This is a genomic window from Stakelama sediminis, assembly GCF_014199335.1.
Taxonomy (GTDB): Bacteria; Pseudomonadota; Alphaproteobacteria; order Sphingomonadales; family Sphingomonadaceae; genus Sphingomonas; species Sphingomonas sediminis.
Map to the genome: position 1 here is coordinate 56,005 of NZ_JACIJI010000006.1, position 55,721 is coordinate 111,725.

A 55,721-nucleotide genomic window follows, 5' to 3' on the forward strand; every position below is an offset into this window, starting at 1 on the left:
ACAATCTCATGGTGTTCAGCGGCAAGCCACTGCAGATCGAGGGAGGCTGACAGCATGGTTCGCGTGCGTCTTATCGCTGGCAGGGGCGGCACGCAGGAATGCCTGCCGCATGAGACCGACACCACCCGAGAAGCATTCGCCCCGTGTACAGTAAGGAAGGTGCTTTCCTTCACCGCGACCTCCCACGTCGCCGCGAAGGCGATCGGAGGGCGCGGGGCCAATATCGATCTCACAGCCAGCGCAATTGAGTACGTGAACTGACCGAGCGCTGGCTTTATGATAAGAACCTTCCTGCACAGCTTTGACCCCCCAACCGCCAATCCCGTCAGCGGCCCCACCGTCGACCTAGATGTAGTGGCCATCGAGGACGCAGGTATTCGGGAAGTGCTACAAACGCCGGGTGCAGCTTATGGCGCATGGTCCATTCTGGATGCGCTGCTCACCCCTACCGGTTCTGGGACGCCCTTCATCTTTAAGGAGCCGCTAGGTCAGGCCCGCGAGGTGAAGGTGGCCTTATCTGGTCTGTTCGGGCGTTTTATCGCGCGCGCCTATCTCGAACGGTATTTCAACCTTTCGATCTTCGCGCATCTCGGTAATCGCGTAGTAGATCTCGACGGGCGCAGAAGGGTGAAGATCAAGCGCTTGTCCCGAGGCGATCTGCCTGACTGGATCGCTTGCGCCTCCGACCTGTCCTCCCTGACCGTCGCGGAGGCCAAGGGCTGCCATGATGCAGGAGGACCGGCAGCGGCATTGGCCCGCGCCTGGAAGCAGGCCGCGCGGATTGATGTGACGGCCCGAAGCCGCAAGGTCACCGTGAAGCGTATCGCCATCGCGACACGTTGGGGCATGGCTGCTTCAGGCCCCGCGGATGCTCATCTCTCGGTCAAGGACCCCGAGGACGAGGGCGAGCCCATCAAGCCAGAGGAAAAAGACGCACTCTTCATCGGGCTGCTCCGCCTCCACATCGCCAATCTAATCCGGCCACTTGGGCATGCCGAACTGTCCGATGTCCTAAAGAGGATGACCCATCAGTCATTTGCCAACCGGCTCCGGGCGGATATCCAAACGGCACGATCGCTACTTGATTCCGCCCCGGTGGGTGAGGTTGGGAAGACAGGCTCGATCGGCGGGCTTGTCGGTGGAATCGTCACCCGCGCCGGACCTGTAAACGATGCCGATATCTCCGGCACCGATCAGGAAGTGCTCGCTCGCCTTAATCTCCGGCCGATCTTCGTCGGGATTGACCGGGATCTCATCCGCGCCGCCATCGATGCCGAGCCTGAGGCAGTGCGGGGCCGGTTGACCGAGACCACGCAGCCAGATGACTTTGCACGGTCGGACCGCGCGGGCGGATGGATCGTGCCGCTGGGGCAAGAACGCCGCATCATCGGGGGAGTATGAGATGCTGATGGCAAGAACCGAAGGCGGAAGTTGAGTCTTTGGGGGCAGTAAAGGTCAGGGGGAATCATGGACGGACAGGACGGCGATCTTTCTAACGAAGCAGCAGCTCTTGCCGACATTCTCAAATGGTCGGCGGATTTGCCGGCTTGGCAGCGCGATGCGCTGCGGCGGCTGTGTAGTCAGCCCAAGCTTGAAAGCGCCGATATCACGACACTTGTCGGCATCTGCAAAGCCACCGAACAGGCAGCTCCCCTCGACGCCAGCCACGTCCGGGACCCGGCGGCCAGCCACGCCGTCGTCAGCCTTGGTGCCCTTCACGGCCTATCGCATGTCAACGCCCTCGCGTCCGGCGAGCGGCTATCCTTCGGAAAAGTCGGTCTCACGGTCATCTATGGTGACAATGGCGCAGGGAAATCTGGCTACGCCCGCGTTCTCAAACAGCTCTGCCGTGCGCGTTCGCCGAAAGGCGACGCGATCCTGCCCAACATCTATGCGGCTAGTCCCGGCACTCCCGCCGCCAGTGTCGACTTCTTTATCGGCGGACAGAATCGAAGCGCGTCGTGGACCCAAGGTACCGCACCGGATGCCATGCTTTCCGCCGTCAGCGTATTCGATTCCCGGACTGCCAATGTCCATGTCGAGAACACCAACGATCTCGCCTACACGCCGCTTCCGCTCCGAATTCTCGCCGGCCTCGCGCAGGCCTGTCAGGATGTAAAGGCCAAGCTGACCGCCGAGATAAAGGTGCTCCAGGAGCAGACCCCGGCTGTCCTTTCCAAACCTGAATGCAAGCAGGACACCGCAGTCGGCAAGCTGATCGCCGAACTGTCTGGCGAGACCAAACCCGACGCCATTGAGAAGCTCGCCGGCCTATCGTCCGACGAGGACGCACGCTTGCAGACACTCACAACCGATCTCTCAAGTGATCCGATCCGGACCGTTCGTCAGCTCCAGGGCCAGGAAAACCGCATCAATGCCATCGTCAGTCAGCTCGAGCGGTTGGCAGCGACCGCCACGGATGACGTGTGGACCGCCCTCAGCGAAGCCCGCAGGCATTTGTCCAACGCGCGCTCCGCCGCAGCAGCCGCATCCGCAAATCTCTTTGCCGATCAGCCGCTACCCGACATCGGTTCTGACGTCTGGAAGGTCTTGTGGGAGGCCGCCCGCAATTATTCGCGCGCATCAGCCTACCCAGATCGGCCGTTTCCGGTAACGGAAAGCGACGCTCATTGTGTCCTCTGCCAACAGCCGCTCAGCGAGGACGCCGCGCGGCGGCTCCGCACTTTCGAGACCTTTGTGCAGGACGAGAGCAAGCGTCGCGAGCAGGAAGCTGCTGTCGCCTATAATGAGCAGTGCGCGGAGGTCTCGTCGAAAGCCATCTCGATGACGGACCTGCTGGCAATCGTCGCCCTGATACGGGATGACATCGGCCAGGAAGAACTGGCGGCCGCTCTTCGCCGTGAAACCCTGCAACTGACTTGGCGGCTGCGATCGCTTCTGAGAACGCACCACTTGGCGGCAATGCCGGCCCTTCCGTCCGCAGCGGTCCCTTCCATTGCCCCTTTGCGCACGGTGCTCGATGATATCGCCGCTCGTATTACGGGTCTCCAGGCTGAGGCCAATTCTCCGCAGCGGATAGCGCTCATCGAGGAGCGTGATGGCCTCGCCGACCGCAAATGGCTCGGTATGGTGAAAGCCGATGTGCTGGCCCAGATCGAACGCCTTAAGGCGATCGAGGCGATCGAGAAGGCCAACAAAGATACGACGACAAACAAGATCACGACCCAGAGCGCCCGTATCGCTCAGGCGCTCGTCACCAACCGCTTGCGTGGTCAGTTCGCGATCGAGGTAAATAAACTCGGCGTTGCCGGTCTTGCCATCGAGCTTCAGCAGACGAAAACCAGCGCGGGCGTTCCCTTCTTCCAGGTCCGGCTCATCAACAAACCGAGCGAGCCGGTCGCTAAAGTTCTCAGCGAAGGTGAGCACCGTTGCGTGGCACTCGCCGCTTTCATGGCGGAGCTTTCAACCATCGACGCCCAGTCGGCGATCGTGTTCGACGACCCGGTCTCCTCGCTCGATCATCTACACCGTGACAAGGTTGCCGCTCGACTGGCGGAGGCCGGGCTGACCCGCCAGGTGATTGTATTCACCCACGACATGGCCTTCCTGCTTCTTCTTGATGAAGCCTGCCGGGCGACTAAAGACCGGGAAGCAACGCCGGTGGCATATCGGCTGATCAGCCGCGGCGCCGACAACGCCGGCTATTGTCACCAGGAGCCGCCGGCCAGCGTCATGCCGCTCGACAAGGTGATCGAGGGGATGAAGGCGCATCTCGCAAACGTGAAAATCCATCACGAGCGCGGCGATCAGGCAAAATGGCTTCGCGAGGTGACGTCCTTCCAGGATCAACTTCGCACCACATGGGAACGCGCCGTCGAGGAAGTGGTGGGGCCCGTAATCCGCCGCTTGTCGCGCAAGGTCGACACGACGGGGCTCATCAAACTGACGGTGCTTACCGACGCTGATTGCATGGTGATGCGACAGGCCTTTGGGCGCTGTTCGGCGCTCCTCCATAGCCAGCCCGGTGAGATTAATCCGCGCTTGCCGGCCCCCGCGCTCATTGGGGACGAGATCGATGTCCTAGAAAAATGGATCGCCGACGTGCGGACCCGTCAGGATAAAGCGGCATGAAATGGTCCGAGCTAAAGCGGGCGTCTGATACTATCCTCGCCGTCTGGCCCAATTACCGCCCGCTGCACGAACGCTGGTTCATGCAGGAACTTGTCGACAAAGGTGAACTCGCTCCTATTTGGCGCGAGCGCATGGTGCCGGGGGACAATGACGCGGTTTTTGCCGACCATTATCCTGATCGCGACACCGCCATCGCGGCCGCCGACGCGCTCAATCCCACCTTACGAGCAGCTCTCTCCGGTCGCGCGATGGACTCGGTCGCCAAGCGATCCCTCCAATTGAAGGTCGAAAAAGCCCTCCAATCCAAGCAGCGCTTGCAGGACGAAGAGGCACTAATGCTCGCCGAAGCCCTGCGTCGTCATGTAGGCGACGAGCAGCCGAGCGCTGATGCGCTGAAGCTCTCACCAGAGGCCGAGCGTTATCGTGCCGATCTCGCGGAACAGCTTGCGGCTATGCCCTATCTCAAAGTTGCCAAAGTCGGTCGATCGAACAACCGTTGGACACATTACCTGCTGTTCCTCGGGCACGACGGCATCTGGTCGAAGCCTTATCTCGCTGGTGAAAAGGCAGCTTTGACCGCCGAACGTGCAAAAATCGCGAATGGCTTCGATCTCAGCGCGACCATGCATTGGGGCAAAACGAAAGCCAGGATCAGACAAATCCTGCTGCCCCGCGCCAATCAATTGCTCCAGCTTGCAAGCGTGCAGCGCCTCCTCGCCGAAGCGCTCGCGAGAGGAGAACGCGTCCTGGTTTCGAATGGCATCGTCTTTTGGTACGAGGCCGACGGGGGCATTGGCTGGCAGGTGAAGGAGACTTCTTCAACGCGCAAAGCCGAAGGGGAGACGGTTTGGAAGGAGGGCACAATTCTCTCCACCAACCACGGCCGGTTAGTCGTGCTTCCCTACATAAAGGAGAATGGCGAGCACATCCGCGGCCATACCAAGAATGGCCCGAATGACGGGCGCGCTCTTCCGCGCCATCCCGACCACTATGTCGAGATTCCATTTTCTCTGTACGATGGTGATCTCATGATCGGGCTGTTCGGAGAGTTGCCCTACGAATGAGAGTGAATTTTCCCAGCGCCCGATCGTCGTTTTGTCAACTGGTCGTGGGTTGCGAAACGAGTGCGAGAAGGAAGGTCGATGTCACCTGTTGAGGCATGGCTCAACGCCAATACCGAAGGCTATGCTCACCTTGCGCCCGAAGAGCGCCAAGCAATCCACGAGTTCTCCCTGCTGTGGAGCTTCTTCGAAGCACGAGTGATGGCAAACAATGCCAGCATTGGCGGTTTCCGTGCGCGCGTCGCCCAGGCCGCGAATCATGGATCTGGTCTGGATGTTGAGCCTTTTCAGGAGGCTCTTGCGTTCTTCGCCGCGCGTTACCGCGACGGTAGTGGCTTCAACCATCGCTTCCAGGCGTTACGCTTCCACCCAGGCCCGAACGGCGGGCGTGCCGAGGTCGAGGCTGTTTTAAGTGAAGCTCAAACGGGCGCCGCAGAGACCATTCTGGCCTTGCTCATCATCGTCTACCGCCTGCGGAACAACCTCTTCCATGGCGAAAAGTGGAACTATTATTTCAAGGATCAGCTCGGAAACTTCACTCATGCGAGCGCCATCCTCATGCGCACGGTCGAGCTGTTTGCCGTCAAGGGATTGCTCACCTCTCCTGAATGAATGCGCACCGCGATTATCGAGCGGTGTCCCCAAGGAGTGAGAGCCTCCCGCCACGAGCCTCCGTCTCGGCCGACTCCTTCTGCGGGGAAACTCCTCAACACCCCATGAGAATGAGAATCCGGAAGGGATTTCGTGACGGGTTGTTCAAGAGTGATGGGGAGCAACCGCTCGACCCTAAGCCGAGCCAGGAGGGAGATGGCGCACCCATCAGGATTCGAACCTGAGGCCTCTACCTTCGGAGGGTAGCGCTCTATCCAGCTGAGCTATGGGTGCATTTATCTTCAGATAGTGTCCGAGGTCGACCAGGGTCAATCTCGATTCCAACTTTCAAACGATCGCAAACGGTGCGCGCTGGAAGCACTGCCGATTATAGTCGTTCGTACTCTACAGCTTCCTTCAATTTGCTTCCGCGGCGCTTCCACGACCACGGAAGCAGTTTCTCTGCTTCCTTCGAGTTCCGCCAATCGCTTGGCTTTCCTCAACTTTTTCAACCATCACTCACAGCGCGCTTGACTTAGCCTTGCCTTCGGAGGGCAGCGCTCTATCCAGCTGAGCTACGGGTGCGTGGGAAGTGGCGCGTAGCAGAGGAAGTCGGGTTATGCCAGCCGTTTGTGCGTTCGCCCGATCAGGCGTTTTGCTTCTTTCCGCTGGCTTTCGCCGCCGGTTCGGCCGTCTTGGGTTTATAGCGGCACAGATCGGCGACGATACAGCGCCAGCATTCGGGTTTGCGCGCCTTGCAGACATAGCGGCCGTGCAGGATCAGCCAGTGATGCGCGTGCAGGCGGAACGGCTGGGGCGTTGCCTTGTCCAGTTTTTTCTCCACCGCCAGCGGAGTCTTGCCGGGGGCCAGGCCGGTACGGTTGCAGATGCGAAAGATATGGGTGTCGACCGCAAAGGTTTCCTGCTGAAACGCGACATTCATCACGACATTGGCGGTCTTGCGCCCTACGCCGGGCAGCTTTTCCAGTGCATCGCGGTCTGCGGGCACCTGACTGCCATGTTCCGCGATCAACGCCTGTGACAGCGCAATGACGTTCTTCGCCTTCGAATTGAACAAACCAATCGTCTTGATATGCTGTTTCAGGCCATCCTCGCCCAGTGCGACCATCTTTTCGGGCGTATCTACCGTGGCAAACAGCGCGCGGGTCGCCCGGTTGACGCCCGCATCGGTCGCCTGTGCCGACAGCACCACGGCGACGAGCAGCGTATAGTCGTTGACCGACTCCAGCTCGGTTTCGGGGTGCGGGTTTTCCTCGGCCAGCCGCGAATAGAATTCGACGATATCTCCCTTTTTCAAAGCCCCAGCACCTGATCCATCGTGTAACGGCCGGGATCGCGTCCCGCGAGCCATAGCGCCGCTTTCACCGCACCGCGCGCGAAAATCGCCCGATCCTCGGCATGATGGGACAGTTCGATCCGTTCCCCGTCGCCGGCAAACAAAACGCTGTGATCGCCCGCCACCGTACCGCCGCGCAGGCTGGCGAACCCGATCGTACCGGCAACCCGGTCGCCTGTCAGCCCGGCGCGACCGATCACACTGGTTTCAGGAAGCGTCGTGCCGCGTCCTTCAGCGGCCGCCTCGCCCAGCATCAGCGCGGTGCCGGAAGGCGCATCGACCTTTCGCCGATGATGTGTTTCGACGATTTCGATGTCCCATTCCTCGCCAAGCCGCGATGCGGCCTGCCGCACCAGCGCCGACAGCATGGCGATGCCAAGCGAGGTATTGCCGGTTTGCAGAACCGCAATCCGCTCCGCCGCCTTGTCGATCGCGGCATGATGCTGCCCGGACAGGCCGGTGGTGCCGATCACGATCGGCGTGCCTGCGGCGATGGCCGCGTTCAAATGGCCTTCAAGCGCGGCGGGCGCGGAAAAATCGACCAGCACGTCGCTTGCCTGCGCCAGTGCCTCGACATCGCCGCCCAGATCGACACCGCCCGCATCACGCGCGCCCAGTTCGGACAGCACCTCGGCAATTGCCAGTCCCATGCGTCCCTGACTGCCCAGGATTCCGATGCCGGTCATGCTGTCCTCTCTACCCGTCGCTACAGCCCTGCTTTGACAGAAAAGCCGCGCGCGGGACAGACCTTCCCTGCGTGCCGGCGCGCGCTATGCTGAAGCGATGGATAAGATCGGCAATATCGTGGTGCTGACCGGCGCCGGAATTTCAGCGGAAAGCGGGGTGGCGACATTTCGCGGCCCCGGCGGCCTTTGGGAAGGACACCGGGTTGAGGATGTCTGCACGCCGCTGGCTCTGGCACGCGATCCGGCGACGGTGCATCGTTTCTATGACGAGCGCCGCGCGGGGCTGGCCGGTGTGGAACCGAACGCGGCGCATCACGCCCTGGCCCGGCTGGATGCCGCATGGCCGGGCCAACTGCTGATCGTGACGCAGAATGTCGATGATCTGCACGAGCGCGCCGGTGCAAAGCGGATGCTGCACATGCACGGCGCGCTGCTGTCGGCACTATGTTCAGGCTGCGGGGAACGGACGACATGGCGTCAACCGCTGCCGCCGAAAAGCCCCTGCCCCCATTGCCAAGCGCCCGCCCTTCGTCCCGATATCGTTTTTTTCGGCGAGATTCCCTATGGCATGGACCGAATCGAGGCGGCGCTGGCCGGATGCGACCTGTTCGTGTCGATCGGCACATCGGGCGCGGTCTATCCGGCCGCAGGCTTTGTGCAGATGGCCGCGCATTATGGAGCACAAACGCTGGAACTCAATCTGGACCCGTCGGAAGGCAGCCGGTTGTTCGACGAAAGCCGGCTGGGTCCGGCAAGCGTGCTGGTGCCCGAATGGGTCGAGAGGCTGCTGAGCGGTGCCGCACGCTGAACCACAATCGAGAATTTTTTTCTAATAATTCAGATGCTTGGAAGATAGTGCCCGCAAAATAATGGCACCGACCGGATACGATTTAGCCAGTTTGCGCCTGATCCTCCGTAAAACTTATTGGAACTCGCCCAGCACCGGCCTGTTATTGGGAAGGCCTTAAAATAAATAGAGAAGGCCGGGATACGCTTTTTAAAGCGAACAAACAAAAATCAAAAAGGGTTATTCCACGTGAAGGCCAGCAATTTCGCCGATCAATCCGACATTACCGTCAGCGACCCGCGGGAATTGAAACGAACCGTTGCCGGTACTGCTATAGGGAACTTCACCGAATGGTATGATTTCGGAACCTATAGCTATGTCGTTACGATTATCAGCACAGTATTCTTCCCCACATCATCGCTGGCCGATATTGCATCCTTCGCGGCACTGGCCGTTTCTTTCGTTGCACGCCCTATTGGCGGCATATTCTGGGGTATGCTCGGCGACCGGATCGGGCGAAAGGGCGTGTTGGCAATCACTGTGCTGATGATGGCGGCGGGTACGGCGGGACTGGGATTGCTTCCCGGCTATGCCGCGATCGGTATTGCAGCGCCAATCCTGTTGTTCGTCGCCCGCGCCGTACAGGGCTTTTCAACGGGCGGTGAATATGTCGGTGCGATGATTTTCCTCTCCGAACATGCGCCCGACCGTCAGCGCGGTCACGTCTGCAGCTTTCTGCCGGTTGGCACACTGGCGGGATATATCACCGGTGCGCTGTTCGTCATCCTTCTACAGGCGACGCTGACCCACGAGCAGATGGTCTCCTGGGGCTGGCGTATTCCGTTTCTGGTCGCCGCCCCGCTTGGCTTTGTCGGCATGTATCTGCGTCAAAAGCTTGATGAGACTCCGGCATATGAGAATCAGGACGATAGCGAGCGAATGAACAAACGTTCGCCGGTCGAGCAGGGTAAGGAAACGATCGCCAGGCAGTGGCGTCCGATGCTAATCGCTGCCGGACTGGTGCTGAGCTTCAACGTCACCAACTATATGCTGACCGGCTATCTGCCGACCTATCTGACCGAAAAGCTGGATGTCGCATCCAATCCTGCACTGATCATCATTGTGATCGTCATGGTGATTATCGGCCTGATCGTGACCTTTCTCGGCAATCTAAGCGACCGGATCGGCAGAAAACCTATTATGTGGGCGGGGTCGATCATGCTGGCCGTCCTGTCGCTGCCGACCTTCCTGCTGATCCTGAAGGGCGGTTACCTCTCGATCTTTCTGGGAACGCTGCCCATGGGTCTGATGCTCGTCTGCTTCATGAGTACCGAACCATCGACATTGCCCGCATTGTTCCCGACCTCGACGCGCTATGGCGCAACGGCGATATCGTACAATCTTTCAGTATCGGCTTTTGGCGGAACGACCCCGCTCATTGCTGCTGCTCTGGTCGATTTCACCGGCGACCTGCTTGTTCCGGCCTATATCCTGATCATCGCAGGGGTAGTTGGCATAGTGTCGATCTGGTTCATGGCAGAACCGGCGGGAAAACCGCTGGAAGGGGCGTCGCCCACCGTCGCCAGCGAGGAGGAGGCAGAAGAAATGCGTGCCGAACTGCAACCTGCCATGGCGTGACAGGCGCCCGATAGGTCAGTCCACCCAGTCGAGGCCGATGTCGCGATAGAGGCTGCGGTCTTCCTCCCAGCGGGGATTGACCTTGACGTGCAGGTAAAGATGCACGGGCACACCCATCATCCGGCTGAGTTCGGTGCGCGCCTTTGCACCGATTTCCTTGATGCGCTGCCCGCCTTTACCCAGCACGATCGCGCGCTGGGTTTCGCGCGCGACAAGAATCTGCTGATGGATTTCGACCGATCCGTCCTCGCGTTCCGAATATTTCTCGGTATCGACCGCGCTGGCATAGGGCAGTTCGGCATGAAGCTGGTGATAGAGCTGTTCGCGCGTCACTTCTGCGGCAAGCATCCGGTCGGTGGCGTCCGAGACCTGATCCTCCGGAAAATGCCAGGGGCCCTCAGGCATTCGCGCTGCGAGCGCGCTTTTGAGTTCGGGCACGCCGTCACCGGTGGAGGCAGAGACGAAATAGGTTTCGTCGAACGCCAATGTCTCGTTGAGCTTTGCCGCATGGCCCAGCAGCTTCGGCTTGTCAGCGACATCGACCTTGTTGAGGATCAGGATTTTGGGTTCGCTGCGTTCGGCCAGCGCCTCGACAATGGTCATGACCTTCGGACCCAGACCGCCCTTGCCGTCCACCACCAGCGCGATGGCGTCCGCGCCCTCCGCCCCGCCCCAGGCGGCGGCGACCATCGCCCGGTCAAGCCTGCGACGCGGATCGAAAATACCGGGCGTATCGACCAGCAGCAATTGCGTGTCGCCCTCAATCGCAATGCCCATCAAACGCGCACGCGTGGTCTGTGCCTTGGGGCTGGTGATCGCGACCTTTTGGCCGACCAGCGCATTGACCAGTGTCGATTTACCCGCATTGGGCGCGCCGACCACGGCGATCAGGCCGCATTTCGTCGGCGTGTCGGTCATGCCTGCACCTGTTCGAGCAGTGCGCGCGCTGCGGCGGTTTCCGCCTCCTGTTTCGACGCGCCCTCGGCACTCGCCTCGGCGAAAGTGCCAATGGCAACGCGCACGGTGAAGCGTGGCGCGTGTTGTGGGCCGGAGCGATCGACCACCGCATATTCGGGCGGACGACGGTGATTGGCGGCCGCCCATTCCTGAAGCGCCGATTTGGGATGCTGCGGCGCGCGGCGCTGGCTGTCGATGCGTTCGCCCCAGACGCTGCGGACGAAACGGCGCACCGGCTCCAGCCCCGCCTCCAGATACAGCGCGCCGAGCAACGCCTCCATGACATCCCCCAGCACATTGTCGCTTTGCGCAGCACCGTCGTCTCGCGCCTGCTTGCCCATGCGCAGATGGGGCACCACGCCGATTTCACGGGCAATTTCGGCACATACCGTGCCGGTGACGAGCGCGTTCAGCCGCTTGGAAAGCAGCCCTTCCGGTTCGTCGGGAAAGCGTTCGTACAACCACTCGGCCACGATCAGGCCAAGAATGCGGTCGCCCAGAAATTCCAGTCGTTCGTAGTTGTCAGCCCCGTGACTGCCATGCGTCAGCGCACGCTCGAACCGGGGAAGGTCTTCCGGCGTATGGCCAAAGGTCGTTTCAATCCAGGGAGCGAGCGGCGGTCGGGTCAAAAACCTTCCCCGATGCGGTGCCAGCGGGTCGCGGTGAACCAGGTCCAGGGCAACAGCCATTTGGCGGTGCCGTCAGTCGACCAGAAATTGACGACGGCTTTACCTTCCAGATTGATTTCGGGGACATAGCCGATGCCGCCGCCGACTTCCTGCGGGAAGCGGCTATCCTCGCTATTGTCGCGATTGTCGCCCATCAGGAACAGATGGCCCGCGGGGACATGAAACACCTGCGTATCGTCGGCGATGGTATTGCCGAGGTCGAGGACATAATAGCTTTTGCCGTTGGGCAGCGTTTCGCGATAGCGTGGGCGGCTGCAAATCTGCTTGCCCTGAATCGTCGTGACGAATCGCGGTTCGCATTCGGTGTTCGGCGTGATCGGCTCATTGAAATTGGCGACCCGCACCTTCGGCACCCCCTTGCCGTTCAGAAAGAGCTGACCGCCGCGCATCTGTACCGTATCGCCCGGAAGACCGATCACGCGCTTGATCCAGTCTTCCTTGTTGAGCGGCGGCGCCTTGAACACCACGACATCGCCGCGATGGGGATTACGCGCCAAAATACGGCCCGGAATCAACGGAATGCCCCAGGGGAGCGAATAGCGCGAATAGCCGTAATTCCATTTGGTGATGAAGATATAGTCCCCGATCAGCAGGCGCGGCAGCATCGATCCCGACGGAATGACGAAGGGGGAGATCAGGAAGCTGCGGATCACGAACACGATCAGCGCCAGCTTGACGAGGAAGCTCAGCGTGTCGCGCAGTTCGGATTTGGGCTTTGCCTCGCGCTTCGGCTTGGCGTCGGTGGGGGCGCTATCGGTCATGGCCGTGTGCTGTGCGACCGGGAAAGCGAGCCGTCAAGTGAAACGCCGCACGCGCACCCCTCAACAGGCGGTTTCGGCATCCGGATCGGTCGTGGCAATCAATCGGCGACCCGCGCGACGGGCAAAGGCCAGGGTAGATTTGCGGCGGACGGATGCCGAAACGCTGTCCTTGCGCGCTTCACGCAGGATTGCGGCATCATAGCGATCGGCAATGATGATGCCGGATCGTTCGGGCAGGAACAGTTCGCCGGCGAGCGGCGAATGGTCAAACCCCTGTGGCACTGCCCAGAAGAAGCGGTCGCAATGGTCGAGATAGTCGGTCCATTTATTGTCGCCGAGCAGATCGGCGCGCGACACCTTGATCTCGACAATGATGATCTGGCCACGTGAGTCGATCGCCATCAGGTCGGCGCGACGGCCATCGGCGAGAGGCACTTCCGCCATCGCGACATAATCATGCCGCAACAGCATCCTGCACACGCCCCGCGCCACATCCGCTGCGGTCAGCGCGCCGTCGGCAACGGGAGAAAGGGGATCGGACACAGCGGTAGCCATGCCCGACCCCTAGAACATTTCACGAACGTTGAAAAGCCGGTCGCGGTTCAGCGATAGAAGATGTGGTTACCGATCGACGCAACCTTAGCCAACCGCCAGTGCGGTTTGACATACCGCGCGTGGAAGAACAGCGCCTTGGGCACGGGGCTGTTCCACAGCTTCTGTTCGGCGATCTTCGCCACCGCCACTGCACGACGCCAGGAACGGCTATGGGTGCGCGGCTTGGGCAACCGGCCATGGCGGACAAAGGAAAACTGGCCGGGCTGGGTCAGCACCGAACAGACCGAACCGGGAAAGCGGCCCGAACGTGCGCGGTTCAGGATGACGTCCGCCACTGCAAGCTGTCCCGAAAGCGGCTCGCCCTTCGATTCGAAATAGATCCCGGTGGCGAGGCAGTTGAGCTCCTCATCCATATCGTCGGGAATCGTCTGTGCGGCCACAGCATCGGCCAGACTGGCATAGCTGTCTTCGCCACTTTGCGAACTCTTGTCACTATTGTCCGTTGCATCGGCAGTGGCGTCGTCGCCTTCCGGCGTGAGCTGCGGCGGAACCACCGGCGGAGGTGGAGTCGGAACCGTTGCGGCCGGTGCTGCGTTAATCTGGGAAACCGGCGTCTGGTCCCCGATCAGCGCCCCTGTCGGAATCTCTCCGGCGAAGCCCGGAGCCGTAGCGCCGAGCGATAGTGCAACACAGAAAACACCCGCCGTGCCAAGCACAGCGCGAAATGAGCGGTTCATCAATGATCGTTTCAATGCGGTGAGCGCTCACAGCCGGCAACTGCGTCTTAAAAGGCCGGCGCGGGCTTACCCCCCGACTGCGTCACCGCACGGAATCGCACCCCGCTTCGGTCCAACGCACCCAACAATGTGGGCGCGCCTATTATTCCGCAGCGCAGTGAAGTCAACCGAAAAGTAGCAAATCAGCGGCAAAGGGTTCCGGATCCGCGATATCCAGCTCAACCACCCATAAGTCAGGGTCGTTTCGGCATCGTTTCGCCCAATACTCCGATATTTCAGCTTCGCTCTCAGCGGATTTGGGGCCCGAGTGCACAAGCGTCGGCGCTCCGTCGGGACCAAGTCCGCGTTCCAGAAAACCAGCCGTGCGTCCACGCTCCATCGCCAGAATCAGCACGGCACCGGCGGTCGAGTCGCCTCGCTTGAGGACGGTTGCAACTCCGCCTTCGGCATTGGCCCGGCGGATCAGTGCCTGGACCAGAAATTGTGTTGCCGGACGTGCGCCCATCATTGCGCTGCATAGCCTTTGAGAGACGAGAGCGGGATGCGCGAGCGCATGAACGTTCCGGTTCCACGCGCCGCCTCTTCCCCATCCGCATCGATCAGGCGGGCATCGGCGACCAGAACCCGACGCTGACCGCTCACCCAGCGTCCTTCGGCCACGACCGGTCCCGCCTTGAGCGGGCGGGTCAGCAGGAGATTGAATGCGGTCGTCAGCAGAAAGCGGTCGGTGACCAGGCTGTTGGCGGCATAAAAGGCGGCATCGTCGAGCATCTTGAAATAACTCGTGCCATGCGCGGCACCCGCCGCATGATAGACGCGTTCTTCAACTTCGAAACGGATGCGCGCTACCCCCGCCTCGACAATTTCCAGTCTCGAGTCGAACAGTTCATTGATGGGTGCCGAGTCATACAGCGACTCAAGCGCACGAAAATGCGCTTCTTCCCCGCTGAGGTCAGGCCGCGTCACGCGCCTCCAGCCCGGTAAGGATGGCAAAAAGCGCATCGTCAGAGCCAGCTCCGCGCAGTTTATCGGCATAGTCCTGATCACGCAGCGCCCGTGCAACGCGCGCCAGCATTTTCAGGTGCACCGACCCTGCATCGGGCGGCGTCAACAGCATGAAGATCAGATCGACCGGCATGTCGTCGATCGCATCGAAATCAATCGGTTTCTCCAACACCAGCACCGCTCCCACAAGGTGCGGCAAGCCGGTATATCGGGCGTGAGGAATGGCGATGCCGTTCCCCGAACCGGTGGTCACCAGCTTTTCCCGCTCGTGCAAAAGGTCACTGACCTTCTTTGCATCGAGCGACCAGCATTCGTCGGCGAGCTGCCCGAGGCGGGTAAACAAAGCTTTTCGACTGGGAACGGAAACCCCGGTCCGAACAGCCCTGGGGGTCAGAAGATCACTGAAATCACGCATACTTATTCCAAATTTCGACAACCGGGTCGCCGCAACCAGATCGGCGACCCACTTCGTTATCGTTCAGTTCCGGTCCGGTTCGACCCATCCGATCGAGCCATCATGGCGGCGATATACCATATTGAACGATCCGGTACCGCTGTTGCGGAACATCAGGGCGCTGGTGTTGCGCAAGTCGAGCATCATCACCGCGTCCGAAACGCTGGCATCGGGAATGTCGGTACGCGTTTCGGCGATGATCAGCGGCGCGTCACCTGCCTCTTCCTCCTCCTTCGCGGAATCGAACACGGTATATCCCGCATTGTCATACGCGGCATTTTCCGCAGCCGCGATCACCTGACCCGCGTTGCGATCCTTTAATCGTCGCATATAGCGTCGCAACTGCTTCTCGATCTTGTCCGCCGCACCATCGAAAGCGCCATGCGCGTCCTGGCCTTCATTATGCCCCTTGAGCACCAGCCCCTGCATGACATGCGCAACGATGTCGCAGGTAAAGCTTTCATGCGGTCCGCGGCCGAACGTCGCATGGGCAGAAATCGCGCGGGAGAAATATTTGTCCGCGATACCCTGAAGCCGGTCGGTAACATGCTCTTTCAGCGCGTCACCCGTGTCGACCTGATGACCAGATACCCGGATATCCATTGTTTTTCTCCTTAGCTATATGGATGAGCGAACTAGGTAGCGGTTCAAACCCCGTCAATGCGGGGTGTTCCACAGGGGCTCTTTAATTTTTCCTACAAATTCGGCGTGTCGGGCCAATTCTTCGGTTGTTGCCGCGAACGGACGCGGCGGACGCACTACGGAGCTGGTCGGAACGGGGTTCGAGACCGCTTCTTCCGCACCCGATTCCTGCGCCAGTTCCAGACCAATCTGGCGACCACCGGTCAGCTCGACATAGACCTGCGCGAGAAGCTGCGCATCGAGCAGCGCGCCGTGCAGCACGCGGCGGCTGCGGTCGATGCCGAAACGCACGCACAGCGCATCGAGCGTATGCTTGGCGCCCGGATGTTTGGCGCGCGCCATTACCAGCGTATCGACCATCCGGTCCATGGCGATGGGCGCATGGCCGCACTGTCGCAATTCGCCGTTCAGAAAGCCGAAGTCGAACCCGGCATTATGGGCCACCAACGGGCTGTCACCGAGAAATGCGAGCAGCGCTTCCACCTGAGTCGCGAACAGCGGCTTGTCGGCAAGGAAAGTATCCGACAGGCCGTGCACTGCCTGCGCCTCTGCCGGCATCGACCGTTCAGGATTGAAATAACAGTGAAAATTGCGGCCGGTCTCGACCCGGTTGACCAGTTCGATGCAGCCGATTTCCACCAGCCGGTCGCCGCCCGAGAAGCTCAGTCCCGTCGTTTCGGTATCGAAAATAATTTCACGCATGGCGGGGATTATCGGACTCGATTCTCCCGGAGGCAAGCGATGAGCGATTCCACCTCCGCTCGCGTTGCATCGAGCGACCCGCCAGTGTCGATAATATGGTTCGCACGCGCGCGCTTTTCGACATCGGGCATCTGCCGCGCCAGCACGGCATCGAATTTGTCCAGCGTCATGCCGGGACGGGCAAGCACGCGCCGCGCCTGCACATCCGGTGGGGCGGAGACGACGGCAATACTGTCCACGCCCTTGTCGCCGCCGGTTTCGAACAGCAACGGAATGTCGAACACCACCAACGGTGCATCGGCATGTTCGGCAAGGAATGCAGCCCGCATTTGCGCGACCATGGGATGCATAATCCCCTCAAGCTGCTTCATCGCGGCATCGTCGTTGAGCACGCGTGCGCCCAGCGCCTCCCGATCGACGCCATCAGGGCCGGTGGTGCCGGGAAAGGCTGTTTCGATTGCCGCCAGCGCTGCGCCACCCGGCCCCTGCAACCCATGCACCGCGGCATCGGCATCGAACACCGGTACACCCGCATCCGCAAACATCGCCGCCACGGTCGACTTTCCCATGCCGATCGAACCGGTAAGGCCAAGCTGGATCATACCGTCAACAGCGCACGCAGTTCCTCATCCCGATCGCGCGGCGGGGCAATGCCGAAAAACAGCTCAAAAGCGAGCGCCGCCTGGCCGATCAGCATGTGCAGGCCATCGACGGTCTCCAATTGGCGTTCCCGCGCCGCCGCCAGCAGCGGCGTTTCGAGCGGTGCATAAACAATGTCATATACCAGCGCGTCTTCGGGAAGCGGATCAAGGTCGATCTCAAGCGGTGGCTGCCCCACCATGCCCATCGGACTGGCGTTGACGAGGAGATCGACCGGCGGCAGCGGTTCGCCCAGACCGACCGCATCGCCCTTCAGCCCGAACAACGCCAGTAGCCCTGCGGCCTTAAGCGGGCTGCGGTTCAGGATCGTGACCTGCGCGACGTCCATCCGCGCCAGTGCATAAAGCACCGCACGTGCGGCCCCGCCTGCGCCGATTACCGCGACATGCGCACCGGCAAGGTCGGTGTCGGCCAGCGGAGCATAGAAACCGGCGATATCGGTATTGGTCGCCGCCAGCGCACCGTCTTCGTCGCGAAACACCGTATTGGCCGCGCCCAGCGTTTCATGCAGGTCGCCATGATCGGCAACCAGTTCCAGAATCGCCTGCTTATGGGGAATAGTGACATTGCAACCGCGCCAGCCCGCATCGTTGCGGCGCGTAGCGATGAAGTCGGCCAGCCCTTCGGTGGTGACATGGGTTGCACCATAGGTGGCGTCGATGCCGAGCGCATCGATCCAGAAACCATGAATCATCGGCGATTTGGAATGGGCGATCGGATCGCCGATCACTTCCGCTCTCATCTGCGTCATGCCGTCAGCACCTTTCGAACCCTGAGATAGTCGAGAACCGGCAGCAACGGCATACCGAGAATGGTGAAACGATCACCGACGATACGCGCAAACAACTGCACGCCCATCGCCTCCAGCCGATAACAGCCGACGCACCCGGATATTGCGGGCCATTCGGCATCGAGATATTCGTCGATAAAGCCGTCGGAGAGCGGCCGTACGTGCATTCTGGCCCGATCGACATGACGCCACACGGCGCTGCCGCCCTCGGCAATCACTGCGGCGCTGATCAGATCATGATGGCGGCCCGAAAGCCGTTTGAGATGCGCGCGCGCCTCGTCGCGGTCGCGCGGCTTGTCGAGGATCGTCCCATCGTCGAGCACGGCAATCGAGTCACCGCCCAGTACCAGCGCCTGCGGCTCGCGTCGGCTGATCTTGACCGCCTTCAGTTCGGCCAGCGCATCGGCGAAATCACGCGGGTTCAGGTTACAACCCAGCGACGCCTTGGCGGCCTCTTCGTCCACACCGCTCGCTTGTGCGACGTAAACCACGCCGGCAGCATCCAGCATCGCCCGGCGCGAGGCGCTCTGAGAAGCGAGGATCAACGTCATTTGCCGTCCGGTTTGACGCCGCGTTCGGTACACAGCGTAATGATCGCAGCGGCGGTTTCCTCGATCGAACGACGGGTAACGTCGATCACCGGCCAGTCATTGTCGGCGAACATCCGGCGGGCATAGGCCACCTCCCGCGTCACTGAATCCTGATCGACATATGCGGTTTCCGGCGCCTGATTAAGCGACAACAGGCGATTGCGGCGCACCTGAATCAGCCGTTCCGCACTGGTCGTCAGCCCGACCACCATCGGATGTTTCAGGGTGAACAGGGAAGGCGGGGGAGGAGATTCGAGCACGATCGGAATATTGGCGGTCTTGAACCCGCGATTGGCGAGATAGATCGACGTCGGCGTCTTGGAGGAACGCGAGACGCCCGCGAGCACGATATCCGCCTCTTCCCAATCCTCCCAGCCGATGCCGTCATCATGGGCAATGGTGAACTGAATGGCATCGACCCGCGCAAAATAGGCGGCGTCCAGCGTGTGCTGACGACCGGGCCGGGCCTTCGCCTCCTGCCCCAACAGGCTGGACAGCGCATGGTTAACCGGATCGAGCGGCGCAATCGCAGGCAGGCCCATCGACCGGCAACGGGTTTCGAGCGTGCGACGGATATCGGCATTCACCAGCGTGAACAGCACCAGCCCGGGGTTCTGCGAAATCTCCTGAAGGATCCGCTCCAGATGTGCCTCGCTACGCACCATCGGCCAGAAATGGCGCAGCGTTTCGACATCGTCATACTGGGCGAGCGCCGCCTTGGCGATATTCTCCAGCGTCTCGCCGGTAGAGTCCGACAAGAGGTGCAGATGAAGCCGCATCGCCATGGATCAGGACAAGCCTGTGGATAACATGGGGGCAATCGCTAGCGTAAGTTACGTCTCGGGCCAAGCGCTGTGATTCCACGGAATCGATGCCCGCTTCATCCACAGGCCATGCCTTCAGGAACAAACTTATCCACAGGCTGGGGATAGTCGGGATAATGGAATCGAATCGGCGGGGTTAAGCCACGCCGACCATGTCAAACTGTTGGCATTTTCGGGATGAAAGCGTAATCCCCGATGCGCACAGCCCAACAACACACTTCATCCTTTCAATATATATTCTTATTATTTGTAGAGAGGCCGAGCTTGCCCGAAATTTCCGAACCAAAGGCGCTTCTGGCCACGTTGAAAGGGGTGAAGCAGGAAAAGGCTCCTGTCTGGCTGATGCGTCAGGCGGGTCGCTATCTCCCCGAATATCGCGCACTGCGGGCGAAGAAGGGGGGCTTCCTCGATCTGGTCGAGGACAGCGATGCGGCAACCGAAGTGACGTTGCAGCCGATCCGCCGTTTCGGATTTGACGGCGCAATCCTGTTTTCCGACATTCTGGTGATCCCGCGTGCGCTGGGACAGGATCTGTGGTTCGAGGCAGGGGAGGGGCCGCGGCTGGCACCGGTGCTGGAGGATCGCACCGCCATTGACCGGCTTGTAAGCGGCAGGGGCGATATGGCGTCGCTCGACCCGGTTTATGCAACGGTGACGAAGGTGCGCGCAGCACTCCCGCCTACGGTTACCTTTCTGGGCTTTGCTGGCAGTCCGTGGACGATTGCGACCTATATGATCGCCGGGCGAGGAAGTCGTGAGCAGGCAGCGGCGCGACGACTGGCCTATGCTGATCCACAGGCAATGCAGATGCTGGTCGACCGAATCGTCGAGGCGACCATTTCCTACCTGTCGAAACAGATTGAGGCAGGCGTCGAGGCAGTGCAGTTGTTCGACAGCTGGGCGGGCAGTCTTGCCCCTGCCGAATTCGAACGCTGGGTGATCGCGCCGACCGCGCGCATCGTGACCGCGTTGCGCGAACGCCATCCCGATACGCCCGTGATCGGCTTTCCCAAGGGGGCAGGCGGTAAGCTGGCCGCCTATGCCCGCGAAACCGCGGTCGATGCGATCGGGCTGGATGAAACCGTCGATCCTGTCTGGGCCGACCGGGAATTGCCCCCAGGGCTGCCGGTACAGGGCAATTGCGATCCCCTGGCGCTGATCGCGGGTGGAGCGCGGCTGGACGGCGCGGTTGACGCGATCCTTGCCGCCTTTGCCGAACGGCCGCATATCTTCAATTTAGGGCATGGCATCCAGCAGGATACACCGATCGCCCATGTCGAACGCCTGATCGCACGGCTACGGGAGCGCAACGCATGATCAACTGGCTGGGACAGGCCTATCTGTGGGTGTTGGCCGCACACATTATCTTCGTGATCTTCTGGATGGCGGGGCTGTTCATTTTTCCGCGTTATCTGGTCCATCATCAGGAAGGGCTGGCCGATCCCGCCGAACCGCCGCGCTGGGAGGCGCGTGAGGCACTGTTGCGGCGAATGATACTCACACCCTCGCTGATCATCGTCTGGCTGCTGGGACTGGCTCTGGCGGCGAATATGGGCCTGTTCAACGGTCAGCCTGGGCTGGGGTGGCTGCATGCCAAATTGCTGCTCGTTATCATCCTGACCGGCTATCATGGTTGGATGGTCAGCTATTCGCGCAAGCTGAAGGCGCGCAAGCCGACGCTCAACGCCCGCCAGTTGCGGATGGTGAATGAGGTTCCGGCGGTCCTCGTCACGCTGATCGTCATTCTGGCGGTTGTTAAACCCTTCTGATCGTCTGGCATCGCCATTGAGTTGAGTTCAGGCGGGAAGTGACGATGCTGGGATTGTTGATGGGCAGCGCTGGCGGCTGATATGACGGCTGCAAATGATGCCAGGCGGTGCGGTGCGATCCTTGAAGAACGGGGCGGCTATATGAGCAAATTGGGTGCCGCTCTTTCGGGTAAGAAGCAGGGCTGACCGAGTTGTCGGATATTGACTTTACCGGCTTTCGTCCCTAGTTCGACAGTGTTTGCTGCGCGGCACTTTCGCTGCCGGTATTTTCCATATCCTTAGTGCTGTCCCTGTGTTCCTTCACAGCCTTCCGGCACACTCTCCCCAACGCCTTACATACCGGACCCTATTCCGATGCATCTCAAAGACCTGAAAAAGAAAACACCCGCAGAACTCGTCGAAATGGCCGAAGGGCTTGGCGTCGAGGGTGCGTCGACCATGCGCAAGCAGGATCTGATGTTCGGCATCCTGAAGGTGCAGGCCGAGCAGGGCGAGCAGATCATGGGGCTGGGTACGATTGAGGTGCTGCCCGACGGGTTCGGGTTCCTGCGCAGTCCGGAAGCCAATTATCTGGCCGGTCCCGACGATATTTACGTATCGCCCAATCAGGTCCGCAAGTTCGGGCTGCGCACCGGCGATACCGTGGAAGGTGAAATTCGCGGCCCCAGGGACGGCGAACGCTATTTCGCGCTGACCAAGCTGCTCAAGGTCAATTTCGACGATCCGGACGCGGTGCGTCATCGCGTCAATTTCGACAATCTGACGCCGCTCTACCCGGAACAGAAGCTGACGCTCGATCCGCAGGATCCGACGATCAAGGACAAGTCGGCGCGGGTGATCGATATCGTATCGCCACAGGGCAAGGGTCAGCGCGCGCTGATCGTTGCCCCGCCGCGCGTCGGTAAGACGGTGTTATTGCAGAACATCGCCAAGGCGATCACCGACAACCATCCCGAAGTGTTCCTGATCGTGCTGCTGATCGACGAACGGCCGGAAGAAGTGACCGACATGCAGCGTTCGGTGAACGGCGAAGTGATCAGCTCGACCTTCGACGAACCGGCATCGCGGCACGTCCAAGTTGCTGAAATGGTGATCGAAAAGGCAAAGCGCCTGGTCGAGCACAAGCATGACGTCGTCATCCTGCTCGATTCGATCACGCGTCTCGGCCGTGCCTACAACACCGTGGTCCCGTCATCGGGCAAGGTGCTGACCGGCGGTGTCGACGCCAATGCGCTCCAGCGTCCCAAGCGCTTCTTCGGTGCTGCCCGCAACATCGAAGAGGGCGGATCGCTGTCGATCATCGCCACCGCGCTCATTGATACCGGCAGCCGCATGGACGAAGTGATTTTCGAAGAGTTCAAGGGCACCGGCAACTCTGAAATCGTGCTCGATCGCAAGGTTGCGGACAAGCGCATCTTCCCGGCCCTCGATGTTGGCAAGTCGGGTACGCGTAAGGAAGAATTGCTGGTCGAAAAGGGCACGCTGTCGAAAATGTGGGTGCTGCGCCGTATTCTGATGCAGATGGGTACTGTCGATGCGATGGAATTCCTGCTCGACAAGATGAAGGATTCGAAGACCAACGAGGATTTCTTCGATTCGATGAACCAGTAGCGCTTCTGTCGCGTTGGCCGTGGAATGATTGCGCTTCTTTCCAGCATCACCGCTGCCACAGGGGCAGCCGGTCCGAATTCGCTCGGCGATATCTGGCATCATATCGTCAGCGATTTTTCCAATCTCGGCGAACCGGCAGCTATGGCCGCGTTCGTTCAGGTACTGATGATCGATCTGGTGTTAGCGGGCGACAATGCGATTGTGGTCGGTGCGCTCGCAGCCGGTCTCCCTGCGGATCAGCGGCGCAAGGTGATCCTGATCGGGATCAGCGCCGCGCTGGTGTTGCGGATTATTTTCGCGCTGATCGTCACCTGGTTGATGGGCATTGTCGGCCTGATTTTTGCGGGCGGCCTGCTATTGCTGTGGGTCAGCTGGAAATTCTGGCGTGAGCTGCGCGAAGGTGGCGACGGACACAGTGCCGGTTCCGAAGAGATTGAGGGCGACGAACATAGCGGACTGAAGTCCGCCAAGAGCTTTGCCGGTGCCGCATGGGCAGTGGCCGTTGCGGATGTATCGATGAGCCTCGACAATGTGCTGGGCGTTGCCGGTGCCGCACGGGCACATCCGGGTATCCTGATCGTCGGACTGTTATTGTCCGTGGCACTGATGGGGCTGGCAGCCAACTTCATCGCGCGGATCATCGATCGCCATCGCTGGATCGGCTATATCGGGCTGGCCGTAATTCTCTATGTCGCGTTCAAGATGATTTATGACGGCTGGATCGGTAGCCATGGCACGGAGGGGCTGGTCACGCTGTTCACCTGACCAGCCCGTACCGGTCAGCCGAGATGTTCGGCGAAGAATTTGGCCGTACGGTCATCGGCAAGATCGGCCGATTTTTCGGAACGGCGCTTTCCCACTTCGGTCGCAAAGCCGTGATCTTCGCCCGGATAGTCGTGCAGCGTGACTTTCGGATGATCTTCCAGCCCTGCATGCATCTTCTTTTGCGTTTCCTTGTCGACGAAATGGTCTTCACCGGCAATGTGAAGCATCAGCGGCTTTGAAATCGCATGTTTTTCATTGAGGAGGCCGTCGATCCCAACACCGTAGTAGCCGACCGTTGCATCGATATCGGTGCGCGCGGCGGTCATAAAGGCCAGGCGACCGCCAAGGCAGTAGCCGACAGCGCCGACTTTCTTGCCCTCGCTAAGCTCGCGCGCCTTATGGATGGTCGCTTCGATATCGCGAATGCCCGCATCCTGATTGAACTTGCCCATCAGGTCGAGCGCGCGTTGCATCTCCGGCTCAATATCGGGATCAAGCTCGATACCGGGTTCCAGCCGCCAGAAAAGATCCGGGGCAATGGCAAGATATCCTGCCTCTGCCAGCCGATCGCATTTGCGTCGGATGCCGGCATTGACCCCGAAAATTTCCTGTATCACGATAATCGCAGCCCGGCGCGCGCCTGCGGGTTCAGCGATATAGGCGGCGAACTCGCCATTACCGTCTGGGCTCTTGATGGTGATCGACTTGCTCATGCAGGATTCTCCCTAAAATTGGTTCACGCCTCATTTTGGCGGTGCCATGCTGGTTCACTAACGTGCAAGCATAGAACAGGATGCATGATTTGTGGGCGCTCTTGATCCTATACGCTATGCACAGGATTATGACGGGCCGAAGCCTTTTCTGATGGGTGCCCCGACAGGAGAAACCGCATGAAGATCAATGTCGAGGTTGAATGTACGCCGGAGGAAGCAAGGCGCGCGATGGGGCTTCCCGATTTCACGCCGGTGCATGACCGCTATATTTCTATGTTACTGGAATCCCTTGAAAAAGGCGCGCCACCTGAAATGCTGGAGACCATGCTGAAAGGCTGGGCACCGATGGGTGAGGCGGGGATGCAGTTCTGGCGCAAATTATTCGACATGACGTCGGGCGGAATGAGTTCTGGTCGCGACTAAAGACGGTGGATACGATTTTCGCCCTATCCAGCGGGCAGCCGCCAAGTGCCATTGCAGTCATCCGGATCAGCGGTTCTCAAACTGCGTCAGCGCTATCAGCATTGGCTCGCGCGCTGCCGCAGCCACGGCGGGCAAGTCTGCGTCGGCTGTACGATCCGCAAAGCGGCGAGGAACTGGATCAGGCATTGGTCCTGTGGTTTCCCGGTCCGGCAAGTGCGACGGGCGAGGACCTGGCGGAACTGCACCTGCATGGCGGCAGGGCAGTCGTTGCGGCGATCGAGACGGCACTTGGCAACGTAAAAGGATTACGCCCCGCCACCGCGGGAGAATTTACGCAGCGGGCATTGATGAACGGACGGATCGACCTGACTCAGGCGGAAGGTCTCGGTGAATTGCTGTCGGCAGAAACGGAGGCTGCCCGTCGGGCGGCCGTGCATGCCAGTGAAGGCGGCATCCGCAAAAAGGTTGAACAGTGGAACGACCGCCTGTTGAACGTATCCGCGTCAGTTGAAGCGGAACTCGATCACTCCGATGAGGAGGATGTGGCGGCTGTTATCGGGTCCGGGCTCTCTTATCGTCGCGATTGCATCGCTCTCGCGGAGGAGCTGGAGCGGGCATTGGCATCGCCTTCGGTCGAGCGGTTGAATGAGGGAATTCGGATCGTACTCGCCGGTCCTCCCAATAGCGGTAAGTCGAGCCTGATCAATGCGATGACGGGGCGCGATGTCGCCATCGTATCGGCGATCGCCGGCACGACGCGCGACCGGATCGAGATGGCGGTGACGCGTCGCGGTTATTCCTATATTCTGACTGACACGGCAGGTCTGGCAACCAAAACCGATGATCCGATCGAAGCCATCGGAATTGAGCGTGCGCGCCAGGCGCTGGATGCAGCAGATGCGATTTTGTGGCTGGGGGATGAAAATCCGGATATCGCTTCAGACGCATCAATCATATTGATCCACGCGCGTTGCGATGAACCTGAGCGTGACGCGACGCCTGACGACCGGACACCGGTTTCATCGAAAACGGGTGCGGGACTGTCGGTGCTTTGGGAAAAGATCGAAGAACTGGCAAGCCGCCATATTCCTGCTGAAAGTGCTGTATTCTTCAATGAGCGTCAGCGACGGTTGATTACTGAATGGAAGAACCGGCTTGAAGCAGCAGCGCAGGAGGAGGATCTTCTTCTGGTGGGCGAGCAATTGCGGCTTGCGCGATCGCTTTGCGACCAGATAACAGGCCGGGCAGGGGTCGAGGCGATGCTGGGCGATATTTTTGCGCGCTTTTGTATCGGTAAATGATGTTCCACGTGGAACATTTTGACCTGAGCGATTGAAGGGCGTAGCGAGCGCGCCGTGCATATGTTCGATGTCATTGTGGTGGGCGGGGGCCATGCCGGAACCGAAGCTGCGGCCGTAGCGGCACGGCGGGGTGCGTCCGTGGCCCTGATAACTTTTGATGCCGCCAAAGTTGGTGCCATGTCGTGCAACCCGGCCATTGGCGGGCTGGGTAAAGGCCATCTTGTCCGTGAAGTGGATGCGTTTGACGGATTGATCGCACGCGCGGCCGATGCGGCGGCAATCCATTACCGGATGCTCAATCGAAGCAAGGGAAGCGCGGTCCAGGGGCCGCGCATTCAGGCGGATCGCACCTTATATGCTTCGGCAATTCAGCAGATGTTAGACCGGTTGCCGGGGCTGACCATCGTCGAGGGGGAAGCGGATAGCCTGATCCTGAAGGACGATGGTTCGATCGCGGGTATCCGGCTTGGTGACGGGAGCGCGGTGAGAGCGCCGGCGGTTGTCCTGGCAACGGGCACTTTTTTAGGCGGCAGGCTGTTTCGCGGCGAAGACCGTGAAACGGGTGGGCGCGTGGGTGAGCGCGCCGCGAGCCGCCTGGCTGAGCAATTGCGTTCGCTTGACCTGCCAATGGCGCGGCTCAAGACCGGCACGCCGCCACGCCTTGATGGGCGCACTATCGACTGGGCGGTGTTGTCCGAACAACCGTCGGATTCGGATTTCTGGGCTATGTCTCCGATGACGACGATACGCCGGAACCCGCAGATTTTTTGCGCGATCACCCGCACCAATCCCGGCACTCACGATGCCATCCGTCGTGGCCTGGACCGCTCGCCGCTTTTTTCCGGCGATATCGGGGGGCAGGGGCCGCGTTACTGCCCTTCGATCGAGGACAAGATTCACCGGTTTGGGGATCGGGACGGCCATCAGGTGTTTTTGGAGCCGGAAGGGCTGGACACGCATCTCGTCTATCCGAACGGGATTTCCACATCGCTTCCCGTCGACGTACAGCATGAAATGGTCCGTTCGATGAAGGGCCTTGAACACTGCGCTATCATCACGTCGGGCTATGCGGTCGAATATGACTATATCGATCCACGCAGTCTCGACCACAGACTCGCATTGCCGCAATTGCCTGGTCTATATTGCGCCGGGCAGATTAACGGAACCACCGGCTATGAGGAGGCGGCGGGGCAGGGGTTGATCGCCGGCGCCAACGCCGCCGCCTTTGCGCTCGACATTGAACCGCTCCTGCTAGATCGCGCGACCAGTTATCTGGGCGTGATGGTTGACGATCTGGTGGTGCAGGGTGTGACTGAGCCCTATCGGATGTTGACTGCACGCGCGGAATATCGCCTGCGGTTGCGCGCGAATAATGCACATCACCGGCTGAGCGATATTGCCGAGCGTCTGGGATGCCTTGGACAGGAACGGCAACAATGGGTAAATCTGTATCGCCGGGAACGGGCGCGTCTGGATTCGGTATTTGATCGGAAAATTGCGCCGAACACATTGCGCGTCGAAGGTCTTTCCGTGCCGGAAGATGGAATTGTCCGCAGCGTTGCAGAGTGGTTGCGCTTTCCTGCTGTACCGGCGGAATTCCTTTTTTCGGACGAGAATATTGCGAGCAATCCTGTTTTGCAGGAGCGGATCGAAGATGCTCGATATGCGCCGTATCTGGAGCGTCAGGCGCAGGAGGTTTCGCAGATGCAGGCCAATGACGCTATTTCACTGAACGGTGGACTGGACTATCGCACCATCCCCGGGCTTTCGGCAGAAATGGTCGAGCGGCTCTCGGCCACCAGACCAGCCACATTGGGACAGGCGTCACGAATCCGCGGCATTACTCCAGCGGCATTGTCGGCGATCCTGCTCTATGTAAAGCGAGCGGGCTAATGACTGAGCATGAAGCTCGTCAGTGGATAATTGACCGATTTGGTGTTTCACGTGAAACACAAATTGAGCGTTTTTGCGCTTTGGTGCTGGAGGAAAGCAATCGCCAGAATTTGATTGCGCAATCGACCATTCCCGAAATCTGGGCGCGCCATATTGTCGATTCTGCGCAACTGATTGGATTGGCGCCCGATAGCGATGGCGAATGGCTCGATATCGGAAGCGGGGCCGGCTTTCCGGGGATTGTCGTGGCGATCTTGAGGGATGCTCCCATCCGAATGATCGAACCCAGAAAACGGCGCGTCGATTTTCTCGCAAGCGCGTGTGAGACGCTGGGGCTGCGACATGTGAGCATCGACCCGGTGAAAGTCGAAAAGGTGATGCTGCAGCGCCCTGCGGCAATTATTTCCGCGCGTGCCGTGGCTGCTCTTCCAAAGTTATTCAGTGCAGGGGCGCATCTTGCGGATAAAAATAGCTGCTGGCTGTTGCCAAAAGGACAATCGGTACATTCGGAGGTGGAAGAGGCACGCAAGTCATGGCAAGGTGTGTTTCACGTGGAACAAAGCCTCACCAATTCTGACTCTGCCATAGTGGTTGCGCGGGAAGTTCGGTCTCGATGATTTGTATTGCGGTTGCCAATCAAAAAGGTGGCGTGGGAAAGACCACCACCGCAATCAATGTGGGAACGGCGCTGGCAGCGACGGGAATGCGGGTTCTGCTGCTCGACCTTGATCCGCAAGGAAATGCATCGACAGGGCTGGGAATCAGCCGTCATGATCGCGAGCGGTCGACCTACGACCTGTTGATCAGTGATATCAGCCTGACCGAAGCTGCGGTTTCAACGCGGGTTCCCAGACTGGATATTGTACCGGCGACGGTGGATCTTTCAGGCGCGGAAATCGAACTGATCGAATTTGAAGCGCGCACCCATCGTCTGGACAGGGCAGTGCAACGTAGCGATGATCGCTGGGATGTCATATTGATCGACTGCCCGCCGTCGCTTGGCCTGTTGACGATCAATGCCATGGTGGCCGCACATGCGCTGCTCGTCCCGCTTCAGTGCGAATTTTTCGCGCTGGAGGGGTTGAGCCAATTGCTGACGACGGTTGAGCGGATTCGTACGCGCTTCAATCCGGGTCTTTCGATCCTCGGCGTGGTGCTGACCATGTATGATCGCCGGAACCGTCTCACCGATCAGGTATCCGACGATGTGCGGGCGGTGCTGGGCAATGTTGTGTTCGAAACGGTCATTCCGCGTAATGTACGTCTTTCGGAGGCGCCGAGCCATGGCGTACCCGCGCTGATCTATGACCATCGCTGTCCGGGGTCCGAAGCCTATATCGCCCTTGCCCGCGAAGTGATTGCCCGATTGCCACAACCGACGGAGGCCGCATGAACGACAAACCCGCAGCATCGGCGCGCAAGGTCCGGCCGGGGCTGGGCAGGGGACTGAGTGCCCTGTTGGGCGACGTCGATCGTGAAGAACCGATCGAGGGCGGCGCACCTCCTGCCGGTATCCGCATGTTGCCGGTCAGTGCGCTTGCGCCGCATCCCGGTCAGCCGCGCCGCCATTTCGATGAAGAGGCGATTGCCGAACTCGCCAATTCCATCGCGCAACGCGGGTTGATTCAACCCATTGTCGTGCGCCCGCATGGTAAGGATTTTCAGATTGTCGCGGGCGAGCGGCGCTGGCGCGCGGCACAGCGGGCGCGCCTTCACAATGTGCCGGTAATCGTCCGCGAGCTTTCCGACGCCGAAACGCTTGAAATTGCGCTGGTCGAAAATATCCAGCGCCAGGACCTGAATGCGATCGAAGAAGCCGATGCCTATCGCAAGCTGATCGAGGAATTCGGGCATACGCAGGAGGCGCTGGCAAGGCTGGTGGCGAAATCGCGCAGCCATATCGCCAATTTGCTGCGGCTTCTGGATCTGCCGGTGCAGGTGCAGAAGATGGTCATCGAAGACGAGCTGCAAATGGGGCACGCGCGTGCCCTGATCGGTGCCCCCGATCCCTTGGCGCTGGCGCAACGGGTACGCGACAAACAACTGACCGTGCGAGAGACCGAGCGACTGGTGCGGCAGGCGCGTTCAGGCAAAAAAGACCGAAAGACCGAAGGAAACGGCGGCAGCGGCGATACCGGCCAGGATGCTGACCTGCAGGCGCTTGAACAGCAACTCGGCGACGTCCTCGGGCTGCATGTACGAATCAGCCATTCGGATAAGGGCGGAGCGCTGACCATCAACTATTCGACGCTCGATCAGCTCGACATGGTATGCCAGCGGTTGAGCGGAGATGGTTTCTAAAAATAATATTTAATTCATATACTTATATGAAATCTCCTGTCGAGAGGATTGCCTCGGTAGCGACAGTCGCAACCTGTCGCGCGACGGTGCGTTCACAAAAGAATGAATCGTCGATCAGAAGTTTCCATTCCCCTCGATAGCATCGTTTTTGGCTATGGGCCGATGATTCCGTTCGTGGCAGCGGCGGTGGGTATCTGGCTGATGCACCGTCCATGGCCGATGATCGCGCTATGGCTGGTGACCTTATGGGGCGCGTTGATTCTGTCCTTTATCGCCGGGGTTCGACGTGGTTTTGGGTTCGGGCGGCAAACCGCTTCGACGCGAACCGAGATCCTGACCATGCTTCCCTATTTCGTAATTGCCGGACTGGCATTGGTGGTATCGTCGCAATTGCTTGCTATTGCATTGTTAATGCTTGGATTTCTTCTTGCTGCGGTGCTGGACCGGCATGCCGCGCTGAACGGGGATGCACCCGCGCATTTCGCACGCTTACGTCCACCGCAATTCCTGATAGCAGTGCTAGCACTGGCTGCGATCTGGCTGCATCTGGCATTGGCAGGAAGTTGAATCTCAAACGTAGTTAACGCTGTTTTAGGCGTTTTACGGGCAGATAGCCTGTATGCGTCTTCCCGTATCCCGATGGCCGTTGCTGGTGCTGCCGACGCTCCTGTTCGTGGCGTTCTTTCACTGGCAGATGCTCGACATCGGCAATGCCGGATGGCTGATCCGCGGCACGGACAATGGTGAAAATGCATTGGGCCTTCATGCCTGGCTGCATGATCCCGCGCCGAGCTTGTTGAAAACATGGCTGCTGGGCGGGCCGGAGGGGGTGTCCCTGTTGTTCACGGACAGCAACCCGCTGATCGCGATGCTTGCAAGACCCTTTGCAGCGCTGTTGCCGCCTGATGCGCAATTTGTCGGGCCATGGTTGCTGCTCTGTCTGTTCCTGCAAATCGGCTTCGCATGGCGGCTTTTGCGGGACCATGCACCCAATCCCGTTGCTCTGTGGGGCGGTGTGCTGTTGCTCGCGGCATTACCGACGCTGTTCAATCGGTTCGTTCATGCCAATCTGTTTGCCCATTGGCTGATCCTATGGGCGATATGGCGATTTCTCGATGAAGAGCGCAGCGGGCGAAATATCGGCTGGGCGGTCCTGATCGCGATTACCGCGCTGATCCACAGCTATCTGCTGGTGATGGTCGGTGCGATCTGGGCCAGTGCAATGCTTCGCCGTTTCGCGCTGGAACGGGGATGGGGACAGCGCTTCCGAACCGTGTGTGAATGCATCGCAATTCTGCTGCTTGTGGCAGGAATTGCCTGGATATTAGGGGTTGGCGTACCGCATCATTCATTCGGTAACTATGGTGCCTTCGCGATGCCGCTGGATGCGCTATGGAATCCCGGTACGCCTGCTTATTCCGCGTTTCTACCCGCTATCCCGCAACAGCCGGGCAGGGGCTTCGAAGGCTTTCAGTATCTGGGACTGGGCCTGTTGATCCTGTTGCCGGTGGCTGCCCTGCTGTCGCGATTTTTTCCGGCATCCGGGGCGGAAGCAGACGATCTTGAGCGCCTGAAATGGCTGGTCCCTGCACTGGTGGTGCTGACCCTGCTGGCGGTGAGCAACTATCCTGACTTTGCCGGACATAAATTGCCGCGTTTTCCCCTGCCGGAGGTTACCAGCCACCTTGACGCCATCCGCGCTTCAGGCCGCCTGTTCTGGCCGGTTTCCTATGTGCTGGTGCTCATCGCCATCCGTGTTGTGTATCGATTGCCGGGCGAGCGCTCGGCGCTGTTGCTGGGCGCATTTCTCGCCGTTCAGATTGCCGATATGACACCGATGGCGGCGAGTATTCGCGCGCAGACGGCCGATGCCACTCAGGACCGTCTGTATGTCCGAACCGCCGACCCGCGATGGGCCGGCCTTGTCGCGCGGGCCCGGGACGTTGCATTCATGCCCGGCAACGTCACCCGTGATCTGGCGCTGTTTCAGGAAGTCGCCTGGCGCGCGATCGATCTTCGACGTCCGGTACGCAATGTCTACGCGGCGCGCGCCTCTCTGGCGGCCGAGGCCAGACTGCTCCGGGATCGGCGAGCCTTTCAGCACGGTGTCCTCGCACCCGACCGCCTCTATATTCTGGGGCCTCATATTGCGGTACCGCCGACAGCCCGGCAACGCATGATGGTTCTGGATGGCGTGCGCGTGCTGGCGCCGGTTACGTCCCGCTAAACCGGTGCTTGCTCTTGCCTAACCGACACAGTTCGGCTATGCGCGCGCCTTTCCACGATTATTCGAAGGATGGTCCGGCCGGTTAGGGCTGCCGAGGCTGTCCGTTGATCGTCGAACAACAAGGAGACGAAAATGCCCAAGCTCAAGACGAAGAGCGGCGTCAAAAAACGCTTCAAATTCACCGCTTCCGGCAAGGTGAAGCATGGCGTGGCCGGCAAGCGCCACCGCCTGATCAGCCATAATGCCAAATATATCCGTCAGAATCGCGGCACGTCGGTGCTGTCCGATTCGGATACCGGTCATGTGCGCCTCTGGGCGCCCTACGGACTGAAGTAAGGGAGGCGGATTAAATGGCACGTGTAAAACGCGGTACTACCACCAAGGCGAAGCATAAGCGGATTCTGGATCAGGCGAAGGGCTATTACGGCCGTCGCAAGAACACCATCCGCATCGCGCGTCAGGCCGTCGAAAAGGCCGGTCAGTACGCCTATCGTGACCGTAAGGTTAAGAAGCGCAGCTTCCGCGCGCTTTGGATTCAGCGCATCAATGCGGGCGTTCGCGCCGAGGGCCTGACCTATTCGCAGTTCATGCACGGGCTGAAGCTCGCGGGCATCGACCTCGACCGCAAGGTGCTGGCCGACATCGCCATGCATGAAGGCGAGGCGTTTAGCGCCATCGTCGCACAGGCAAAGGCGGCGCTGCCCAAGGCCGCCTGAGGCGCCTGACAGCGACGCGACCTAAATGGGGCGCGGGTGGAACGCCACCCGCGCCCTTTGCGTATCGACTATAGGCCGTTACAGGCTTGGCCGACTTCCACACAGAGGATTGCATGGACACCGATATCGACCAGCTTCGCGAGGATGTGCTTGCCGCGATCGACGTTGCCGCGGGGTTGGATGCGCTGGAGGCGGTTCGCGTGCATGCGCTCGGCAAGCAGGGCAGCGTGACCGCGCAGCTCAAATCGCTGGGCAAGATGACGCCTGAGCAGCGGCAGGACTTGGGGCCGCGCATTCACGGCCTGCGTGAAGCGGTGACCAGCGCCATTGCCACGCGCAAGGCGGCGCTGGAGCAGGCACTGCTCGATGCGCAACTGGCCAGCGAAACGCTCGACATGACGCTGCCAGCGCCCGCCCCCATGGCGGGTACGGTGCATCCGGTCAGCCAGGTGATGGACGAACTTGCGGAAATCTTCGCCGATCTCGGCTTTGCCGTCGCCACGGGGCCGGAGATCGAGGACGACTGGCACAATTTCACCGCGCTCAACATTCCCGAAACCCACCCGGCGCGTGCGATGCACGATACCTTCTACTTCCCCGAAGGAGAGGATGGCGCGCAGAAGATGCTGCTGCGTACGCATACGTCGCCGGTGCAGATCCGCACGATGGTGAACGGCAAGCCGCCGATTCGCATCATCGCGCCGGGCCGCACCTACCGGTCGGATTCGGATGCGACGCATACGCCGATGTTCCATCAGGTCGAAGGACTGGTGATCGACAAGGGGATTACGCTCGGCCACCTGAAATGGACGCTGGAAACCTTCTTGAAGGCGTTTTTCGAGCGCGACGATATCGTCTTGCGCCTGCGCCCCAGCTATTTCCCCTTCACCGAACCGTCGGCGGAGGTCGATGTCGGCTATTCGATCGAGAAGGGCAAACGCGTGATCGGCGGGTCCGAAGGCTGGATGGAGGTACTCGGCTCCGGCATGGTGCATCCGAAAGTGATTGCCGCCTGCGGGCTGGACCCGGAGGAATGGCAGGGTTTCGCCTTCGGCTGCGGCATCGACCGGCTGGCGATGCTCAAATACGGGATGGATGATTTGCGCGCATTCTTCGACGGGGATCTGCGCTGGCTGAAGCATTACGGTTTTTCGAGCCTCGATGTGCCAACGCTTTCGGGGGGAGTGGGCGCATGAAGTTCACGCTGAACTGGCTGAAAGAGCATCTTGATACCGATGCCGATCTCGATACCATATTGGAAACGCTGACGCGCATCGGGCTGGAAGTCGAAGGCGTCGAGAATCCGGGCGAGAAGCTCAACGATTTCCGCGTCGCCAAAGTGCTGACCGCAGAAAAACATCCCAATGCCGACAAACTGCAGGTGCTGTCGGTCGATGCGGGCGACGGGCCGTTGCAGGTGGTGTGCGGTGCGCCCAATGCGCGCGCCGGGATGATCGGGGTGTTCGGCCCTCCCGGTGCGTTTGTGCCGGGCAGCGGTTTTGAGCTGAAGGTCGCGGAAATCCGCGGAGTAGAATCGAACGGCATGATGTGTTCGGTGCGCGAGCTGGAACTGGGCGATGCGCATGAGGGTATTATCGAACTGGACGAGGATGCTGCGGGTGCGATCGGGGTGACTTATCCCGATTATGCCGGGCTGACCGACCCGGTGATCGACGTGTCGATTACGCCCAACCGGCAGGATTGCATGGGCGTGCGCGGGATTGCCCGCGATCTCGCCGCTGCCGGGCTGGGTGCGCTCAAGCCGCTGGGCGATGTCTATCGCATGGGCGAGGTGAAGCCGGTCGAAGGGGACGGACCGGCACCGGATGTGCGCACGGACGATTCCGAAGGGTGTCCCGCCTTTTATGCGCAGTCGGTGCGCGGCGTGAAAAACTGCGAATCGCCCGCCTGGATGCGCCGCTATCTTGCCGCCATCGGGCAACGCACGATTTCGGTTCTGGTCGATATCACCAATTTCGTGATGATCGACCTCGGTCGGCCGCTGCACGTCTATGACATGGCAAAGCTGTCGGGCGGACTGGTCGCGCGTAAGGCGAAGGCGGACGAGCAGGTGCTGGCGCTTAACGGCAAGAGCTACACGCTCGACGAGAGCATGACGGTCATCGCCGATGAGGCGCAGGTGCACGATATCGGCGGTATCATGGGCGGCGAGGAGTCGGGTGTTTCCGACGCCACCACCGACGTTCTGATCGAATGCGCCTATTTCGATCCCGACCATATCGCGCGTACGGGGCAGAAGCTGCTGCTGACCAGCGATGCGCGCCAGCGGTTCGAACGCGGCGTCGATCCGGCCTTCCTGGATGAAGGGCTGGCGATTGCGACCTGGCTGGTAACCGAACATTGCGGCGGAACACCGGGTGGCGTGACGCGTGCGAGCCAGCCGCCTGTCGCGCCGCGCACAGTGCGCTTCGACCACGCTATGGCGCGCACGCTGGGCGGCCTTGAAATTGCCGAGGACGAGCAGCGCGCCATCCTGACGCGGCTGGGCTTCACGGTGGAGGGCGATACCGCCACCGTGCCGACCTGGCGGCGCGATATTGACGGTCCTGCGGATTTGGTCGAGGAAGTCGTGCGCATTTTCGGTATCGACAAAGTGCCGTCGGAACCATTGCCGCGACCGGCTGGCGTGGCGAAACCCACCGCGACCCCCGAACAGAAGCGCGAACGCCGGGTGCGTCGTGCCGCTGCCGCGCGCGGCTTTCATGAGGCGGTGACGTGGAGCTTCCTGTCCGAAGCCGAGGCGCAGCCCTTTGGTGGCGGCGCATGGACGCTGGCCAATCCGATCAGCGAGGATCTGAAGGTCATGCGGCCGTCGCTGTTGCCGGGCCTGCTCGCGGCCGCGGGCCGCAACCTCAACCGTGGCGTGTCGAGTGTGCGGCTGTTCGAGGTCGGACGCCGCTATCTGGCCGACGGTGAACGCCCGACACTGGCCGTCGTGATGGCGGGCGAAGCCGTGTCTCGCGACTGGCATACCGGGAAAGCACGCAGCTTCAGCCCGTTTGACGCCAAGGCGGAGGCGCTGGCGCTGCTGGAAGCGGCAGGCGCACCCGTCGCCAATCTGCAGGTGATGGGGGAGGCGGGGGAGACCTGGCATCCCGGCCAGTCGGCGACGCTCCGGCTGGGGCCTAAAAATATCCTCGCCGCCTTCGGCATGGTCCATCCCGGCGTCCGCAAGGCGTTCGATCTGGACGGCCCGATGGTCGCCGCCGAACTCTACCTCGACGCGATCCCCGAAAAGCGCAGCACCGGTTTCATGCGGCCTGCCTATACCCCGTCGGCCCTGCAGGCGGTGACGCGCGATTTCGCATTTCTGGTCGATGCCGATATGGCCGCCGACAGCCTGATCCGCGCGGTGAAGGGGGCGGACAAAAAGGCAATCATCGATGCGCGGCTGTTCGATGTCTTCACCGGCGCGGGCGTCGAGGAAGGCAAGAAGAGCCTTGCCATCGAAGTCACGCTGCAACCCGGCGACAAGAGCTTCACCGATGAGGAACTGAAGGCGATTGCCGACAAGGTGGTCAAGGCCGCCGAGAAGCAGGGTGCGGCGTTACGGCAATAATAAGCGTCACCCCCGCGAAAGCCGGGATCCGGAGCCACTAATGCTGTGGCTTGTTGCTATTGATTGAGGAGAAAAACCCATGCCGACCGCACTTATCACCGGCGCGACTGCCGGTATCGGCGAAGCCGCTGCACGCGCGTTCGTGGCGGCGGGATGGAAGGTCGTCGGCACCGGGCGGCGGCAGGAGCGGCTAGATACGCTCAAGGGCGAACTGGGCGATGCGTTCGTTCCGCTGACCTTCGACGTGCGTGACGAGGCGGCGCGCGACGCCGCGCTGGCGAGCCTGTCGGGTGACTTTGCGGCCATCGATCTGCTGGTCAACAATGCGGGCCTCGCACTGGGCACCGAAGCGGCGCAGGACGCCGACCTCGCCAAGTGGAAGACCATGGTCGACACCAACATCACCGCGATGCTGTCGATGACGCACAAGCTGCTTCCCGGTCTGATCGAGCGCAAGGGCGCGATCATCAATCTCGGCTCGGTCGCGGGGAACTATATCTATCCGGGCGGCAACGTTTATGCCGGGACCAAGGCGTTTGTGAACCATTTCAGCCTCGCGCTGCGGGCCGATTTGCATGGCAAGGGCGTGCGGGTGACGTCGATCGAGCCGGGCATGGTCGAAACCGAATTTACCGTGGTGCGCACCGGTGGCGATCAGCAGGCGTCGGACAAGCTGTATGCGGGCGTCGAACCGATGACCGGCGACGATATCGCCGAAACGATCCTGTGGGTCGCAACGCTGCCGCCGCATCTCAACATCAACCGCATCGAACTGATGCCGGTCAATCAGGATTTCGCAGGCTTCGCGGTCGCACGCGAAGGCTGACGCCTCAACGTACCACCCGCTCGAACAGCGTTACCGGCTTGTCGTGATAGCGGCGGGTATCGAACGGACGATAACCCAGCCGTTCGGCAAGCCGCACCGACGGGATATTGTCGGGGTCGATGATGCATACGCTGCGTCCGGTGCCATGTGTCGCGTCGAACCAGTGCTGTGCCGCCTGCATCGCTTCGACGGCAAAGCCTTTCCCATGAAAGTCGGGATGGATTACCCAGGCGGCTTCGGGGCTGTTGTCGAATTCGTCCCCCAGCCCGCGTTTGAAATGGGCCAGCCCGACCTCTCCTACGAATTGCCCGGTTTCGCGGTTGATCGCGGCGAAGATGCCATAATCGAACAATGCCCAGTGTCCGGCATGGCGCAACAGCCGCTGCCAGCTTTGTTCGGCGCTTTGCGGGGTGCCGCCGATAAAGTGCGTGACGCGTGTATCCGCCCATAAGGCGGTAATGGCGTCATGATCCTGTGCGGTTTCACGTCGCAGGATCAGGCGATCGGTTTCGATCATGCAAGGCCCCCGTTAGACATTCAGATGTTCGTACAGGATGATAGCGCCGATGGCGATCAGGGCGATACCGCCCAGCACTTCGGCATATTCGCCCAGATGATCGCCCGCCTTGCGCCCCAGCATCACCCCGATCGTCGCCATCACCGTCGTCACCAGCCCGATGACGATACAGGCGACCACGATGTTCACCCCCATCACCGCCAGACTGACTCCGACGGCGGTTGCATCGATGCTGGTGGCGAGGGCGGTTGCGATCAGCCCGAACCGGCCCCTGCGCGGGACGTCGCTTTCGTCCCTCAAATCCGGTTCGGCCGTCCCGTGCAGAGCGTTCCAGATCATATGCCCGCCCACCGCCAGCAACAGGATAAAGGCAATCCAGTGATCGAACGCGGATACCCAGGCGCTGAACGCCAGTCCCACCGCCCAGCCGATCGCTGGGGTAATGCCTTCGAAAAAGCCGAATACCGCACCGGTTTTCAGCGCATCGCGTAAACGGGGGTGCGCGCCGGATGCGCCCTTGCCGATGGCGGCGGCAAAGGCGTCCACCGACAGGCCGAAGCCGATGGCAATCAGTGTAGCAATTCCTGTCATGCGTTTCCCGATGGCCGGTCCTATAACCCACGACACACATCACCCCCGGCCGACAGGAAAGGGTGAAGCGCGTCGCTGGTCTTGCCGGGCACGGTCTGTCGTGCTGCCTTCGCCACGGTTCTGCGAACCGAGTATGTTGACGAAGGCCCCGTAGCGGGTGGCTACTCCCCAGGAGCGATGTCGCATCATGCGACGCGCAGGCCTATGGCAAAAAGGGGCGCAGCCGTCCAGAGCGTGGTTTTGCAGCACCGGCATTGCAGAGATACAGGAACGTCGACGGCATCGGCCCGTTCGATCCGTGCAGTCCAGCCAAGGGAGCAGCCATGACCGACCGTGCCATGATCGATATCGCCTCGCCGCAGCTATCCGCGGCGATCAATCCGTTCGGAGCGGAACTGACGCATTTGCGCGACGCGGACGGTCGCGAACTGATGACCGATGCCGATCCGGCCTATTGGACCGGCCATGCCCCGGTCCTGTTCCCGATTGTCGGCGAACTGCACGACGGCACCTATCGCGTGAACGGTCGGGAATATGCGCTGTCGCGCCACGGCTTCGCCCGTCGCAGCCTGTTTGAAGTGGTGGAGCATGAGGCGGATCGCGCGGTGTTCCAGCTTATCGACAGCCAAGAGACACGCGCCGTCTATCCCTTCGCCTTTCAGTTGCGGATCGAATTTCGCCTCGACGGCGCGACCCTGCTGGTCACGGCGACGATTGCAAACCGTTCGGATGGCGTCATGCCCGCCAGTTTCGGCTTTCACCCCGCTTTCGCCTGGCCCTTGCCCTATGGCGAGCTGCGGGAGGACCATCGCATCACGTTCGATGTCGCGGAACCGGATCCGCTTCGGGGGCTGAGCCAGCATGGACTGGTGACGGATACACCGCGCGCAAGCCCGCTCGATGGCCATGAACTGCTGCTGCGCGATAGTTTGTTCGAGGCGGATGCCCTGATCTGGCAGGGCGTCGAGAGCGAAACTGTGCACTATGGCGCGGCACAGGGACCGGTGCTGGAGATCAGTTTTCCCGATACGCCCAATCTCGGCATCTGGACGAAGCCCGGCGCACGCTATGTCTGTGTCGAACCCTGGCATGGCATTGCCGACCCGGTCGGTTTCACCGGCGACCTGTTCGACAAGCCCGACATCATGACGATTGCGCCGGGTGCCGAGCGGCAATGCAGCTTCAGCGTGACGTTGATGGGGTGATCGGCTAACCGCAACCGCAGTCAGCGTGTGTCGAAGGTCTTCTTCCCATGTCTCTGGAAGCGATAGTCAGCCAGTATGGCCTGCCCGCCCTGTTTGTCGGCGCGGGCGTGGAAGGGGAAACGGTGGTGATGCTGGGCGGGATGCTGGTGCATCGCGGCCTGTTGTCTTTCTGGCCCGCGATCCTGGCGGCATCGCTGGGATCCCTGACGGCGGATCAGCTGTTCTTTCTGATCGGGCGGCGGCTGCGATCCTGGCCGCTGGTCGAACGCACGCGGCACAGGCCGGCCTTCAAACGTGCCCGGCAAACCTTTGAACGATATCCGACCGGCTTTATCCTGCTGTTCCGCTTTCTCTATGGCCTGCGCACGATCAGCCCGATGGCGATCGGCACCACCGATGTTCCCGCAACGCGGTTTCTTGCTCTCAACGCACTGGCCGCACTGATCTGGGGAACCTTGTTTATCACGCTTGGCTACTGGTTCGGGCAGGGGATACAGACGGTGTTCGGGCGCGCGCGCCACTATGAATATGTGCTCGCCTTTGTCGCGGGAATTGCGGCGGTCGTGCTGCTGGTCCTTCATATTGCACGTCGTAGGCACAACCGTCGTGGAGATGCATTGCCGTCTCGACGGGAGGGGGCCTGATCCGCTAGGGCGCGGCGATGACTGAAGCGCTCGACCGCCGCACCTTTGCGATCATTTCCCACCCCGACGCGGGTAAGACCACGCTCACCGAAAAGCTGTTGCTGTCGGGCGGGGCCATCCACCTTGCCGGAGAGGTAAAGGCGAGGGGGGCGGCACGGCGCGCACGCTCCGACTGGATGAAGATCGAGCAGCAACGCGGCATTTCCGTCACCTCCTCGGTGATGACGTTCGAACGTGACGGTATCACGTTCAATCTGCTCGATACGCCGGGACACGAGGATTTTTCCGAAGACACCTATCGCACGCTGACTGCGGTCGATTCGGCGATCATGGTGATCGACGCCGCACGCGGGATCGAGGCGCAGACGCGCAAGCTGTTCGAGGTATGCCGGTTGCGCTCGGTACCGATCATCACCTTCGTCAACAAGGTCGATCGCGAAGGGCGCGAACCGTTCGAACTGCTCGATGAGATTGCCGATGTGCTGGCGCTCGACGTCACGCCGATGAGCTGGCCCGCCGGGATGGGCGGGCAGTTTGAGGGCGTGTACAACCTCGCCAGCAACGAACTCGATCAGCCGACCGGGGATTCGCGCGCGTTTGAGGGCAAGCGAGCAACGCTGACCGGGCTGGACGACAGTGCGCTGGAAACGCTGCTCAGCGCCGACCGGCTGGAGCAGTTACGCGAAGAGGCGGAGCTGGCGCAGGCGGGCTATGCTGCATTTGACGAAGCCGCCTATCGCCATGGCGACCTGACGCCTGTCTATTTTGGCTCCGCGCTCAAACAGTTCGGGGTGGAGGCGCTGATCGACGCGATTGCCCGCCATGCACCACCGCCGCGGCCGCAACCCGCCGAGCCTGCGCCGGTCGAACCGACCCGTGACGAAGTCACCGGCTTTGTGTTCAAGGTACAGGCGAATATGGACCCCAACCATCGCGACCGCATCGCCTTTATGCGGCTATGTTCCGGCACGTTCAAACGCGGCATGAAGCTGACGCCGACCGGGCATGGCAAACCGGTCGCCATTCATTCGCCGATCCTGTTCTTCGCGCAGGAACGCGAACTTGCTGATGAGGCGTTTCCCGGCGACATTATCGGCATCCCCAATCACGGCACGCTGCGCGTCGGCGACACGCTGAGCGAAAAGGCGGATGTGCGCTTTACCGGCCTGCCCAATTTCGCGCCGGAAATCCTGCGCCGCGTGGTGCTGAAAGACCCGACCAAGACCAAGCAGTTGCGCAAGGCGCTCGACGATATGGCGGAAGAAGGTGTGACGCAGGTCTTCTATCCCGAAATCGGCGCCAATCTGGTGATCGGGGTGGTCGGCCAGTTGCAGCTCGACGTGCTGATCAGCCGGCTGGAGGCGGAGTATAAGGTTGCTGCGGGGCTGGAAATGGCGCCGTTCGAAACCGCGCGCTGGGTATCGGCGGGCGATCCGAAGAAGCTCAAGGAATTTACCGACATTAACCGGACCGCGATGGCGAAGGATCGCGATGGCAACCCGGTATTCATGGCCAAGAGCGCGTGGGAAGTCGGCTATGTCGCCGAACGCTATCCCGATGTCACCTTCGCCGCGACGCGAGAGCGGTAACCCCACACCCGCGAACGATCAGACTTCAACCCAGTCGCGGCGCAACGGTTTGACCGCCAGCAGCATCAATAGCGCTGCGATCAGGTAAAAGCCGAGCGCAAGCATCGTCGCATAGCGTAGCGCGTTGTCACCATAGCGTGCCGTCATGGCGTCGGACATCGCGCCCATCACCCACGACCCGGCGCCCAGCCCGATCAGATTGTTGATGAACAGGAAACTGGCGGAAGCGGTGGCGCGCATATGCGGCGGCACCAGATTCTGCACCGCCGTCGTCACCGGGCCGAGCCACAGGATGTTGAGGCCGTTGGGGATCAGAAAGAAGAACCAGGCGAGCATGGGCGAGGTCGACCAGAGCGCCGCGCCGAACAGCGGCACCGTAATCAGCCATGCAACCGCAGGCAGCTTCGCATAATTTCCCCGGTCGCGCGGCCCCATCCGGTCGGCGAGCCAGCCGCCGCCGAACACGCCCAGCGTGCCGCCGATCAGCAGCAGCGATCCGACATATTGCGAGGTGGTGATGAGGTCGAAGCCGAAATGGCGGATGAGGACGGAGGGAATCCAGAAGGCGAGGCCATAGCCGCACATCGAACTGAACCCGGCGGCAAAGGACATCAGCCAGAAGCTGGGCTTTGCCGCAAGGATGGGAAATACGGCGGAGAGCGGTACGCGCGCTGGTGCCGACACGCCATCCGCCGCCGTCTCCCGTTTCGGTTCGCGGACAACCAGCCGAAAGATCGGGGCGATCACCACACCCGCCAGTCCGACTGCGATAAAGGCGACGCGCCAGTTGATATTCTGCGCGATATAGCCGCCGAGCAGCGCGCCGCCCGCCAGCCCCACCGGAATGCCCAGCGAATAGATAGCCAGCGCGCGGGCGCGGCTTTGCGGCGGGAAATAATCGGCGATGATCGCATAGGAGGGCGCGACGCCGCCCGCTTCCCCGACTCCGACGCCCAGCCGGAACAGAAAGAACTGCCAGAAGCCGGTCGCCAGCCCGCACAATGCCGTGAAACCGCTCCACACGGTCAGGCTGGCAGTGATGACCCAGCTGCGGCTGGTGCGGTCGGCGAGCAGCGCCAGCGGGATGCCCAGCGTCGAATAGAGCAGCGCAAAGGCAATGCCGCCAAGCGCCCCCAGTTGCGTGTCGCTCAGGCCCAGATCGAGCTTGATCGGCTGGGCAAGAATGCCGAGAATCTGCCGGTCGAGAAAGTTGAAGGTATAGACCAGCAACAACATCGCCAGCACCAGTGCGCGATAGCCCGGACTTGCCGTCTTTGCCTGCATGGTATCCCCTCCATATATATTGGGCCGACCGGCTTCCCCCTGCCGGCCGGCCCTGTTGTCTGATGCTAACAGGCTTTCAGCCCGCCGCCATCAGAACTTCGCGCCGAAGGTAACGAACACCTGACGCGGATTGCCGTAATAGGCGGTCAGTACGCCCTCCGCGCCCAGCGTCGGGATGTAATTGCCGCTGGCGTTGCGCAGGAAATTACCGGTGTCGGGATCCTGGGCCAGGAAGTTGTATCCCGACACGATATAGCGCTTGTCGGTCAGGTTGCGGCCGTGCACGCCGATCGAATAGCGGTCGTTGATATGCCAGACGATATTGGCGTTGAGCAGCGCATAGGCGGCCTGATCGAGCATCGGCGTGCGCAGTTCGAACTGCTGCGTGCTGCTGCGATAGGAAACCGTCGCACTGGCATCGACCGATCCCGCGCCGACCGGCGTCGAATAGCCCAGCGTGCCGCTGGCCGTCCATGCGGGCGTGTTCTGGAACGCGCGTTCACTGGCGACGTCGATCCCGCGGCTGTCGATGAACTGCTTGTATTTGGCGTCGATATAGCCGACCGACCAGGCGATGTTGAGCTGATCGCCCACGGTGCCCATGTCGCGCGCGGCGATCAGATTGCCTTCGAACTCGACGCCCTTGATCTTCGCCTTACCGGCATTGGTAGTGACGCCGATAAAGGTCTGCTGGCCGTTGATGACAGTGCCCACCGATCCGGGCACCTGCACATCGCGATAATCGGCGATGAAGCCGTCGAGAGCAAAGCGCAGACGCCGGTCGAACAGCGCCGCTTTATAGCCGACTTCATAGCTGTCGACCGTTTCGGGATCGAAGGTCATGAAGTTATAGACTTCGTTATAGCTGACGGTGCCGTCGCCATTGGTGTCGGGCGCTGCGGTGGAAACGCCACGCGGGTCGAACCCGCCGCCTTTGAAGCCCTTGGCATAGCTGATGTAGAAATTCTGGTCGGGCGTCGGCTTGAAGCTGAACGACGCACGCGGGGTGAACTCCTTGAACCCGCGCGTTCCCCGGAAGTTCGACTGGGTGAGGATCAGCGTGCCGCCACCGCCGAAATAGGGCGATCCGCCGCCGATATAGACACCGCGATTAATGTCGGACGTGCGGTTGTCCCAGGTATAGCGCCCGCCCAGCGACAGGCTGAATTTCGGTGTGAAATCATAGGTGAAGTCACCGAAGATCGCGACCGTATCGGTATCGACCTGCCCGAACGTCAGTGCCGTGACGGTGGCGGGCAGGCGCACGTCGAACACGGTGCGTGCGCTGGCGTCGAGATAATAGAGGCCGACCAGCCCGTTCAGCTTGCCGGTATCGACTAGCAACTGCACTTCCTGCGAAAACTGCTTGTTGTTGTAATAGGCGGGCACGTCGAGATCGACGGCGGGCAGCGCATCGAAATCGATCGGGGTGGCGCTGTCATCCTTGCGATAGGCCATGATCGAGCGGAAGGTCAGCCAGTCGGCGGGATGCGCCTCGGTCAGCCAGGTCACGCCCCAGGCCTTTACGTCCTGATGCGGATCGTTCAGCCCGCCACGGCTGTCATAGACATCGCTGAGCGGCGGAATCCCGCTGGCAAGGCTGGTAATCAGCCGATGGCCGCCGCGCGGATTGCTCATATCATGGGTATAGTCGCCCGAAACACGCATGAAGAGCGCGCTGCTCGGTTCGAATTCCAGCGTGCCGCGTGCGGCCCAGATATCCTTGTTGTAATTCTGCTGCCCGGTGGTGAGGTTCTTGCCGAACCCGTCGCGGCTCAGCCGTGCGACCGCGCCGCCGATCTTGAACGTACCGTCGCCGATCGGCGTACCCGCCGACACCACCAGATCGGCCTGATTATAGCTGCCATAGGTACCGCGAATGTTGAGCGTCGGCGTATCGCCCAGCCGCTTGGTCACATATTTGACGGCGCCGCCAATGGTGTTGCGGCCATAGAGCGTGCCCTGCGGTCCGCGCAGCACTTCGATCCGCTCGACATCGTAAATATCGAGCACCGCGGCCTGTGGCCGGTTGAGATAGACATCGTCGAGATAGACGCCGACACCGGGTTCGAAACCCGCGACCGGGTCCTGCTGGCCGACGCCGCGAATAAAGGCGGTCAGCGTCGAATTGGTGCCGCGCGATACTTCCAGCGTGACGTTGGGCGTGGTTTCGGAAAGATCGGTGACGTCGAGCGCGCCGGCCTGTTGCAGCGCCGCGCCGGTATAGGCGGTAACCGCAATCGGCACGTCGAGCAGCGTTTCGGCCCGACGCCGCGCGGTGACGATGATTTCGTTATCGCCCTGATCGACGCTGGCGGCAACGTCCGCCTGTTGCTGCGCCTGCCGTTCGGCGCCGGTTTGCGTCGTGGACTTGCTATTGGTGTCGGTCGATTGTGCATAAGCAGGCAGCGCGGATATTGCCAGAATGGCGGCGCTGGCCATCAGATACGGACGTGCATACAGATTCAGGCGAACCATGCGTAATTCCTCCCCTGTGAACCCCGTTTCAGCACGGGGTTGTGCGTTCTTGTCCGAAGCTATACTGAAACCTGAACCGGGTTTCAACTTCCGGATGTGGGGGGAGAGGATAAATGGCATCCGAGCGTGACCGGGATGCAACAGCACCCGTCTCTGCGGCAAGCAGCGGGAAGGAGCCCCGAACGGCGCGGGGGCGCCGGACGTTGCGCGCCATTCTGGATGCGGCAGCGGCGGAATTCGGCGAAAAAGGTTTTCACGAAGGCTCGATCAGCGGGATCACGCGCCGCGCCGGTGTCGCGCTGGGCAGCTTCTACACCTATTTCGATTCGAAGGACGATGTGTTCCGCGCACTCGTGCGCGATATGTCCGGGCAGGTGCGCGACCATGTCGCACCGGGCATCCGCTCCGCCCCCGATCAGCTTGCCGCCGAACGCGCGGGCCTGCTGCATTTCATTGAGTTCGTGCGCGATCACAAGGAAATCTATCGCATCATCGACGAAGCCGAATTCGTCGATCCCGAAAGTTTTCGGCTGCACTATGTTTCAACCGCCGAGCGTATTCAGGCGCGTATTCAGGCCGCCGCCGAACGCGGCGAGGTGCGCGACGGCATGTCGGAAGTCCATGCCTGGGCGATCATGGGCATGAACGTGTTTCTGGGGCTGCGCTACGGGGTATGGGACGATTCGATCACGCCTGACATAGTGGCGGATGCGGCCGCCGACCTGCTGACCAATGGCATCGGCCCGAAGGACTGAGCTGCCGACTATAGTCCCTCGTCGCGTAACGGACGATTGAGCAAGGCATCGACCACCGGTTCGACGCCTGCGCCTTCCAGCAACGCACAGACTGCGCGCGTGATCGGCATGTCGACGCCTGCCTCCAGAGCCGCCTCCCGCAGCACCGGCGCAGTCGCTGCGCCCTCGGCTACGGTACGACGATCCTCCAGCAGCTCGCGCGCCGATTTGCCCTGACCCAGCCCGACTCCCAGCGAGAAATTACGCGAACTGGTCGAGGAACAGGTCAGCACCAGATCGCCAAGGCCCGACAGCCCGGCAAGCGTTTCGGGACTTGCCCCCCGCGCCACACCAAAGCGGGTCATTTCGGCAAATCCCCGCGCGATCATCGCGGCGCGTGCATTCTGCCCGAACCCCGCGCCGTCGACCACGCCACAGGCGATGGCGAGCACATTCTTCACCGCACCGCCGATTTCGGCCCCGATGACGTCGGCCGAGCCATAAGGACGGAATGCCGGGCTTGCGAGGCGCATTACCAGCCGGTCGCGCAGTCCCTGATCCTCACATGCCAGCGTGACGGCGGTGGGCAGTCCTTTTGCGACCTCATGTGCGAAGGTCGGGCCGGACAGCACCGCGATCGGCGCGTCGGGACAGACTTCGCGTGCCACTTCGCTCATCAGCCTGCCGCCGCCCGCTTCGATCCCCTTGGCGCACAGCACCAGCGGAATTTCGCACACCGGCGCATTCGACAGCACATGGCGCAGATGCTGGGCAGGGGCCACGACCAGCAGCGCGTCGCAACTGCCCAGCACTTCCATGCTCGATGTTGCCGACACTGCGTTCGACAGGGGAATGCCGGGCAGGAAGATCGGGTTTTGATGCTGGCGGTTGATCGCGTCGGCGACTTCCTGCTCGCGCGCCCATAACAGCACCGGATCGTCGTCGCGCGCGGCGACCTGTGCCAGTGCGGTGCCCCAGGCACCGGCTCCGATAACGCCCAGTTTCATGCTTTCACTCCTGCTCCGCGCACGCGTTCCGCATCCGGATCGAGCGGCCAGCGCGCCCGCGCCGGGGTGTCGAGCGGATCGGTCAGCCCGGCGGCATGGCGTTCCACACCCGCCCAGGCGATCATCGCGGCATTGTCGGTACACAGCCATTGCGGCGGTGCGATAAAGGGCAGGCCGTGCGCACCCGCCAGTTGCTGTAACGCGCCGCGTACCGCGCCATTGGCTGCGACGCCGCCCGCGACGACCAGCGCAGTGACGCCGTCTACCCGATCCAGCGCACGGGTGGTGCGGTCGATCAGGCAATCGACCACCGCCTGCTGAAATGATGCGGCAATATCCTCAGGCCGGTATTTCCCGGCGTCGCGGGCGCGCAGCACCGCGCTTTTCAGCCCCGCAAAGGAAAAATGCGGTTCGCGCGATCCGACCAGCGGGCGCGGCAACGGCACGGCATCGGCATCGCCCTTCGCCGCTGTGCGTTCGACCGCAGGGCCGCCGGGAAATCCCAGGTCGAGCAGCTTCGCGGTCTTGTCGAATGCCTCACCCGCAGCATCGTCGATGGTGGTGGCAAGCCGACGATAACGACCGGCACCTTTGACCAGCAGCAACTGGCAATGCCCGCCCGATACCAGCAGCAGCAGATAAGGAAAGCGAAGCTCCGGATCGGCCAGACGCGGGCTGAGGGCATGGCCCTCCAGATGATTGACCGCGATCAGCGGCTTGCCGCTCGCCAGCGCCAGTGCCTTGCCGGTGACAAGACCGACCATCACCCCGCCGATCAGCCCCGGCCCGGCAGTCGCGGCGATGGCGTCAACCTGCGCCAGCGTCATATGCGCTTCGTCCAGTGTCGCCTCGACCAGCGGGGCCAGCATCTCGACATGCGCACGCGCGGCGATTTCGGGCACGACGCCGCCATAGGGCGCGTGATGCGCTTCCTGTCCCGCCAGCTTGTGGGCAAGGATACGGCGATCATGCGTTACCAGCGCAGCCGCGGTTTCGTCGCAGCTCGATTCAAGACCCAGAATGACGGTCATGGCTTCCATCTAGCCACTCACGGGGCTAGCACAAGCCGCGATGCCAAGACTTCGCCTCGGAACCCGCGGTTCGCCCCTCGCCCTCACCCAGGCCGCGATGGTGCGCGCCGCCCTGATCGAACGCCATGGCTGGGGCGTGGACGATATCGCCGTGACGGTCGTAAAGACCACCGGCGACAGGGTGCAGGACCGCGCCCTGGCTGAAATCGGCGGCAAGGCGCTGTGGACCAAGGAACTCGATCGCGCGCTGCTCGACGGCGACATCGATTGCGCGGTGCATTCGATGAAGGATGTTGAGACGATCCGGCCCGTCAGCATCGCCCTTGCCGCCATGTTGCCGCGTGCCGATGTGCGCGACCGGATCATCGGCGCGGAATCGGTTGCGGCGCTGCGTGAAGGTGCGGTCGTCGGTACCAGCAGCCCACGCCGCGCCGCGCAGTTACAGCACCGTCGTCCGGACCTGAAAACCGTGCTGTTTCGCGGCAATGTCGATACCCGGCTGGCGAAGCTGCGGGCAGGAGAGGCGGATGCGACGCTGCTCGCTTCAGCGGGGCTGGAGCGGCTGGAACGCCATGACGTCGGTACGGTGATTCCGCTGGAGGAGATGCTGCCCGCCCCGTCGCAGGGCGCGGTGGGGATAGAGGTACGCGCAGACGATGCCGCGACCCGCTCGCTACTCGCGGCGATTGATGACGCGCCGACCAGCGCCTGTGTGCGGGCGGAGCGTGCGCTGCTGGCGGCACTGGGCGCGGATTGCCAGTCGCCGGTTGCAGCACTGGCCGTGCCCGATGGAGAGCGGCTGTGGCTGCGCGCGGAACTGTATAGCGAGGACGGTGCGGAGCGTATCGGGGGTGAAGCGCGCGGCGCGATGGGCGATCCCGACTTTCCCGCGCGGCTTGCCGCCGACCTGCTCGACCGTGCCGTGCCCGCCATCCGCCGCCTGTTCGCCGGGCCATGATGCCGCGGCTGGCAGTGTTGCGGCCCGAACCCGGAAATGCGGTGACCATGGCGCGCGTGCAGGCGACGGGCATGGCGGCACTGTCGCTTCCCTTGTTCGCTGTGCGCTCGCTGGAATGGGATGCACCCGACCCGACCACATTCGATGCGCTGATCCTGACCAGCGCCAATGCGGTGCGCCATGCGGGTGGGCAGTTGGATGCGTTGCGCACCCTGCCGGTCTATGCGGTCGGGACCGCCACTGCCGATGCCGCACGCACTGCCGGCTTGCGCGTGGAAGCGACCGGCCACCGGGATGCCGACGCCCTGCTCGCCATGGCCGAGGCGCAAGGCGTGCGCCGTGCATTGCATCTCGCCGGACGCGAGCATCGGCTGCGGGCCGGGGGTGTGGTGGCGTCCGTTCTCCCCATCTACGCCGCGGACGTGCTGGAGGTGTCGGAGAAAGACGCCATGACGCTGATCGATACCATCGCGCTTCTTCATTCGCCCCGTGCTGGCAACCGGCTTGCCGATATCGTCACCGCGCATCGTCTGGACCGCACCCGAATTGCGCTTGCCGCGATCAGCGCGGCCGCCGCCCAGGCCGCAGGGAAGGGGTGGCGCACCGTCACGATAGCGTCCGAACCGACCGATGCTGCACTCATCGCTGCCGCAGCACAGATTGACCCCGCGTCCCGACCCTAGGATAAGGGCGACGATGAACGGTAAGGACCAGCGTAGCAGCGGCCGAAGCGGCACGTCCATGCGGACGATGCTGATTGCGGTGGCAATCGCCTTTTGCGTCGGCGTCGCGGCGATGGCGTCTGGCTATTATCTGTGGACCGGCGGCTGGCAGGCGCGCAGCGTACAGCCTGCGCCGTCGCATGACACCACCGCCGCCGCCCAGACGCCGGAGCCGCTCAACCCGCCATCGGAAGATGTGGCGACGCTCAACAGCCTGGCGACCCGCGAAGCAGTGCTCGCCAACCAGATGGCGGCGCTCGAACAGCGGCTGTCCAATGTCGATTCGAACAGCCGGGTTGCGTCGACCTTCGCCACGCGCGCGGAAGGGCTGATGGTTGCCTTCGCCTCTCGCCGCGCGATCGACCGCGGGCTGCCGCTGACCTATCTCGAAGGACAGTTGCGCGAACGCTTCGCCGCGACGCAGCCGCGGGCGGTGGCGATCGTCATTACCGCCGCGCATAATCCGGTCACGCTGGAGGATCTGCGGCTCGCGCTCGAAACCATCGGGCCGAACCTGCTGCGCAAGGAGGGCGCGCGCGGCTGGTGGAGCAGTGTGCGGCGTGAGTTGAGCCAATTGGTGATCATCCGCCATTCCTCGACCCCCGACCCGCGTGCCGGTGAGCGGCTGCAGCGCGCGAAGCGGATGCTCGATGCCGGGAATGTTCAGGGTTCGCTGGGTGAAGTGATGCAGATGCCCGGCGCGAACGAGGCGACAAGCTGGATTCGCGCGGCCCGTCGCTATATTCTGGCGCGCAAGGCCCTGGACGCGATCGAGGCGACTGCGCTGGAGGGACCGGAGGTGGTGCAATCGCCTCAGCCTGCGCCGCAGAACCAGAGCGCACCCGCCACCGGTGCGCCATCCGCCACCACCGACACGACAACGAACCCACAACCACAGGATTGAGAGGATATGGCAGGCATGGCCCGCTTCGACTGGCGCGACCCGCTGGGGCTGGAGGCACAGCTCAGCGAAGAAGAACGCATGGTGCGCGATACCGCGCACGGATTTGCGCGCACGCAATTGCTGCCGCGCGTGACGCGGGCGTTCATGGATGAAACCGTCGACCGCGACATTTTCACGCAAATGGGGGAGCTTGGCCTGTTGGGGCCGACCATTCCCACCGAATATGGCGGCGCGGGTCTGGGCTATGTCAGCTATGGCCTGATCGCGCGCGAGGTGGAGGCCGTGGATTCGGGCTATCGTTCGATGATGAGCGTGCAGTCGAGCCTCGTCATGCACCCGATCCATGCCTATGGCAGTGAGGAGCAGCGCCGCAAATATCTGCCCAAACTGGCGAGTGGCGAATGGGTCGGCTGTTTCGGCCTGACCGAGCCGGAGGCAGGCTCCGACCCCGGTGGAATGCGCACCCGCGCTGAAAAGATCGACGGCGGCTATCGCCTGACGGGTTCGAAAATGTGGATCAGCAATGCGCCGATCGCCGATGTCTTCGTCATCTGGGCGAAATCGGACGCGCATGACGGCAAGATTCGCGGCTTCGTCCTTGAAAAGGGGATGAAGGGCCTGTCCGCGCCGACGATCGAGGGCAAGCTCAGCCTGCGTACCTCGGTCACCGGTGAGGTGGTGATGGACGGGGTGGAAGTGGGCGAGGATGCGCTGCTTCCCGATGTCGAGGGGCTGAAGGGGCCGTTCGGATGCCTTAACCGCGCGCGTTTCGGCATTGCCTGGGGCAGCATGGGGGCCGCGGAATTCTGTATGCAGGCCGCGCGCGACTATACGCTCGACCGCAAGCAGTTCGGTCGCCCGCTGGCGAGCAACCAGCTCATCCAGATCAAGCTGGCCGATATGGAAACCGAAATCGCGTTGGGGTTGCAGGCATGTCTGCGCGCCGGGCGGATGTTCGATGAAGGCGCGCTGGCGCCCGAAGCCATCTCGATCCTGAAGCGCAACAATTGCGGCAAGGCGCTCGATATCGCCCGCGTCGCGCGCGACATGCATGGCGGCAACGGCATCGCGGCGGAATTCCACGTCATCCGCCACGCGATCAACCTGGAAACCGTCAACACCTATGAAGGCACGCATGACGTGCACGGCCTGATCCTCGGCCGTGCGATCACCGGCATCGCGGCGTTCTGATCGACGGGGCATGAAACCGCTTGCGGGTATCCGGGTCGTCGAACTGGCGCGCATTCTGGCCGGACCATGGTGCGGCCAGCTGCTCGCCGATCTCGGCGCGGAAGTCATCAAGGTCGAGCGCCCCGGCGCGGGCGACGATACCCGCTATTGGGGGCCGCCCTTCCTGCACAATGCCGACGGCAATGATCTCGACGCCGCTTATTTCCACGCCGCCAATCGTGGTAAGACCAACCGGGCGATCGATATCACCACTACCGAGGGACAGGCGGCGGTCCGTGAACTGGTGCGCGACGCCGATGTGGTGATCGAGAATTTCAAGGTCGGCGGGCTGGCGAAATACGGCCTCGACCATGCCGGGCTGAGCGCCGTCAATCCGCGCATCGTCACCTGTTCGATCACCGGGTTCGGCCAGACCGGTCCCTATGCCCGCCGCGCGGGCTATGACTTCATCATTCAGGGGATGGGCGGCATCATGTCGCTGACCGGGGAGCCGGACGGCGCGCCGCAGAAATCGGGCGTGGCGTTCGCCGATATCTTTACCGGTGTCTATTCGGCGGTGGCGATTCTGGCGGCACTGCGGCGGCGCGATGTCGAAGGGGTGGGCGCGCATATCGACATGGCGCTGCTAGATACGCAGGTCGCGGTGCTCGCCAATCAGGCGCTGAACTGGATGGCGAGCGGACAAGTACCGCATCGCATGGGCAACGGGCACAGCAATCTGGTGCCCTATCAGGCGTTTGCCGCATCCGACGGCGCGCTCATCATTGCGGTCGGCAACGATGCGCAATTTCGCAAGCTCTGTGCGATCCTCGACCTCGATCTGGCGAGCGATCCGCGCTTCGCCACCAATCCGGCGCGCGTTGCCAACCGCGATACGCTGATCCCCTTGCTGGAGCAGGCGATCGAGCCGCTGCGCAAGGCCGACCTCGCCGCCGCGCTGGAGGCGGAGGGCGTGCCTGCCGGTCCGATCAACACTGTCGCGGAAGTCTTCGCCGATCCGCAGGTAACCGCACGCGGCATGCAGATCGCCCCTGGCGGCCTGCCCGGCGTCGCCAGTCCCATCGTGATCGACGGCGAACGCATGGTATCGGACCGTCCCAGCCCGCCCCGCGCCGCCAACGACTGATTGCAGCCGGGAACAGATTCCGTCTTAATAGCGTCGTAGTGGAGTGACGGATGGCGGCAAGCGGCGACTGGGGCACGCATCGCCTTTTAGGAAATGGATTGTGTTTCCGCAGAAACTGGAGCGGGCGAAGGGATTCGAACCCTCGACCCCAACCTTGGCAATTCGATTTAACCGGTTACGACAGAATACGCCAATATACGATTTAGTACGCTATTTCAAATAGATATTGCCAACACTGCTACGACGACATAACCTCTAATCCGCCACTAAACGACCGATTTTTATTACGTTGTTATTACTTTTCGGTCTCGCGGAGCACGCGTAATAAATTGGAGGAGGTTCCATGGCGCAGGCAAAGCTGACGAAGCGCACGCTCGATGCCCTCACCGCACCCGAGACCGGTCAGACATTCGTATGGGATACCGAGATCAAGGGCTTCGGGGTCCGGATAGGCGCTGCCGGCACCAAGACCTTCGTCATCCAATATATGAACACCGAGGGCCGAATCCGCCGCGTTAAGCTGGGCCGCTTTGGCGTGCTGACGGTGGATCAAGCTCGCGATCTCGCGAAGATCAAACTCGGTGCGGTGGCATCCGGGGAAGACCCGGCCGAAGACGCGCGCCGCGCCCGCAACGAGATGAATGTCTCTGAGCTGTGCGAATGGTAGCTGACAGAGGCGCGCGCGGGCAGAATCCTTGGTCGCCGAAATCGGCCGATCAAGGAGTCATCGCTTGCGATGGATGAGAGCCGGATTCGGACCCATATCAACCCGCTGATCGGCAAGCGCATCGCCCGGCATCTGACGATTGCCGATGTCGAGGCGATGCAGGACGATGTGGCGAAGGGAAAAACTGGAAAGCCTCGCACCGGCGAGCGCGGCGGCAAGGCGACCGGCGGTCGCGGAGTCGCTGCGCGCTGCCTGACCACGATCCAGGCGATCCTCGGGCATGCAAAGCACAAAGGCCTACTCGCCGAGCATCCGACCAAGGGCGCCAAGAAGCTCGCCGGAAACAAGCGGACAAGACGCCTCAGCGTCGCTGAGATCGAGACGCTGGGCAAGGCGATGGTCTATGCGGAACAGCAAGGCGTCAGCCCGACCGGGATCGCTGTAATCAGGCTGCTGCTTCTGACCGGCTATCGCCGCGAAGAAGGGCAAGCCATGCAGCGCGAATGGGTCAATCCGATGGGCGGGTTCGTCGCCTTCCCGGACACCAAGACCGGCGAGCAAGTCCGGGCGATCGGGCCGGAAGCGATCAAGGTGATCGTGGCGCAACCCCAGATCGTCGGCAATCCCTATGTGTTTGCGGCAACGACGGGCGATGGCCCCTTCACGGCTGTCAGCGCTTGCCTGCAGCGCGTTTGCGGGTATGCTGGGATCAAGGGTGTCACGCCCCACGTGCTGCGGCACACCTTTGCCAGCATCGCTGCCGAGCTCGGCTTCTCCGAACTGACGATCCGCGCAATGCTCGGACATGCCTCGCAGAATGTGACGCAGGATTACATTCACGTCGATGAAGCGTTGAAGCTAGCGGTACGACGCACGTCCGACGAGATCACCAAGCTGCTCGCCCAGGGCGCCGCCAAGCTCGACCGCCTTCGCCTTGTGGCTGACAGCGATGAAGGGTAGACAAATGGTAACATATACGTTACTTTAAAGGCTGTGAGTTGATCGTACAGGAGTATATCCGCAAGGATGGGTCCTGTCCGTTCCGATCCTGGTTCAATGATCTCGATTCTCAGGCCGGGGCCAAGGTTGCGACGGCGATTGTCAGGCTGGAACTGGACAATCTGTCGAACGTCAAATGGATCGGCGCCGGGCTCGGAGAATATCGGATCAATTGGGGACCGGGCTATCGGCTCTATCTGGCGCAGGACGGGAATGAACTGATCATCCTGTTCGTCGGCGGAACGAAGAAGCGGCAGCAGGCCGATATCAACGAGGCTGCTGCATTATTGAGCGAGTATAAAGGCCGCAAGGCGACTGCAAAGAAGGCCAGGAAATAGCGACATGGTGCTGACACGGGATTTCAAGGAAAC

58 protein-coding genes, 1 tRNA gene, 1 pseudogene and 1 riboswitch (2 of these 61 only partly in view) are annotated in these 55,721 nt (G+C 61.6%); of the genes and pseudogenes, 36 read left to right on the plus strand and 24 right to left on the minus strand.

Annotation, left to right across the window (positions count from 1 at the left end; translation table 11 throughout):
* The 5 genes from FHR23_RS13535 to FHR23_RS13555 form a co-directional block, all read left to right on the plus strand.
* Nucleotides 1–50: the final stretch of a BsuBI/PstI family type II restriction endonuclease gene (locus FHR23_RS13535; protein ID WP_184005055.1), read on the plus strand. Its footprint begins 1,015 nt before the window's first position; only the last 50 of its 1,065 coding nucleotides appear in the window; the start codon falls outside the window, past its left edge; the stop codon is at nt 48–50.
* Nucleotides 51–276: 226 nt separating this feature from the next.
* A complete protein-coding gene (locus FHR23_RS13540) occupies nt 277–1,401 on the plus strand; it encodes a hypothetical protein (RefSeq protein WP_184005057.1) in 1,125 nt (374 codons plus the stop codon).
* A 66-nt stretch (nt 1,402–1,467) separates the two neighbouring features.
* Nucleotides 1,468–4,092 carry an AAA family ATPase gene (locus tag FHR23_RS13545; RefSeq protein WP_184005059.1) on the plus strand — a complete coding sequence of 875 codons (2,625 nt, stop codon included), beginning with the start codon at nt 1,468–1,470 and terminating at the stop codon, nt 4,090–4,092.
* Complete coding sequence (locus FHR23_RS13550; protein ID WP_184005061.1) at nt 4,089–5,156, plus strand: hypothetical protein; 1,068 nt, start codon at nt 4,089–4,091, stop codon at nt 5,154–5,156. The genes FHR23_RS13545 and FHR23_RS13550 overlap by 4 nt, the downstream gene beginning before the upstream one ends.
* Before the next feature lie 78 nt (nt 5,157–5,234).
* Nucleotides 5,235–5,765, plus strand: a complete 531-nt coding sequence (locus tag FHR23_RS13555) for a hypothetical protein (protein ID WP_184005297.1) — start codon at nt 5,235–5,237, stop codon at nt 5,763–5,765.
* 196 nt (nt 5,766–5,961) lie between these two features.
* Here the strand turns inward: FHR23_RS13555 and FHR23_RS13560 are convergent.
* The 3 genes from FHR23_RS13560 to dapB form a co-directional block, all read right to left on the minus strand.
* A tRNA-Arg gene (locus tag FHR23_RS13560) sits at nt 5,962–6,038 on the minus strand.
* Between the two features lie 352 nt (nt 6,039–6,390).
* A complete protein-coding gene (gene nth, locus FHR23_RS13565) occupies nt 6,391–7,062 on the minus strand; it encodes an endonuclease III (RefSeq protein ID WP_184005063.1) in 672 nt (223 codons plus the stop codon).
* Nucleotides 7,059–7,787 carry a 4-hydroxy-tetrahydrodipicolinate reductase gene (gene dapB / locus FHR23_RS13570; protein ID WP_184005065.1) on the minus strand — a complete coding sequence of 243 codons (729 nt, stop codon included), beginning with the start codon at nt 7,785–7,787 and terminating at the stop codon, nt 7,059–7,061. The genes nth and dapB overlap by 4 nt, the downstream gene beginning before the upstream one ends.
* Nucleotides 7,788–7,884: 97 nt before the next feature.
* Here dapB and FHR23_RS13575 point away from each other — a divergent pair, with 97 nt between their 5' ends.
* Together FHR23_RS13575 and FHR23_RS13580 are read left to right on the plus strand one after the other, a co-directional pair.
* Complete coding sequence (locus FHR23_RS13575) at nt 7,885–8,595, plus strand: NAD-dependent deacylase (protein WP_184005067.1); 711 nt, start codon at nt 7,885–7,887, stop codon at nt 8,593–8,595.
* A 228-nt stretch (nt 8,596–8,823) separates the two neighbouring features.
* A complete protein-coding gene (locus tag FHR23_RS13580; protein ID WP_221227540.1) occupies nt 8,824–10,212 on the plus strand; it encodes an MFS transporter in 1,389 nt (462 codons plus the stop codon).
* A gap of 15 nt (nt 10,213–10,227) precedes the next feature.
* Here the strand turns inward: FHR23_RS13580 and era are convergent, their stop codons facing one another.
* From era to FHR23_RS13650, 14 genes are all read right to left on the minus strand, one after another.
* On the minus strand, nt 10,228–11,130 hold the full coding sequence (era, locus tag FHR23_RS13585) for a GTPase Era (RefSeq protein WP_184005069.1): 903 nt from the start codon (nt 11,128–11,130) through the stop codon (nt 10,228–10,230).
* The gene (gene rnc, locus FHR23_RS13590) at nt 11,127–11,798 is read right to left on the minus strand and encodes a ribonuclease III (RefSeq protein ID WP_246359896.1); all 672 of its coding nucleotides are present in this window, start codon (nt 11,796–11,798) and stop codon (nt 11,127–11,129) included. The genes era and rnc overlap by 4 nt, the downstream gene beginning before the upstream one ends.
* Nucleotides 11,795–12,619 carry a signal peptidase I gene (gene lepB / locus FHR23_RS13595; protein ID WP_184005073.1) on the minus strand — a complete coding sequence of 275 codons (825 nt, stop codon included), beginning with the start codon at nt 12,617–12,619 and terminating at the stop codon, nt 11,795–11,797. The genes rnc and lepB overlap by 4 nt, the downstream gene beginning before the upstream one ends.
* A 60-nt stretch (nt 12,620–12,679) precedes the next feature.
* The gene (locus FHR23_RS13600) at nt 12,680–13,174 is read right to left on the minus strand and encodes an MmcB family DNA repair protein (RefSeq protein WP_184005075.1); all 495 of its coding nucleotides are present in this window, start codon (nt 13,172–13,174) and stop codon (nt 12,680–12,682) included.
* Nucleotides 13,175–13,221: 47 nt separating this feature from the next.
* Nucleotides 13,222–13,911 carry a cell wall hydrolase gene (locus FHR23_RS13605; protein ID WP_184005077.1) on the minus strand — a complete coding sequence of 230 codons (690 nt, stop codon included), beginning with the start codon at nt 13,909–13,911 and terminating at the stop codon, nt 13,222–13,224.
* A 163-nt stretch (nt 13,912–14,074) separates the two neighbouring features.
* A complete protein-coding gene (locus FHR23_RS13610) occupies nt 14,075–14,419 on the minus strand; it encodes a DUF1491 family protein (protein WP_246359897.1) in 345 nt (114 codons plus the stop codon).
* The gene (locus FHR23_RS13615) at nt 14,416–14,877 is read right to left on the minus strand and encodes a PaaI family thioesterase (RefSeq protein ID WP_343043165.1); all 462 of its coding nucleotides are present in this window, start codon (nt 14,875–14,877) and stop codon (nt 14,416–14,418) included. The genes FHR23_RS13610 and FHR23_RS13615 overlap by 4 nt, the downstream gene beginning before the upstream one ends.
* Nucleotides 14,864–15,331 (minus strand): PTS sugar transporter subunit IIA, encoded by a 468-nt coding sequence (locus tag FHR23_RS13620; RefSeq protein WP_184005081.1) that lies wholly within the window; start codon nt 15,329–15,331, stop codon nt 14,864–14,866. The genes FHR23_RS13615 and FHR23_RS13620 overlap by 14 nt, the downstream gene beginning before the upstream one ends.
* 63 nt (nt 15,332–15,394) lie before the next feature.
* Nucleotides 15,395–15,973: a ribosome hibernation-promoting factor, HPF/YfiA family gene (gene hpf, locus FHR23_RS13625; protein WP_184005083.1), complete on the minus strand. Its 579-nt coding sequence runs from the start codon at nt 15,971–15,973 to the stop codon at nt 15,395–15,397.
* A 54-nt stretch (nt 15,974–16,027) separates the two neighbouring features.
* Entirely contained in the window at nt 16,028–16,714 is a 687-nt protein-coding gene (dnaQ, locus tag FHR23_RS13630) for a DNA polymerase III subunit epsilon (RefSeq protein ID WP_184005085.1), read from the minus strand.
* A gap of 8 nt (nt 16,715–16,722) precedes the next feature.
* On the minus strand, nt 16,723–17,316 hold the full coding sequence (gene coaE / locus FHR23_RS13635; protein ID WP_184005087.1) for a dephospho-CoA kinase: 594 nt from the start codon (nt 17,314–17,316) through the stop codon (nt 16,723–16,725).
* Nucleotides 17,313–18,125 (minus strand): shikimate dehydrogenase, encoded by an 813-nt coding sequence (gene aroE / locus FHR23_RS13640; RefSeq protein ID WP_184005089.1) that lies wholly within the window; start codon nt 18,123–18,125, stop codon nt 17,313–17,315. The genes coaE and aroE overlap by 4 nt, the downstream gene beginning before the upstream one ends.
* Entirely contained in the window at nt 18,122–18,715 is a 594-nt protein-coding gene (locus FHR23_RS13645; RefSeq protein ID WP_184005091.1) for a Maf family protein, read from the minus strand. The genes aroE and FHR23_RS13645 overlap by 4 nt, the downstream gene beginning before the upstream one ends.
* Nucleotides 18,712–19,533 carry a pyruvate, water dikinase regulatory protein gene (locus FHR23_RS13650; protein ID WP_184005281.1) on the minus strand — a complete coding sequence of 274 codons (822 nt, stop codon included), beginning with the start codon at nt 19,531–19,533 and terminating at the stop codon, nt 18,712–18,714. The genes FHR23_RS13645 and FHR23_RS13650 overlap by 4 nt, the downstream gene beginning before the upstream one ends.
* Before the next feature lie 309 nt (nt 19,534–19,842).
* Between FHR23_RS13650 and hemE the strand changes: the two genes are divergently transcribed.
* From hemE to FHR23_RS13670, 4 genes are all read left to right on the plus strand, one after another.
* Nucleotides 19,843–20,895 (plus strand): uroporphyrinogen decarboxylase, encoded by a 1,053-nt coding sequence (gene hemE / locus FHR23_RS13655; protein ID WP_425506373.1) that lies wholly within the window; start codon nt 19,843–19,845, stop codon nt 20,893–20,895.
* Nucleotides 20,892–21,347, plus strand: coding sequence for a CopD family protein (locus FHR23_RS13660; RefSeq protein ID WP_184005095.1), 456 nt, complete (start codon nt 20,892–20,894; stop codon nt 21,345–21,347). The genes hemE and FHR23_RS13660 overlap by 4 nt, the downstream gene beginning before the upstream one ends.
* Before the next feature lie 354 nt (nt 21,348–21,701).
* Complete coding sequence (gene rho / locus FHR23_RS13665) at nt 21,702–22,958, plus strand: transcription termination factor Rho (protein ID WP_184005097.1); 1,257 nt, start codon at nt 21,702–21,704, stop codon at nt 22,956–22,958.
* A 24-nt stretch (nt 22,959–22,982) separates the two neighbouring features.
* Nucleotides 22,983–23,723, plus strand: a complete 741-nt coding sequence (locus FHR23_RS13670; RefSeq protein ID WP_184005099.1) for a TerC family protein — start codon at nt 22,983–22,985, stop codon at nt 23,721–23,723.
* Between the two features lie 14 nt (nt 23,724–23,737).
* Here the strand turns inward: FHR23_RS13670 and FHR23_RS13675 are convergent, their stop codons facing one another.
* Nucleotides 23,738–24,436 (minus strand): dienelactone hydrolase family protein, encoded by a 699-nt coding sequence (locus tag FHR23_RS13675; protein WP_184005101.1) that lies wholly within the window; start codon nt 24,434–24,436, stop codon nt 23,738–23,740.
* A 177-nt stretch (nt 24,437–24,613) separates the two neighbouring features.
* Here FHR23_RS13675 and FHR23_RS13680 point away from each other — a divergent pair, with 177 nt between their 5' ends.
* The 13 genes from FHR23_RS13680 (at nt 24,614) to FHR23_RS13740 (ending at nt 37,703) form a co-directional block, all read left to right on the plus strand.
* Entirely contained in the window at nt 24,614–24,859 is a 246-nt protein-coding gene (locus FHR23_RS13680) for a DUF6489 family protein (RefSeq protein ID WP_184005103.1), read from the plus strand.
* 5 nt (nt 24,860–24,864) lie between these two features.
* Nucleotides 24,865–26,160: a tRNA uridine-5-carboxymethylaminomethyl(34) synthesis GTPase MnmE gene (mnmE, locus tag FHR23_RS13685; protein ID WP_184005105.1), complete on the plus strand. Its 1,296-nt coding sequence runs from the start codon at nt 24,865–24,867 to the stop codon at nt 26,158–26,160.
* Between the two features lie 60 nt (nt 26,161–26,220).
* On the plus strand, nt 26,221–28,053 hold the full coding sequence (gene mnmG, locus FHR23_RS13690) for a tRNA uridine-5-carboxymethylaminomethyl(34) synthesis enzyme MnmG (protein WP_184005107.1): 1,833 nt from the start codon (nt 26,221–26,223) through the stop codon (nt 28,051–28,053).
* On the plus strand, nt 28,053–28,670 hold the full coding sequence (gene rsmG / locus FHR23_RS13695) for a 16S rRNA (guanine(527)-N(7))-methyltransferase RsmG (protein ID WP_184005109.1): 618 nt from the start codon (nt 28,053–28,055) through the stop codon (nt 28,668–28,670). The genes mnmG and rsmG overlap by 1 nt, the downstream gene beginning before the upstream one ends.
* The gene (locus tag FHR23_RS13700) at nt 28,667–29,446 is read left to right on the plus strand and encodes a ParA family protein (protein WP_184005111.1); all 780 of its coding nucleotides are present in this window, start codon (nt 28,667–28,669) and stop codon (nt 29,444–29,446) included. Before rsmG ends, FHR23_RS13700 begins: the two co-directional genes overlap by 4 nt.
* Nucleotides 29,443–30,354 (plus strand): ParB/RepB/Spo0J family partition protein, encoded by a 912-nt coding sequence (locus FHR23_RS13705; protein ID WP_184005113.1) that lies wholly within the window; start codon nt 29,443–29,445, stop codon nt 30,352–30,354. The genes FHR23_RS13700 and FHR23_RS13705 overlap by 4 nt, the downstream gene beginning before the upstream one ends.
* A gap of 102 nt (nt 30,355–30,456) precedes the next feature.
* Nucleotides 30,457–30,921, plus strand: a complete 465-nt coding sequence (locus FHR23_RS13710; protein WP_184005115.1) for a DUF3429 domain-containing protein — start codon at nt 30,457–30,459, stop codon at nt 30,919–30,921.
* A 52-nt stretch (nt 30,922–30,973) separates the two neighbouring features.
* The gene (locus tag FHR23_RS13715; RefSeq protein WP_184005117.1) at nt 30,974–32,581 is read left to right on the plus strand and encodes a DUF6311 domain-containing protein; all 1,608 of its coding nucleotides are present in this window, start codon (nt 30,974–30,976) and stop codon (nt 32,579–32,581) included.
* Between the two features lie 132 nt (nt 32,582–32,713).
* Entirely contained in the window at nt 32,714–32,917 is a 204-nt protein-coding gene (rpmI, locus tag FHR23_RS13720; RefSeq protein WP_184005120.1) for a 50S ribosomal protein L35, read from the plus strand.
* Between the two features lie 14 nt (nt 32,918–32,931).
* The gene (rplT, locus tag FHR23_RS13725) at nt 32,932–33,297 is read left to right on the plus strand and encodes a 50S ribosomal protein L20 (protein ID WP_184005122.1); all 366 of its coding nucleotides are present in this window, start codon (nt 32,932–32,934) and stop codon (nt 33,295–33,297) included.
* 113 nt (nt 33,298–33,410) lie between these two features.
* The gene (gene pheS, locus FHR23_RS13730; protein ID WP_184005124.1) at nt 33,411–34,493 is read left to right on the plus strand and encodes a phenylalanine--tRNA ligase subunit alpha; all 1,083 of its coding nucleotides are present in this window, start codon (nt 33,411–33,413) and stop codon (nt 34,491–34,493) included.
* The gene (gene pheT, locus FHR23_RS13735) at nt 34,490–36,877 is read left to right on the plus strand and encodes a phenylalanine--tRNA ligase subunit beta (RefSeq protein WP_184005126.1); all 2,388 of its coding nucleotides are present in this window, start codon (nt 34,490–34,492) and stop codon (nt 36,875–36,877) included. The genes pheS and pheT overlap by 4 nt, the downstream gene beginning before the upstream one ends.
* A 79-nt stretch (nt 36,878–36,956) precedes the next feature.
* On the plus strand, nt 36,957–37,703 hold the full coding sequence (locus tag FHR23_RS13740) for an SDR family NAD(P)-dependent oxidoreductase (RefSeq protein WP_184005128.1): 747 nt from the start codon (nt 36,957–36,959) through the stop codon (nt 37,701–37,703).
* 4 nt (nt 37,704–37,707) lie between these two features.
* On the opposite strand, the gene FHR23_RS13745 is transcribed toward FHR23_RS13740, so the two are convergent.
* Both FHR23_RS13745 and FHR23_RS13750 read right to left on the minus strand, forming a co-directional pair.
* Nucleotides 37,708–38,220, minus strand: coding sequence for a GNAT family N-acetyltransferase (locus tag FHR23_RS13745; RefSeq protein ID WP_184005130.1), 513 nt, complete (start codon nt 38,218–38,220; stop codon nt 37,708–37,710).
* Nucleotides 38,221–38,232: 12 nt separating this feature from the next.
* Complete coding sequence (locus tag FHR23_RS13750) at nt 38,233–38,811, minus strand: manganese efflux pump MntP (protein WP_184005132.1); 579 nt, start codon at nt 38,809–38,811, stop codon at nt 38,233–38,235.
* Between the two features lie 9 nt (nt 38,812–38,820).
* A riboswitch (yybP-ykoY riboswitch) is annotated at nt 38,821–38,992 on the minus strand.
* Between the two features lie 142 nt (nt 38,993–39,134).
* Here FHR23_RS13750 and FHR23_RS13755 point away from each other — a divergent pair.
* The 3 genes from FHR23_RS13755 to FHR23_RS13765 are packed head-to-tail and all read left to right on the plus strand — an operon-like array spanning nt 39,135 to nt 42,249.
* Nucleotides 39,135–40,016 carry an aldose 1-epimerase family protein gene (locus tag FHR23_RS13755; protein ID WP_184005134.1) on the plus strand — a complete coding sequence of 294 codons (882 nt, stop codon included), beginning with the start codon at nt 39,135–39,137 and terminating at the stop codon, nt 40,014–40,016.
* A gap of 47 nt (nt 40,017–40,063) precedes the next feature.
* Nucleotides 40,064–40,660, plus strand: coding sequence for a DedA family protein (locus FHR23_RS13760; RefSeq protein WP_184005136.1), 597 nt, complete (start codon nt 40,064–40,066; stop codon nt 40,658–40,660).
* Nucleotides 40,661–40,677: 17 nt separating this feature from the next.
* A complete protein-coding gene (locus FHR23_RS13765; RefSeq protein ID WP_184005138.1) occupies nt 40,678–42,249 on the plus strand; it encodes a peptide chain release factor 3 in 1,572 nt (523 codons plus the stop codon).
* A gap of 18 nt (nt 42,250–42,267) precedes the next feature.
* On the opposite strand, the gene FHR23_RS13770 is transcribed toward FHR23_RS13765, so the two are convergent.
* On the minus strand, nt 42,268–43,533 hold the full coding sequence (locus tag FHR23_RS13770) for a spinster family MFS transporter (protein ID WP_184005140.1): 1,266 nt from the start codon (nt 43,531–43,533) through the stop codon (nt 42,268–42,270).
* Nucleotides 43,534–43,623: 90 nt separating this feature from the next.
* On the minus strand, nt 43,624–46,011 hold the full coding sequence (locus tag FHR23_RS13775) for a TonB-dependent receptor (protein ID WP_184005142.1): 2,388 nt from the start codon (nt 46,009–46,011) through the stop codon (nt 43,624–43,626).
* A gap of 113 nt (nt 46,012–46,124) precedes the next feature.
* Here FHR23_RS13775 and FHR23_RS13780 point away from each other — a divergent pair, with 113 nt between their 5' ends.
* Nucleotides 46,125–46,766, plus strand: coding sequence for a TetR/AcrR family transcriptional regulator (locus tag FHR23_RS13780; RefSeq protein WP_184005144.1), 642 nt, complete (start codon nt 46,125–46,127; stop codon nt 46,764–46,766).
* Nucleotides 46,767–46,774: 8 nt separating this feature from the next.
* Here FHR23_RS13780 and FHR23_RS13785 read toward each other — a convergent pair whose 3' ends face one another.
* Both FHR23_RS13785 and tsaD read right to left on the minus strand, forming a co-directional pair.
* The gene (locus FHR23_RS13785; protein ID WP_184005146.1) at nt 46,775–47,752 is read right to left on the minus strand and encodes an NAD(P)H-dependent glycerol-3-phosphate dehydrogenase; all 978 of its coding nucleotides are present in this window, start codon (nt 47,750–47,752) and stop codon (nt 46,775–46,777) included.
* The gene (gene tsaD / locus FHR23_RS13790; protein ID WP_184005148.1) at nt 47,749–48,783 is read right to left on the minus strand and encodes a tRNA (adenosine(37)-N6)-threonylcarbamoyltransferase complex transferase subunit TsaD; all 1,035 of its coding nucleotides are present in this window, start codon (nt 48,781–48,783) and stop codon (nt 47,749–47,751) included. Before tsaD ends, FHR23_RS13785 begins: the two co-directional genes overlap by 4 nt.
* A gap of 40 nt (nt 48,784–48,823) precedes the next feature.
* On the opposite strand from tsaD, the gene hemC reads away from it, so the two are divergent.
* The 8 genes and pseudogenes from hemC to FHR23_RS13830 all read left to right on the plus strand — a co-directional run.
* Entirely contained in the window at nt 48,824–49,741 is a 918-nt protein-coding gene (gene hemC / locus FHR23_RS13795) for a hydroxymethylbilane synthase (protein ID WP_184005150.1), read from the plus strand.
* Nucleotides 49,738–50,424: a uroporphyrinogen-III synthase gene (locus FHR23_RS13800; RefSeq protein WP_184005153.1), complete on the plus strand. Its 687-nt coding sequence runs from the start codon at nt 49,738–49,740 to the stop codon at nt 50,422–50,424. Before hemC ends, FHR23_RS13800 begins: the two co-directional genes overlap by 4 nt.
* Nucleotides 50,425–50,482: 58 nt before the next feature.
* Nucleotides 50,483–51,367, plus strand: coding sequence for a hypothetical protein (locus tag FHR23_RS13805; protein ID WP_184005155.1), 885 nt, complete (start codon nt 50,483–50,485; stop codon nt 51,365–51,367).
* 6 nt (nt 51,368–51,373) lie between these two features.
* Nucleotides 51,374–52,558, plus strand: a complete 1,185-nt coding sequence (locus FHR23_RS13810) for an acyl-CoA dehydrogenase (protein ID WP_184005157.1) — start codon at nt 51,374–51,376, stop codon at nt 52,556–52,558.
* A gap of 10 nt (nt 52,559–52,568) precedes the next feature.
* A complete protein-coding gene (locus FHR23_RS13815; RefSeq protein WP_184005158.1) occupies nt 52,569–53,684 on the plus strand; it encodes a CaiB/BaiF CoA transferase family protein in 1,116 nt (371 codons plus the stop codon).
* A gap of 343 nt (nt 53,685–54,027) precedes the next feature.
* Nucleotides 54,028–55,311 (plus strand): annotated as a pseudogene (locus FHR23_RS13820) (integrase arm-type DNA-binding domain-containing protein).
* 38 nt (nt 55,312–55,349) lie between these two features.
* Complete coding sequence (locus FHR23_RS13825) at nt 55,350–55,688, plus strand: type II toxin-antitoxin system RelE/ParE family toxin (protein WP_184005160.1); 339 nt, start codon at nt 55,350–55,352, stop codon at nt 55,686–55,688.
* Nucleotides 55,689–55,692: 4 nt separating this feature from the next.
* Nucleotides 55,693–55,721, plus strand: the beginning of a protein-coding gene (locus FHR23_RS13830) for a helix-turn-helix domain-containing transcriptional regulator (protein WP_184005162.1). It continues 295 nt past the right edge of the window; 29 of the gene's 324 nt are visible here — the first part of the coding sequence; the start codon lies at nt 55,693–55,695; its stop codon lies beyond the right edge, outside the window.

Coding starts and splice junctions, on each gene's coding strand:
- FHR23_RS13765 (WP_184005138.1), top strand. CDS start 40,678: ATGACTGAAGCGCTCGACCGCCGCACCTTTGCGATCATTTCCCACCCC.
- FHR23_RS13620 (WP_184005081.1), bottom strand. CDS start 15,331: ATGCGTGATTTCAGTGATCTTCTGACCCCCAGGGCTGTTCGGACCGGG.
- FHR23_RS13670 (WP_184005099.1), top strand. CDS start 22,983: ATGATTGCGCTTCTTTCCAGCATCACCGCTGCCACAGGGGCAGCCGGT.
- FHR23_RS13740 (WP_184005128.1), top strand. CDS start 36,957: ATGCCGACCGCACTTATCACCGGCGCGACTGCCGGTATCGGCGAAGCC.
- FHR23_RS13650 (WP_184005281.1), bottom strand. CDS start 19,533: ATGCGGCTTCATCTGCACCTCTTGTCGGACTCTACCGGCGAGACGCTG.
- FHR23_RS13780 (WP_184005144.1), top strand. CDS start 46,125: ATGGCATCCGAGCGTGACCGGGATGCAACAGCACCCGTCTCTGCGGCA.
- FHR23_RS13810 (WP_184005157.1), top strand. CDS start 51,374: ATGGCAGGCATGGCCCGCTTCGACTGGCGCGACCCGCTGGGGCTGGAG.
- FHR23_RS13815 (WP_184005158.1), top strand. CDS start 52,569: ATGAAACCGCTTGCGGGTATCCGGGTCGTCGAACTGGCGCGCATTCTG.
- FHR23_RS13680 (WP_184005103.1), top strand. CDS start 24,614: ATGAAGATCAATGTCGAGGTTGAATGTACGCCGGAGGAAGCAAGGCGC.
- dapB (WP_184005065.1), bottom strand. CDS start 7,787: ATGACCGGCATCGGAATCCTGGGCAGTCAGGGACGCATGGGACTGGCA.
- FHR23_RS13760 (WP_184005136.1), top strand. CDS start 40,064: ATGTCTCTGGAAGCGATAGTCAGCCAGTATGGCCTGCCCGCCCTGTTT.
- FHR23_RS13610 (WP_246359897.1), bottom strand. CDS start 14,419: ATGATGGGCGCACGTCCGGCAACACAATTTCTGGTCCAGGCACTGATC.
- tsaD (WP_184005148.1), bottom strand. CDS start 48,783: ATGACCGTCATTCTGGGTCTTGAATCGAGCTGCGACGAAACCGCGGCT.
- coaE (WP_184005087.1), bottom strand. CDS start 17,316: ATGATCCAGCTTGGCCTTACCGGTTCGATCGGCATGGGAAAGTCGACC.
- era (WP_184005069.1), bottom strand. CDS start 11,130: ATGACCGACACGCCGACGAAATGCGGCCTGATCGCCGTGGTCGGCGCG.
- lepB (WP_184005073.1), bottom strand. CDS start 12,619: ATGACCGATAGCGCCCCCACCGACGCCAAGCCGAAGCGCGAGGCAAAG.
- rho (WP_184005097.1), top strand. CDS start 21,702: ATGCATCTCAAAGACCTGAAAAAGAAAACACCCGCAGAACTCGTCGAA.
- FHR23_RS13800 (WP_184005153.1), top strand. CDS start 49,738: ATGATGCCGCGGCTGGCAGTGTTGCGGCCCGAACCCGGAAATGCGGTG.
- FHR23_RS13770 (WP_184005140.1), bottom strand. CDS start 43,533: ATGCAGGCAAAGACGGCAAGTCCGGGCTATCGCGCACTGGTGCTGGCG.
- FHR23_RS13600 (WP_184005075.1), bottom strand. CDS start 13,174: ATGGCTACCGCTGTGTCCGATCCCCTTTCTCCCGTTGCCGACGGCGCG.
- rpmI (WP_184005120.1), top strand. CDS start 32,714: ATGCCCAAGCTCAAGACGAAGAGCGGCGTCAAAAAACGCTTCAAATTC.
- FHR23_RS13700 (WP_184005111.1), top strand. CDS start 28,667: ATGATTTGTATTGCGGTTGCCAATCAAAAAGGTGGCGTGGGAAAGACC.
- FHR23_RS13715 (WP_184005117.1), top strand. CDS start 30,974: ATGCGTCTTCCCGTATCCCGATGGCCGTTGCTGGTGCTGCCGACGCTC.
- FHR23_RS13550 (WP_184005061.1), top strand. CDS start 4,089: ATGAAATGGTCCGAGCTAAAGCGGGCGTCTGATACTATCCTCGCCGTC.
- FHR23_RS13785 (WP_184005146.1), bottom strand. CDS start 47,752: ATGAAACTGGGCGTTATCGGAGCCGGTGCCTGGGGCACCGCACTGGCA.
- FHR23_RS13775 (WP_184005142.1), bottom strand. CDS start 46,011: ATGGTTCGCCTGAATCTGTATGCACGTCCGTATCTGATGGCCAGCGCC.
- FHR23_RS13545 (WP_184005059.1), top strand. CDS start 1,468: ATGGACGGACAGGACGGCGATCTTTCTAACGAAGCAGCAGCTCTTGCC.
- FHR23_RS13540 (WP_184005057.1), top strand. CDS start 277: ATGATAAGAACCTTCCTGCACAGCTTTGACCCCCCAACCGCCAATCCC.
- FHR23_RS13745 (WP_184005130.1), bottom strand. CDS start 38,220: ATGATCGAAACCGATCGCCTGATCCTGCGACGTGAAACCGCACAGGAT.
- hpf (WP_184005083.1), bottom strand. CDS start 15,973: ATGGATATCCGGGTATCTGGTCATCAGGTCGACACGGGTGACGCGCTG.
- aroE (WP_184005089.1), bottom strand. CDS start 18,125: ATGACGCAGATGAGAGCGGAAGTGATCGGCGATCCGATCGCCCATTCC.
- FHR23_RS13750 (WP_184005132.1), bottom strand. CDS start 38,811: ATGACAGGAATTGCTACACTGATTGCCATCGGCTTCGGCCTGTCGGTG.
- FHR23_RS13555 (WP_184005297.1), top strand. CDS start 5,235: ATGTCACCTGTTGAGGCATGGCTCAACGCCAATACCGAAGGCTATGCT.
- FHR23_RS13605 (WP_184005077.1), bottom strand. CDS start 13,911: ATGAACCGCTCATTTCGCGCTGTGCTTGGCACGGCGGGTGTTTTCTGT.
- FHR23_RS13660 (WP_184005095.1), top strand. CDS start 20,892: ATGATCAACTGGCTGGGACAGGCCTATCTGTGGGTGTTGGCCGCACAC.
- FHR23_RS13575 (WP_184005067.1), top strand. CDS start 7,885: ATGGATAAGATCGGCAATATCGTGGTGCTGACCGGCGCCGGAATTTCA.
- FHR23_RS13755 (WP_184005134.1), top strand. CDS start 39,135: ATGACCGACCGTGCCATGATCGATATCGCCTCGCCGCAGCTATCCGCG.
- dnaQ (WP_184005085.1), bottom strand. CDS start 16,714: ATGCGTGAAATTATTTTCGATACCGAAACGACGGGACTGAGCTTCTCG.
- pheT (WP_184005126.1), top strand. CDS start 34,490: ATGAAGTTCACGCTGAACTGGCTGAAAGAGCATCTTGATACCGATGCC.
- FHR23_RS13645 (WP_184005091.1), bottom strand. CDS start 18,715: ATGACGTTGATCCTCGCTTCTCAGAGCGCCTCGCGCCGGGCGATGCTG.
- FHR23_RS13805 (WP_184005155.1), top strand. CDS start 50,483: ATGCGGACGATGCTGATTGCGGTGGCAATCGCCTTTTGCGTCGGCGTC.
- rplT (WP_184005122.1), top strand. CDS start 32,932: ATGGCACGTGTAAAACGCGGTACTACCACCAAGGCGAAGCATAAGCGG.
- pheS (WP_184005124.1), top strand. CDS start 33,411: ATGGACACCGATATCGACCAGCTTCGCGAGGATGTGCTTGCCGCGATC.
- FHR23_RS13675 (WP_184005101.1), bottom strand. CDS start 24,436: ATGAGCAAGTCGATCACCATCAAGAGCCCAGACGGTAATGGCGAGTTC.
- FHR23_RS13705 (WP_184005113.1), top strand. CDS start 29,443: ATGAACGACAAACCCGCAGCATCGGCGCGCAAGGTCCGGCCGGGGCTG.
- rsmG (WP_184005109.1), top strand. CDS start 28,053: ATGACTGAGCATGAAGCTCGTCAGTGGATAATTGACCGATTTGGTGTT.
- mnmG (WP_184005107.1), top strand. CDS start 26,221: ATGTTCGATGTCATTGTGGTGGGCGGGGGCCATGCCGGAACCGAAGCT.
- FHR23_RS13710 (WP_184005115.1), top strand. CDS start 30,457: ATGAATCGTCGATCAGAAGTTTCCATTCCCCTCGATAGCATCGTTTTT.
- hemC (WP_184005150.1), top strand. CDS start 48,824: ATGCCAAGACTTCGCCTCGGAACCCGCGGTTCGCCCCTCGCCCTCACC.